The sequence below is a fragment of the Pedobacter jeongneungensis genome, from assembly GCF_039538295.1.
Classification (GTDB): domain Bacteria; phylum Bacteroidota; class Bacteroidia; order Sphingobacteriales; family Sphingobacteriaceae; genus Pedobacter; species Pedobacter jeongneungensis.
The window spans coordinates 288,358-346,028 of record NZ_BAABBY010000006.1 but is presented as its reverse complement, the minus strand read 5'-3'; the positions used below and the strand labels follow the sequence as shown (position 1 = coordinate 346,028).

The 57,671-nt window shown below is 40.2% G+C and carries 31 protein-coding genes (2 of these 31 only partly in view); 1 reads left to right on the top strand and 30 read right to left on the bottom strand.

The annotated features are described in order from the left end of the window. The 23 genes from ABD769_RS13750 to ABD769_RS13640 all read right to left on the bottom strand — a co-directional run. Positions 1-436 carry the 5' portion of an alpha-L-rhamnosidase-related protein gene (locus tag ABD769_RS13750; protein WP_344851994.1) on the bottom strand. The gene continues 1,730 nt to the left of window position 1, outside the view, so the window shows 436 of its 2,166 coding nt (coding positions 1-436); the start codon lies at positions 434-436; the stop codon falls past the left edge of the window. Between the two features lie 152 nt (positions 437-588). Then, positions 589-2,178, bottom strand: coding sequence for an SLC5 family protein (locus ABD769_RS13745; protein WP_344851993.1), 1,590 nt, complete (start codon positions 2,176-2,178; stop codon positions 589-591). Positions 2,179-2,434: 256 nt separating this feature from the next. Continuing rightward, positions 2,435-3,520 (bottom strand): Gfo/Idh/MocA family protein, encoded by a 1,086-nt coding sequence (locus tag ABD769_RS13740; protein ID WP_344851992.1) that lies wholly within the window; start codon positions 3,518-3,520, stop codon positions 2,435-2,437. 180 nt (positions 3,521-3,700) lie between these two features. After that, positions 3,701-6,169, bottom strand: coding sequence for an L-rhamnose mutarotase (locus ABD769_RS13735; RefSeq protein ID WP_344851991.1), 2,469 nt, complete (start codon positions 6,167-6,169; stop codon positions 3,701-3,703). A gap of 217 nt (positions 6,170-6,386) precedes the next feature. Then, positions 6,387-7,313 carry a sugar phosphate isomerase/epimerase family protein gene (locus tag ABD769_RS13730; RefSeq protein WP_344851990.1) on the bottom strand — a complete coding sequence of 309 codons (927 nt, stop codon included), beginning with the start codon at positions 7,311-7,313 and terminating at the stop codon, positions 6,387-6,389. Positions 7,314-7,319: 6 nt separating this feature from the next. Further along, positions 7,320-8,858: an acetylxylan esterase gene (locus tag ABD769_RS13725; RefSeq protein ID WP_344851989.1), complete on the bottom strand. Its 1,539-nt coding sequence runs from the start codon at positions 8,856-8,858 to the stop codon at positions 7,320-7,322. A gap of 1 nt (position 8,859) precedes the next feature. Next, complete coding sequence (locus tag ABD769_RS13720; protein ID WP_344851988.1) at positions 8,860-9,987, bottom strand: sialidase family protein; 1,128 nt, start codon at positions 9,985-9,987, stop codon at positions 8,860-8,862. A gap of 109 nt (positions 9,988-10,096) precedes the next feature. Continuing rightward, a complete protein-coding gene (locus ABD769_RS13715) occupies positions 10,097-10,753 on the bottom strand; it encodes a DUF3826 domain-containing protein (RefSeq protein ID WP_344851987.1) in 657 nt (218 codons plus the stop codon). A gap of 114 nt (positions 10,754-10,867) precedes the next feature. Continuing rightward, on the bottom strand, positions 10,868-13,606 hold the full coding sequence (locus ABD769_RS13710) for an alpha-L-rhamnosidase (protein ID WP_344851986.1): 2,739 nt from the start codon (positions 13,604-13,606) through the stop codon (positions 10,868-10,870). Positions 13,607-13,703: 97 nt separating this feature from the next. After that, positions 13,704-16,478 carry a glycoside hydrolase family 2 protein gene (locus ABD769_RS13705; protein WP_344851985.1) on the bottom strand — a complete coding sequence of 925 codons (2,775 nt, stop codon included), beginning with the start codon at positions 16,476-16,478 and terminating at the stop codon, positions 13,704-13,706. Between the two features lie 38 nt (positions 16,479-16,516). Further along, positions 16,517-17,851, bottom strand: a complete 1,335-nt coding sequence (locus ABD769_RS13700; RefSeq protein ID WP_344851984.1) for a sialate O-acetylesterase — start codon at positions 17,849-17,851, stop codon at positions 16,517-16,519. Between the two features lie 215 nt (positions 17,852-18,066). Further along, complete coding sequence (locus ABD769_RS13695; protein WP_344851983.1) at positions 18,067-19,896, bottom strand: six-hairpin glycosidase; 1,830 nt, start codon at positions 19,894-19,896, stop codon at positions 18,067-18,069. Between the two features lie 154 nt (positions 19,897-20,050). After that, positions 20,051-20,986: a glycoside hydrolase family 43 protein gene (locus ABD769_RS13690; protein ID WP_344851982.1), complete on the bottom strand. Its 936-nt coding sequence runs from the start codon at positions 20,984-20,986 to the stop codon at positions 20,051-20,053. A 136-nt stretch (positions 20,987-21,122) separates the two neighbouring features. Beyond that, positions 21,123-22,523 (bottom strand): glycoside hydrolase family 140 protein, encoded by a 1,401-nt coding sequence (locus tag ABD769_RS13685; RefSeq protein ID WP_344851981.1) that lies wholly within the window; start codon positions 22,521-22,523, stop codon positions 21,123-21,125. A 1-nt stretch (position 22,524) separates the two neighbouring features. After that, positions 22,525-25,686, bottom strand: coding sequence for a DUF6298 domain-containing protein (locus ABD769_RS13680; RefSeq protein WP_344851980.1), 3,162 nt, complete (start codon positions 25,684-25,686; stop codon positions 22,525-22,527). Between the two features lie 154 nt (positions 25,687-25,840). Further along, the gene (locus ABD769_RS13675; protein WP_344851979.1) at positions 25,841-27,472 is read right to left on the bottom strand and encodes a polysaccharide lyase; all 1,632 of its coding nucleotides are present in this window, start codon (positions 27,470-27,472) and stop codon (positions 25,841-25,843) included. Between the two features lies 1 nt (position 27,473). Continuing rightward, a complete protein-coding gene (locus ABD769_RS13670; protein ID WP_344851978.1) occupies positions 27,474-29,129 on the bottom strand; it encodes a pectate lyase family protein in 1,656 nt (551 codons plus the stop codon). A gap of 393 nt (positions 29,130-29,522) precedes the next feature. Then, positions 29,523-31,553, bottom strand: coding sequence for a RagB/SusD family nutrient uptake outer membrane protein (locus ABD769_RS13665; protein WP_344851977.1), 2,031 nt, complete (start codon positions 31,551-31,553; stop codon positions 29,523-29,525). A gap of 35 nt (positions 31,554-31,588) precedes the next feature. Then, positions 31,589-34,825, bottom strand: coding sequence for a SusC/RagA family TonB-linked outer membrane protein (locus ABD769_RS13660; RefSeq protein WP_344851976.1), 3,237 nt, complete (start codon positions 34,823-34,825; stop codon positions 31,589-31,591). A 781-nt stretch (positions 34,826-35,606) separates the two neighbouring features. Beyond that, the gene (locus tag ABD769_RS13655) at positions 35,607-36,593 is read right to left on the bottom strand and encodes a hypothetical protein (protein ID WP_344851975.1); all 987 of its coding nucleotides are present in this window, start codon (positions 36,591-36,593) and stop codon (positions 35,607-35,609) included. A gap of 47 nt (positions 36,594-36,640) precedes the next feature. Further along, positions 36,641-38,536, bottom strand: a complete 1,896-nt coding sequence (locus ABD769_RS13650) for a RagB/SusD family nutrient uptake outer membrane protein (RefSeq protein ID WP_344851974.1) — start codon at positions 38,534-38,536, stop codon at positions 36,641-36,643. 12 nt (positions 38,537-38,548) lie between these two features. After that, the gene (locus ABD769_RS13645) at positions 38,549-41,710 is read right to left on the bottom strand and encodes a SusC/RagA family TonB-linked outer membrane protein (protein ID WP_344851973.1); all 3,162 of its coding nucleotides are present in this window, start codon (positions 41,708-41,710) and stop codon (positions 38,549-38,551) included. Between the two features lie 501 nt (positions 41,711-42,211). After that, entirely contained in the window at positions 42,212-42,880 is a 669-nt protein-coding gene (locus ABD769_RS13640) for a DUF3826 domain-containing protein (protein ID WP_344851972.1), read from the bottom strand. Positions 42,881-43,268: 388 nt separating this feature from the next. On the opposite strand from ABD769_RS13640, the gene ABD769_RS13635 reads away from it, so the two are divergent. After that, positions 43,269-44,138, top strand: coding sequence for an AraC family transcriptional regulator (locus tag ABD769_RS13635; protein WP_025143623.1), 870 nt, complete (start codon positions 43,269-43,271; stop codon positions 44,136-44,138). Positions 44,139-44,213: 75 nt separating this feature from the next. Here ABD769_RS13635 and ABD769_RS13630 read toward each other — a convergent pair whose 3' ends face one another. From ABD769_RS13630 to ABD769_RS13600, 7 genes are all read right to left on the bottom strand, one after another. Then, on the bottom strand, positions 44,214-45,146 hold the full coding sequence (locus ABD769_RS13630; RefSeq protein WP_344851971.1) for a dihydrodipicolinate synthase family protein: 933 nt from the start codon (positions 45,144-45,146) through the stop codon (positions 44,214-44,216). Between the two features lie 58 nt (positions 45,147-45,204). Beyond that, a complete protein-coding gene (locus tag ABD769_RS13625; RefSeq protein ID WP_344851970.1) occupies positions 45,205-46,773 on the bottom strand; it encodes a sodium:solute symporter family protein in 1,569 nt (522 codons plus the stop codon). A 98-nt stretch (positions 46,774-46,871) separates the two neighbouring features. Continuing rightward, positions 46,872-50,462 (bottom strand): malectin domain-containing carbohydrate-binding protein, encoded by a 3,591-nt coding sequence (locus tag ABD769_RS13620; RefSeq protein WP_344851969.1) that lies wholly within the window; start codon positions 50,460-50,462, stop codon positions 46,872-46,874. Between the two features lie 206 nt (positions 50,463-50,668). Then, entirely contained in the window at positions 50,669-53,473 is a 2,805-nt protein-coding gene (locus tag ABD769_RS13615; RefSeq protein ID WP_344851968.1) for a glycoside hydrolase family 95 protein, read from the bottom strand. Between the two features lies 1 nt (position 53,474). Next, the gene (locus ABD769_RS13610) at positions 53,475-55,052 is read right to left on the bottom strand and encodes a glycoside hydrolase family 28 protein (protein ID WP_344851967.1); all 1,578 of its coding nucleotides are present in this window, start codon (positions 55,050-55,052) and stop codon (positions 53,475-53,477) included. A gap of 119 nt (positions 55,053-55,171) precedes the next feature. Beyond that, complete coding sequence (locus tag ABD769_RS13605; protein WP_344851966.1) at positions 55,172-56,725, bottom strand: MGH1-like glycoside hydrolase domain-containing protein; 1,554 nt, start codon at positions 56,723-56,725, stop codon at positions 55,172-55,174. After that, positions 56,725-57,671 carry the final stretch of an alpha-d-galacturonidase gene (locus tag ABD769_RS13600; protein WP_344851965.1) on the bottom strand. The gene runs 1,789 nt beyond the window's last position, so 947 of the gene's 2,736 nt are visible here — the last part of the coding sequence; its start codon lies beyond the right edge, outside the window — the gene reads right to left on this strand; its stop codon occupies positions 56,725-56,727. The genes ABD769_RS13605 and ABD769_RS13600 overlap by 1 nt, the downstream gene beginning before the upstream one ends.

Here is a 57,671-nt window from a genome sequence, read left to right as displayed (position 1 = left end):
TATCTTCAAATGTGCTCAGCCAGGTTTCGTCTGACACTATGGTTTTACCCTGTACAAAAATCGAGGGAACATGGGCCTGGTTATACACTTTTAAGCTTAATTTATGCTTCCCGGCAGGAATTTGGATGCTTTTAGGAAAACCGGAAATGGCCTGACCATCAATTTTTACATTATAGGTACCTTCTACAAAAAGTTTAACTTCTTCAGGTTGCGAAAGGTTAAATTCTTTATGAAAATCGACCAGCACATAATGACTGTCCATTTTCCAGAATACCGGAAAAAAGGAACCTCTTTCGGTTCTGCGGTTTTGCATTACATTGCTCATGTAGATGTCGAAATCGCCGGGATACCAGATCCAGGAGGCTTTTTGGGCAGAGAGCTGGACTACAGAGCCACTGAAGATGAGGAGGAGGATTATCTTTTTTAAGGTTTTCATATATAGTTGATTTTTAGTCACAAATGGACATAAATTTTATATTGTTTTTTGTTCTTAACCACAGATGGACACAGATAAACACGGATTTTTATATCTGTGTGCATCATTTTCATCTGTGGTTCATTTTATAATTCTGGATTACGGGCATCCGTTTAATGTCCATTAAAGAAGAGGTAAAGCGCAACCATCACGATGGCCAATGCGGTCCACGAAATCCATACCGCTTTAGCTGGTTTTTCAATATTGGCCTGGTGTTCTTCATTTACGGTATAGATGCTTGGCGATCGATCCAGCAGGGAAATTAAAATGGCAATCAGCAAAAGTCCTGCAAAAATGAAAAAGGAAAGCATTAAATAATGCGGCCAGAAATGGTATTGATCTGAAGGTAAAATCCAGAGATAAGTTACGCCAACGCCCAAACTTAAAATAGAACCAACCGATAGCGTGAAATTGACTGCTTTTCGGGTGGTTCGCTTCCAGAAAACGGTTAACAAAAATACCACCGATAATGGCGGCGCAATAAAACCTAAAACGGATTGAAAAACATCAAATAAATTGAGTCCTTTAATATTATCAATCGCCAATACCACAATAACGGCAAAAATGCAGCCTGCTACCACGGCCCACCTGCCAATACGGATAATCTGCTTATTACTGGCCTGTGGATTGATTTTCTTTACATAAATATCCATCGTGAAAACGGTACTTAGGGAATTTAAAGATGATCCGATAGTACCTACCAGAACGGCAATTAATACCACGATTACCAAACCATTCATTCCGGGAGGAAAAAGGTTGGTTACCATTGTCATATATGCTTCGTTTGGATCTTTTAAACCAGGAAATAATACGTAACAAAGGATTCCTGTTCCGATAAATAAAGGCAGGGAAAGGATTTTTAACCAGCCGATAAAACTCACGCCCAGTTGCCCCTGTTTTAAGTTTTTGGCACCCAGAACAGATTGCACCATCGATTGATCGGTACAGAAAAAAGCAACAGCAGCAACTGGATAACCTAATAAAATGGCATACCAGGGATATTTTGGATCACTGGCCGGCTGGATTAAATTCCAGAAATGATGAGGTGTTTTGGCATATAAGGCAGAAAGCCCTCCAACTTTGTTTAAACCTAAAAGCATTAATGAAAGGGAAACCGCAATCAATAAAATCATCTGGAAAACATTCACTTTTGCAATGGCTTTTAAACCACCGAAAAACGTAAATAAACCTGCAAATGCAACCAAAACGGTAACAGATTGCCACATGGGGATGCCCAAAATCTGTCGGACTAAAAAGCCTCCGGCAAATAAGCCAAGTGATAACCAGGAGATTAAAATTTTAACCAGCGCATACCAGGCTAAAATGTTCTGTGTTGAATCGCCATACCGGTTGCCCATAAATTCGGGCATGGTGCTCACCTTTGCGGCGAGGTATTTTGGCGCGAAAACAATGGCCAGCAGGAATAAAAATATAAAGGCATACCAATCAAAATTGACGGCCACAATACCAGTGCTGTAACCGATACTGGCAAAAGCCAGTAACATGGATGGGCCAACATTGGTACCCCACATATTAAAGCCGATGCTGCTCCAGTTCAGTGATTTATTGGCCAGAAACAAGGTTTCATCTTCGTTCTTCTTTTTCGAAAAACTGGCCCGATACCCGATTATCATCAGAATAATGAGGTATGCGATGACAATGATGTAATCTAAATTGGTTAAACGTTCTACAATGTTTCCCATTGGTTTATTTGGTTAGTTTGGTTGTACGGTTTCAATAGTTTTTAGCCACAGATGAACACGGATAAACACAGATTTTTTAAGTTCAATAGCCATGGTTCGTGTCCGCCAAGAACCATAAGAACTTTTCGTCATTGCGAGGTACGAAGCAATCTTACTACTATGGGTGGATATGTATTGTACACACAGCGAGCGTTGTAAGATTGCTTCGTCGTTCCTCCTCGCAATGACGACTTTTTTTATTGCTGCCGAATTTCTTTTACAGTCCTATCGATTCCCTTGTAATGTTATTTGCTTTTAAAATGTCATTAATTTTTACCGGTAAACCAGTTTCTAAAGATTTATCCATGGCCTGCAACAGGGCTACTGTGCCGATTCCCTCTTTTAAATCAGGGTAAGCAGTAAAATTGTTATTTATGCTATCAGCGAAATATTCAAGATAGTTTTGATATTCTCCGGCGTGGTGACTTTGCCCTTCGAAACGGAAATAATGTTTTAAGGTAGCATCACCCCAGGTAATGATCTTTTCTTCGCCTGTTTTAGTGGTAACGGAATAACGCAGTTCATGGTAATCGGCCTGGCTTGCGCCTTCCGTACCGCGGAGGATACAGCTCATGCCACTGTCGCGGCTTGCGGGTTGTGTTGGCCCGGTATAAGCACCGCTTACCCTTGCAATCCGGCCATCTTTTGCCTTAAAAATGAAATGCATGGTATCCTGATTTTTTAAACCGGCATTTAAGCCATTGCTGCTTAACATCCCGTAACCCATTACCTCTTCAATATCGGGCAAATACCAGCGGATAAAATCTGCAGGGTGACTTAAACCGCCATATAACCATTTAAAAGATTGTTTTAGCGACCATCCTTTTTCTAAAAACCAGCGGTGATCGGCATGGTAATGACTTTCTATGGTAATCAGTTCGCCGATTAAACCAGCATCAAAATCTTTTTTCTGGCGCATGGCAGGCTCGAAAAAACGTGAACTTTGTCCGACAAAAATTTTCTTTCTTGATTTTTTAGCAAGTTCTAAAAGTTCGTTTGCATGGGCCAGGTCGTCAATAAATGGCTTGGTACATACCACATGTTTGCCATGTTCTAAAGCCAGTTTGATATGTTCGAAATGTAAATGATCCGGCGTGTAAATCGCAATCATATCGATCTTATCACTGGTTAACATATCCTGGTAATTGGTTGTCCAGTTCTGAAAATCGAACTCTAAAGCCCGTTCTTCGCAAAGCTTTTTATTGGCATCACAAATCTGGATAAGTTTAAACTTTTTACTGGCCAATGATGCAGAAATCGTGCTTCTGCCCTCTCCTAAACCTAAAATCCCTAATCTTAACATGTTATTATTTTTATAAGCGTTTATTTACTTTTCTTTTCTGTCATCCTGAGGTACGAAGGATCTTTCACCAAATAGCACTGGCTCGAGCCCGGAATTTCTCCATTTGTGCCAGGATTATTGATCGTATTCCATCGCCAACAGATTCTTCACTGCGTTCAGAATGACAACCCCATTGTACGATCACTCAACCGGTTTAAAAAACACCCAAACTTCATCAGGTTTTGTACCCTCAATTCCCTCCTGGTATTTTTTCATTATCGCGTTCCATTCGTCCACTTTTGGATTGTTTAAAGTGGTTTTCGGATTTAAATCGTCTAATTTTTTTCCTTTCGGAATGCTGATGATCAGCATTAATTGCCTTTCTTTTTTAAAAATAGCCAGACGCTGAAATTCTGCGTTGCAAAAGCCCTTTGATATTTCAGGCCATTTCTCAAATTGTGTTTTATGGTAATTGAGGTATTCGTTTTGCATCTTTTCATCCTTCACCAGATTAGCCGATAAAATGATGTTCTCCCATTCAGCTACAGCTTTGTCTCCACAGTTCTTTTCCCGGTTGAAGTCGTAAAATAAGTTATCGTAAAGTTTGATTTCGGAAGGATTTAAGCGTTTTAAAGTCTGTTGCAAACTTTCTACCTTTAAACTGGACGTATAAATTACCATTCGGTTATTCCATTTGTAAATTGCATCCGGCAAAAGATTATTTTCTTTTGCAAAAGTTTTTAAAGTATGATCTGATGGAAGATGGTCCGTTTTGAAAATCAGTTCAAAAACCACAGATTGATCTGCAGCCTGATTTATTTCTCTATCCGAATGGGATGCTTTTTCTCTTAATAAATATTGAAAGGGTTTTTCCAGGCCCGCATTTTGCTTAATGCCTTTCTCAACCTTTGGACCGTTATTTTCCCATAAATTATCTGGTCCGTTGGCATTTTGAAGGTATTTTTCAGCAGGTGTCCAATTGTTTTTAATGGTGAAATAAGACGAACCTTCATCGGTATATAAATAGAACCAATGGTCTGGAAGATGGGCAAAAGGCGCTTTGTAAATACTGTCGACAACATTTTCGGTGATAAACGATCCTGGTTGGGCTGACAAAGTATAAATCCCGGCTACATCGTACATGTGTTTGCCGTAATGATGGATTTTATTGCCACTGATGGTATTATTTTTCATTGCATTTTGCGTTTTCGTCCAGCCCCAGCCCATGCTGATGCCGGAATAGGAAACATCGCTGATTTCGTTATGCAGGATCTTAATCTCCCGTACATAACCTGCTCCTATACCTACAGCGCCCCAATCTTCGTTAGTCACGTCGGTGATCAGGTTATTTTCAATTTGATCATTGGTCGATATTTCACATTGATCTGACGGGTTATATGGCAGATGAACTTCGGTTGCTTCATCAGAGAATGTTCCGACTAAAATTGCAGAACCACCTATATCTTTAAATAAATTCCCCTTGATTTCATTGTCTGCAGTTCCTTTTTTTAAATCCAGGCCCGTTGATGCCAGGTGCTCGAAACGGCAGGATTCGAAAATGGTATGGTTGGCATAAGTCACTTCAACCGCTGAAGCTGGTCTGCCTACCCAGGCCTGGTTTTCTAAAGTTGGCTTATCAGGAGTTCCTGACTGTTTTAATTTATAAGCATCGAGCATGTACATGCCGGCCTGATGTGGCACATGACCTTGTTTAGAAGGCCTTAACCAGCTGCTGTGCTCAAAGGAAATTCCCTTAAAACCCACAAAAGATACCGGATGATCTATCGTTCCTTCAATTTTGACAAGATTTTCCAATGCCGGAGCAATAATTTCTGCATTAGCCATGTTTTCTGAAGCTTTTGGCCAATAATAAAGTTTGTGGTTTTGCAGGTCTTCAAACCACTCCCCGGGTTCGTTTAAAAACTGAATGGCATTGCTGAGGTAAAAAGCAGAATTCCCTGTTTTATCTGAAATCCATGGAGCTGGCCAGGGATGTTCTGACTGAATCCTGCTTTCGGGCTGCATAAATGAAAGTTCAGCGGTATTTTTCTCGATTTTAACAGATTTTACACGCAGATTGGCAATGGCCCACCATTGATGGATCAGCATTTCCATGCCCTTAATATTAGCCAAATTGATGTTCTTCTGAAGCGGGATTTTACAGGTCTGATTTTTGCTGTCCCATGATAAAATCCTGCCCATCGCATCTCCGTTATAGTTTTTTGCCCGAATGGCTTTTTTACCATTTATCCAAAGCTGGCGAAATTGAAGGTCGCTCCCATCGAAATTTGGAGGGTTGCTTACCCAAACCTTTCCAATGGCTTCTTTCGGCAAACCCGCAACAGTTCCGGTAAGTTTTTTCCATCCTTTTATTTTGATCCCGCCACTTAAAATCACTTTTTCATTCGCTTCGGCAATAATTAAGGTGGGGCTATCTTTGGTTCCTGAATCTTCAGGACGGAGCACGACAGGCTCGTATAGTTGATAAAAACCTTTGTTTATGATGATATTGATTCCTCCTTTAGCGGATACATCATTTAACCGACGTAATTCTCTGGCTTTTCTAATGGCGGAATGAAGTGTAGCCAAAGGTTTTTCCTTGGTTCCAACATTAGTGTCATTACCCTTTAATGAAACATAAATATCTGCTGCATCTGCTTTTAGATACAATAAAGAGAAAAGAATTACCAGAATTAAAAACGGTTTGGTTCTTGGATTGACGAGACAAGGCAACACATAAAATTTCGCTTGATTGGTCTGTGAGGACACAGACCAAGTGAAAAATAGTTTAAATTGTTTGGTTCGTGAAGGTACGAACCAAGGAAACGAGTATTTTATTGTATCTGTCCTTTTCATCTTTTTAGTTATCTCGATTTCCATAACGCCACTAATAAGATTGCTTCGTACCTTGCAATGACGGATCATTTTGAAAAACCGATTTCAGGTAGCTGGTATTGGCGCTGAAGTTATATTTTACGTTGGTGGGCTGTTTTGCATCCCTGCTTCTTTCTACAACCAGCCAGCCACTCCAGCCCATGTCATCGAGCGTTGCTTTTACTTTATTTAAATCGATTTTGGGATCGTTTTGCAGCCAAACGCCATCTTCATTGGTCGCATGGATCTGAATGAGGTTTTTCCTGCCCAAAATTTGCAACTCCTTGCATAAATCCCTTCCGTTTTTAATGGCATTAGAGAAATTAAAATAACTTTTTACATTTTTAGAACCGATATCTTTAAGTAATTGCAATTCACCCGTTGCATCCAAAGCAGTTTCAATTCCAATAGTAACGCCTGCTTTTGCAGCCATTTTAGCCACTATTTTCAGCCTTTCTACAATCGGTTCGCGCAGTTCAGGATTTTTGACCAGATCGCCCTGAATGCCCAATGGCAGAAAAACGACTTTAATATTCATTGCTTTGGCCGTGTCGAGGCAATCCTGTATCATTTTTTGATAGGTTGGGCGTTTGGCGAACGATTGCGCATAAAAGCCGGTCATGGCCAGTGAGCAGAATTCCAGATTCAGTTCTTTGGCTTTATCCAGATATTCCTGTCTGATTTTTGGATCAGCCAGTTTATTGTCGAAGGTTTCCCTGTCGCCCAAGCCACCCATATCGATTTCCAAACCATCTGCGCCAATTTCTTTTGCAAGTGGTAAAGCGCTAATTTTCTGACGTTTGAGGATCATGAGGTCAATTACCGAAACTTTATACCTGTTTTTCTTTTCTGCAGCAAAAAGCAACTGATCGGGAAGTAATAACACGCCGGTTAGCAAGGCCATTTTACCTATAAAAGTTCTCCTGTTCTGAATTTGCATACCCAATTATTTTGTTGCGTTTAACGGAAATAACTTTTCCAGGTTTTCAAAACCCATAACCGCATTTTTAGGCAGTTTTTCGCCTTTATCTCCAAAAACATACATCGCATTTTCCTTTTCGATGGTTACTTTGCTCTCGTCATATTTTCCCGTCTTATCTTTAACAGCAGCGCCATTGAGCTTAAAGTTTTTGATCAGGAAATCGTAGAGCGCAATGCGTTTATTGACGCCAAAATCATGTTTTTCCTCTGGTAAATGAACATTTTCCACTTTATCCTGAACACCGTAATAGGCATACATTTTTTGCAGATAAGGAAAATCATGTTGTGGCGTGTGAGCCGTCCAGTCGCTACCGTCCGAAACCAGTAACTGGGGTCGTGGGGCAGCCATTGCGGCTAATTCTACATTATCCGTTCCACCGCCACATTGATGAATGGGCATGCCGCTTTCGCATGGACAACCGCCATAAAAATAAGATGACATCGCCACCACCGGTGCGCTCAGCTTAATTCTGTCGTCCATAGCGGTCATTAAGATCGAATGACTTCCGGCACCAGAGCCGCCACTAATGCCGATTCTTGCTGTATCTGTTTCTTTAAGGGACGAAAAATAATCCAAAATCCGGATGCCACCCAAGGTTTGCACGGTTTGTGCCAAACTGCGGCGATGATCTTCATATTTAAACTGGAGCATAGATTCGCCCCAGGCAAATAAATCGTAACTAAATGCCATTGCTCCCATCCTGGCTATTGTTGCACAACGGATCTGGCAATCTGGTCTGTAGCGTTGTTTCTCCCAGTGCCCATCGGGGCTTAAGACCACCGGGATTTTACCTTTCACATTTAAAGGCTTATAAAGTGAGCCATTGATCCACACACCAGGCAAAATCTCCAAAGCGATATTTTCTACCGAATAGCCATCGAAAATTCTTTTTGGGGTAATAATCGGTTTTGAATTTGGTTTCGCCGGCAATGGCGATAACATTAAAGCCTGATAAAGTTCGGGTTTAATTTCTGCCTTGCGTTTTTCCCAGCTCGCCTGATCGTGGTATTTGGTTGCCAAACTATCGAGATAAGCCCATCCATCCTGAACTTCCCAACGGTAATATTCGTACTCTTTCAGTTTGTAAACTCCGGGTTTTTCCTTGTTGACTTTCATATCCAGAGGCGTTAGCACATTGCCTAGTGTTTCATCCACGTTGCTACGGAAACGCCATTCGGCATAGTTAACCCATTTGTCTTTTACCTGTGGCTCTGAATATTTGATCTGAACTTTAAAACGGGTCTGGATCTCTTTAAGGACATCAACTAATGGTTTTTTATAAAGGTTATCGGTGTTTTGGGTTTGGGCGGAGCCCTTACCTGGAAAAGATAGGTAGATAATAAATAATATAGCTAAGTACCTGAACACCCTACCCGTCATTGCGAGTGCTGATTTTTCATCAGCCGAAGCAATCTCTCCCAGCAAAATAGATTGCTTCGTCGTACCTCCTCGCAATGACGATCGCCAAAACCACGAAATAACGTATTTAATAACATTTATCATCTTAACCCTCCTCGTTTTTAGTTTCCGTAATCACGGGTGCAGTATAACCTTTCAGTTTTGGCCAAACGCCATTTTTAATTTTCTTTAGCTTTAACTTTGATGGATCGACCACCACATGCTTGATTTTTTCTCTTCTCCAGGTGTAAATAAAGTGCAGCATGCCATCGCTGGTTTGGATAACCGCAGGGTAAGAATACTGGCTGATTGGTGAATCTTCCAATATTAAAGCAGCATACCATTCTTTGCCATCTTTAGAAATGGAAACATTTAATGGCGTGCGAGGTCCTTTTGCTAAATCTCCCGGAGGCAATACATGGTTATAAACCAAAACCTGGCGACCATCTTTCAGGGTTACTGCATCGGTTCCTGAATTATTATTTGGCAAAGATGTTTTGGTTAATGCGGACCAGGTTTCGCCGTTATCGTTAGACCAGGATTCTACAATGGCACGGTTGGCAGTTCTGGCTAAAATCTGCAATTTTCCATTTCCATATTGTAAAATGCTGGGTTGAATGGCTTTAATGCCATTTTCTGGCAGCGGACCAACGGTTCTCCAGGTTTTGCCATTATCCTTGGTAACTTCGAAATGGATTTTCCACCCGTCGCCTTCTTTGCTCGATGGTGCAAAAAGGTTTCCGTTGCTTAACAAAACGGGTTTATTTTTTACAGGTCCGATATAGCCATCAGGTAATTTTGTAGCCTCAGACCAGGTTTTACCACCATCTTTTGAGGTTCTCATCATACCCCACCACTCGGAAGGTTTGGGACCGATTTTGTAGAACAATAACAAATCGCCACCCGGAATCTGGTATAAAACAGGATTCCACGTTGGTAATCTTTTTCCTTCAGTTTGAACGCCGTTAGCCACCGAAACCGGCGCTAACCATTTACCATCTACAAAACGGCTGATGTAAATTTCAACATCAGGATTACGTTCCTTTGTTCCCCCAAAAAACGAAGCCACCAAACCTGTAGGCGTTTCGGCTATGGTTGCAGAATGGCACGATGGAAATGGAGCTTTATCGTACAGAAATTCTTGCTTTACAATGCCGGTTTGCCACTTTTCTACCTGCGCATTCGCAGTTAAAGCAAATAATACAATTGATATGGTTAAAATTTTCTTGAACATATTATTTTTAGTTTCCGTCATTGCGAAGCTGATTTTTCTTCAGCTGAAGCAATCTATCCTATTTAGAAAGATTGCTTCGTCGTTCCTCCTCGCAATGACGAGATATCGATTATTGTTTTGCTTTAGCTTCTTTTATCTTTTTAGTATAAGCACTATAGAGTGCTCTCCAGCTGCGTCCGTTGTTATTGAGTAATTGTTCTGATTTGGTTTTATAGATTTCGAAAATAGCCGAAATTTCTTTCATATTTTTATAATCTACGGCCTGTTCGCGTGCCTGTTTTAAGAATGACAGGATTTTAGCTTCTTCATCTGCAGTTAAATCCGGAACGATGGCCTTGTAACCTTTCATCGTAAAATCGACCTTTCCGATAGTATATTTATCTAAAACTGCTTCAACCTGCTGAGGTGATAAATTTTTATTCAATCCATCCATTAAAGCCTGATGTACAGTTATTGGCATGGCAGAATCAGCAATAATTTGTTTATCGAGGTCGTTTAATTTGTTTCCGGTTACAGGATTTATGCCATCAGGAACGGTTGATGAAGGATGATCGTTATGCCAGTCTTTAACAGTAGTTAAATGAACTGCGATTACATTTTCTACAGTGTTTTTCTTCGCTGCATCGGTTAAATTTAATGTTGCAACCCACTCTTTTGCTTTGATTAAAATATCCTCGGGTATGACTACATCTTTGGTTTGACTAAATGCGCTTACTGAACTGATCAGTAAGGTTATTGTTAGTAATGATTTTAATAGCTTTCTCATAATTGTGTTTAATTTTTTCGTCATTGCGAGCCTGATTTTTCATCAGGCGAAGCAATCTGCTCTGCAAAAGAGATTGCTTCGTCGTGCCTCCTCGCAATGACGACTATTTTATCTTTATTTATTCTCCACCACAAAAGCATAATCCCCTGAGCCAATCTCATAAACGGCCCTGTTATGCTCCATTTTTATAAATTTTAAATCTTTAATTGATTTTATCTTTTCTGAAATTTCATTTTTATTATTTGCAGGAACATAAACCAAAGCAGATGTATTTGCCGGAATGCTGATGTTCCATTTAAACTGATTTCCGGTTTTTGTGTAGTTGCTTTTGATCATGCCATAAACGGAATTGTAGCTGGCATTTACCGAATTTAAGCCATTAATCATTTCTGGTTTCATTACAATCTTTTTGAAAGCAGCACTTTCTGATTTAATTCCGGCGAGGTTTTCATAATACCAGATCAGTAAATCGCCCAGCATCATTACGTGGTTTTGCGAATTCATTTTCGGATCTGCGGTGTTGCCATTCCATAATTCCCAGATTGTTGTAGCACCATTTTCGACCATATAACCCCAGCCCGGATAAGTTTTTTGTGTAGCTACGGTATAAGCCAGATCTGGCCGGCCGTAATCATTTAAACAGCGCATTAACCATTGGATGCCGACCAAACCATTACTTAAATGACCTTTGTTAGTAATCTCAACTGTATTAGTAATATTTTTAAAAACAGTTTCTATTTTATTTTGGGGTACCATTCCGAAGTATAGCGGAATAAGATTATCGGTTAGTGCATTCTCCGCATAATAACCCTTGTCGTTATAATATTTCTGGTTAAAAGCGTCCTTAATTTTATCTCCTAAAATCCGATAGGTTTTTACGTCTTCTTCGTTATCGATTGCCTTACCAAACTGGATCATCAATTGGGTAAAATGGTAATAATAGGCAGTTGAAATTAACGCAGAAGGATATTTTTTATCGGCACTCTTTCCTCTTCCGGATTCGATGGTAACTGGTGGCATACACCAATCGCCGTAGCTGTCTTTTGTCAGGATATAATCAACCATGTAGCGATCCTGCATGTAGGCCAGCCACTTTTTCATTGCCGGGTAATTATCACGCACCGCAGTAATATCGCCGGTTTGTTTGTAAAGCATTTCAGTAACCAAAAGCATTGCCCCGGGCCAGGTCATGTTATCACTGTAGTACCGCCAGAATGCAGGAGCAACATCGGGGATGGCGCCATCCTCTTTTTGCGAGTTGCGGATATCCTGCAACCATTTTGCATAAAACCTGCCATTATCAAATAGGAAATTTTCTCCGTAAGCTACTGCGCCCCTGTCGCCCAGCCATGGCATGCGCTCATTACGTTGCGGACAATCGACCGGAATGCCTTTGTAACTGCCTGCAATTCCCCACCAGGCATTTTTAAAAATCTGGTTGGTTAAGGCATCAGAAGTTTCGAAAGTTCCAACCGTTTTAATATTGTCGTAAATCATTTTCCCGACGAAATCATTTACAGTTGGCTCGTAACCATACCCTGAAAGTTCAACATACCTGAATCCCCGATAACTAAAAGCAGGTTCCCAGGTTTCCATTTCTCCGCCTTTTAGGGTGTAGAGATCAGTACATTTGGCATTGCGGAGGTTTGCGGTAAAAAGCTCTCCGTTTTCCTGTAACGATTCTGCAAAACGCAATTTAACCTGTTTTCCTTTTGCACCTTTTACCTTGATCTGCAACCAGCCTACCATATTTTGTCCCATGTCGAGGATAAACCTTCCGCCAGCTAATTTTGAAATGGAAACGGGTTTTAGTGTATTCATCACCCGCATATTTTCGTTCATTTGCGCTTCGATGGTTCCGGTCGGTTCCTGTACAAATTCGGCTTTTGTCCATTTACTATCGTCGAAACCAATTTTGTTCCAGCCAGTAGCCTCTTTTGTGGCATCATATTCTTCGCCATCGTATTCGTTATTGGTCCTGATTGGTCCATCAGCCGTCCCTTTCCAGCTATCATCTGTATCAACGTTGGCGGTTGTTCCATCTGTGTACACAATATTGATGTTCATCAGCATTTTCGGAAAACCGAATGTTTTAATTTTATAGGGTTTTTCATTTTGGCGCATCGCGAAAAAACGACCATTACCTAAAATTGTACCTACTGCATTTTTACCGTTTTGGATATAACTGGTTACATCGTAGGTATTATACTTTACATTTTTGGTATAATCGGTTGGGGATGGAGATAACACATCTTCCCCTACTTTTTTTCCATTGATAAATAGTTGGTATAAGCCCAAACCTATAATTGAGGCTGTTGCTGATTTAATCTGTTTAGTAATCTGAAATTCCTTCCTGAAATACCTTGCCGATAAACGAGAATCAGTTTTAATGTTATCCCAGGGGAAAGCCCTGTCGAAGCCGATCCAACCCTTTGGCCAGTCTTTATAATAAAGCAAACCCATTGTAAAATAGTTATTTGCCGACCACTCGCTTTGTCCGGCAGTTGTCCAGGTTTTTACTTTCCAATACGCTTTTAGCCTGCTATTGAGTGGTTTTCCACTATAAATTACGTGAATCGATTCTGATGAATTTACTTTTCCTGAATCCCATAAATCGCCATCATTTGCCTTTAACTTTTCTTCTGATGAAGCAACTAAGATCTGATATGCGGTTTGCATTACATTACGCTCTTTGGAAATGATATGCCAGGCGAACCTTGGTTTTTGAACGTCGATTCCCAATGGATTTTCGAGCATCTCACAGGTGGTATGCTGCAAAACGATTTGCGCCACCACTTTTGAAAATGGCAGTAAGCAAATGCAGATGATCGATATATAGGTTTTAATGTTCATTCTATTTTCTTTAAAGATTAGTTCGTCATTGCGAAGCTGGATTTGCGCGAGCTGAAGCAATCTTTTTTGCTAAGTTTCTTGTTTTTACATCATTCTTTTATTGAGATTGCTTCGTTGTGCCTCCTCGTAATGACGACGCGTCGATAGAAAAATCAAAATACAAAGTCATATTTAATGCCCTCGTCGCATCTTTATCAAAATCATAAAATACATGTTTCATGCCCATTGGTCCGGTGGTTTCTGGTTTCTGTGTTTTAGTGCCAATTGCCGAAATGCCATTCATAAAGGAAATATCACCGTTCGGAAAAGTCGGACTCATGTTATCGTATTCGGTATCTTTTGATTTTTTTGGTGTAAATAACCTCAAAAACACATCTTCATGATCGGTTACCACTTTAAAAGATTGCTGTTTGCCAATAAATTCGCACCAGTACATGTTCGAATAATAGCCTTTAAACTCAGGATATTGCCATGGTGCTTCGCCGGTTGCGGAATTGTTATAATCCTTTTTCCAAATACCAAATTGCGTGCCTTTCATCCGGTTTTTCCAAACACGGTACGGACCGTTGCCTTTATATTCTACAGCTTTAATGTCAGTTTCAGGATAAGAAAAATTCAAACCCACGAAAGTGGTAAAGTAAGCCGATGGAAAATAATTTACCTCCATTTTTAACCAGCCTGAAGGATAAATGGTCCATTTTAAGGTATTGAAACTTTCTTTTTTATCAAATTTGGATGAAATCACCAGGTTTCCATTTTCCATTTTAGTAGTGAAATTTTTAAAATTATTTTCACCTTCCTGTAAAACCGGACCATTTGAAAACGGAATGATACCTTTTGCATTTTTGGCCTGTTGTAATAATCCGGTTGTTTTATCAAATGTTAAATCAATACCGTTTGACGAAACCTGGTACGTTTTGGCATCTTCTTTTAAAATGACTTTTGAAGCTCCTGTTTTAACCACCAATTGCTCTGCATCATCTTTTGGCAAAGCAATAGGGAAACTCCAGGTAAATAATTCTTTGCCATCAGCTCCGTTTGCAGTAAGATAAAGTGCATCAAAATTTCTCCAATCTGCAGGAAGATTGATTTTTAATTTTCCTTTTTCAAGAGGTTTAATATTAGGCGCATCTGCTTTTCCACTTTTAAATTCAGCATCCTCACCTGCTTTTAGTTTTTTGAGTTTCCAGCTGAAAGTACATTGGTTAAGATTGGTGAAAGCATAACGGTTTTCGAGCAGGAATGAACCGTCAAATCCAGCGGTCATTTCTCTTTTTTCAACAAAAACAGGGCTCCAAACCTCTTTAATGGTATAAAAACTCCCTTCTTTTTCGTGGTATGGGCCAACAATCCCGTCGGGACCATGATTTCCATCAGTATCCAGTTCGCCGTTTTTATCAGTACGCACTACCCCCTGATCGGCGAAATCCCAAAGAAAACCACCTGCAGAAAGCGGATTGTTCCACATGGCATTCCAGTAATCTTCAATGCCTGCACCATGACCACCATCCCACATGCCATGCAGAAATTCGGTAGGCATTAAAATGTTGTGTCCATGATCGTAATTACCAATTCCGTAATTAAATTCGCGGTAATGTGTGGTTTCGAAACCGCCAAAAACCTCCCATGGGTGGATTAATGGACGCTTTTGTATATCTTCTTCAGCGAAAAGATGGTCGAGTTCGCGGTTATGTCCGCCTTCATTTCCATTGGCCCAAAAGATAATCGATGGATGATTTTCATCGTTCAACATCATTTCTTTCATTAATTTGGTGCCTGTTGGTGTATCGTAAGTGCCATGCCAGCCAGCCAGTTCGTCCATTACAAATAGTCCGAGTGAATCACAAACATCAAAAAAGTGACCATCAGGAGGATAATGCGACATCCGAACGGCATTCATGTTCATTTCCTTCATCAATAACACATCGGCAATACTGATTTTTTTACTTGTAGTACGACCTGATGATGGATAAAAAGAATGACGGTTTACGCCCTTAAATTTCATTTTTACACCGTTGATATAAACACCATCGCGTTCTTTTACCTCTACCGTTCTGAAACCTGTTTTTTTAGAAAACTGATGGATTTCCTTTCCATTTTTGATCAAAGTAAATTGAGCAGTATAAAGATTTGGAAATTCTGTTGACCATAATTCAGGATTAGAAAATTGGTGGCCAAGCGTAATATTTTGAGTTCCTTTTTTTATTGAAGTGTTAAACCGATCGCCAAAACGTTTTCCATCTTTTGTAAAAAGTTCTACTTCAACTTTATCGGCATCACCTGTGTAAGCGATTTTTGCGTCGAAATTTCCATTGGCTTTTGCATCTATTTGTACCCTATTAATATGTGTTTGAGGTAACGATTCGAGGTAAACCGGTCTGAAAATACCTCCGAAAATCCAGAAATCAGCCTTACGCTCTGCATTGTTTACTGATGGATTAGCAGAATGTTTTGAAACGGTAACTTCCAGTAGATTATCAGCGCCCAGCTTAATTAATTTTGAAATATCGTACCTGAAAACATAAAAAGAGCCCTGATGCGTTTCTCCTGCTGATTTTCCATTTATTTTCACCTCGGTATCAGTCATCGACCCTTCGAAAACAATGTTGATTTTCCTGTTTTTCCATCCGGCAGGAACTTTAAAAGTGTATTTATAAAGCCCTTGTTCCTTACCTTTATTTTCTTCTTTATTGAAACCATAATTGTATTTACCAAAACCCTGTAACTCCCAGTTTGAAGGCACCGGAATAGTGGTCCACTTGCCCGAATTCGCTCCTGCTGTACAAAAAAAATCCCAGTTAACGGTATTGTCGTTTCCAGTTCCGGACAGGTATAATTTCTCTGTTTGCTGTGCCTTTACGCTACAGATCATTATTATTAAACACCAGAAAAGTATAAATCTGCGCTTCATTAATTGGTTTTAAATTGTTTGATTAAAGGATTATCGGTTCTGAAAGGTAATGCGGGCAAACCGTTACTGTAAAAATTTCCGGTTGGATTTTCGGTCCAGTTGTAACGCACAGCCACCGGGTTTTCGATCCCTTTTGCTGAAACAACAACTTTTCCATCTTTCATAGTAGCCTCTGCATTAATGAATTTTCCATCATTTCCGGCAATTGTAAATCCTGTGATGGGCGATAAATGATCAGTTTTTAAATAATCAAAATCCAGGATTGCCTTGCCCCCAACAAAAGAAACACTTTTGTAAACCGGGCCAGAAAAATCTATTTTTAGGTTGTAGGTTTTACCCAAAGCCAATAACGCTAGTCTTCTGCCTACTTCCCATTTATAGGTTGGGTGCAAATCCCCTCCGTTATCATTTAAATCTAAAGTGGAAATCATGCCGGTATTTGGCAAGCGTAAAACCTGTTGCTGAGCCTCCCAAAAGTTAGGTTCGGTATCAGACGTTAATACCACCTTATCGCTTTTTTGCTTACTGTAATCGTAAGGTGCAATTTGTACGTAATAAAAAGGCATTTGCTCGCCCCAGGCTTTGCGCCAGAGGTTTACCAATGTTTTTAATTTATAGGAATAACTGATGGTTTCATTCAAAAAGCAGTTGGTTTCGCCCTGATACCATAAAAAACCACGGATTTTGAATTTCGCAAGCGGCTCAATCATGGTGGTATAAAACTTTCCGGGATCGTTGCTTACTTTCTGGTTTGTAAAATAGGTTTCCTGTGCAAAAGCTTCTAGAGCTACCCAGGGCTCAATGGCGCTACCTGAAACGGAAGAAGAAATCATGCCCACAGGTACACCCAATTTCTCCTGAATTTCCTTCGCGTAGAAATAGCCTACAGCCGAAAAAGCACGTAATGCTGAACCTTCTGCCACTGCCCAACTTTTATGAATCGAATCTGGCTTGTTTAGCTGCTTGCGGTTTACGAGGAAAATCCTGATTTGTGAATTTTTAGCTTTTTCTACCGCATCAGAAGGGAAACCCAGTTTTTCATTTTTAGGCTTAGGGATTTTAGCCAGCTTACGCATTTGATACTCCATGTTCGACTGACCTGAACATAACCAAACTTCGCCCACCAAAATATTGGTTAATTCAATTTTATTTGTACCTGAAATGGTCATGGTTTGTGCTTTCGATGACGTTTTTAAAGGCGCAAGTACAACTGACCAGTTTCCATTTTTATCGGTTATGGTTTCTTTTTTCTGACTGGCAAAAACGACCTTTATTTTCTCCCCCGGGGCAGCATAACCCCAGATATTAAGTGGTTTATTACGTTGTAAAACCATATTGCTGGAGAGAATTTGCGGCAGGAGGATTTTGGCATTGGCGGAGAGGCAAAATAAAGTGGTCAAACCCGTCATTATCGTCATTGCGAGGAGGCACGACGAAGCAATCTTTTTTGCCTTACACATAGATTGCTTCGCTTCGATGAAAAATCGAAGACTCGCAATGACGGACGCCTTAAAAACTGCAAACCTTAAACCTAAAACTGAAAACTGCCTCAAAACCCCTCCGTTTTTAAATATTTAACTGAATAAACTGCTTCTTTTGTTGATTCACCAGCATTTTTTAAATCATAAGTCTGATCGGCCGGGGTATCTACATCAGGAAAACGGCGAACATCACCGGTACGGAAAACAATACGCGAAACATCAGCCACTGGCTGGAAAGCCAAACTGGTCAATGCTTCTTTTCCATTCACTGTAATGGTGTAGAAACGGGTAAAGGCATCCAGTTTTAATTTGATGTCGTAATTTTTGCCAGCTTCGTATTTCATGAAGTTTTTATAACGCGCTCCGGCCTTTGCACTAAGTGTTCCTGCGGTATCGAAGGTTAAACGCACTGTAGCGGTTCCTTTTGCATCCTGTAATTCAATTTCAAGCAAACCGAAGTTATTTTGCTTGGGTGTAACGGAAAAAGAAGTAACGATTTTCTTCGATGCAGGGAACAATCTTTCCGCTTTTGCATAATCAAAGGGATCTTTATCTTTTAAGATTAAAGCTCCATCCTCAACTTTTACAGGTGCCCAAAGCGGACTGTATATGTTCCACATTTCGAGCGCTCTATCTTTTGATAATTTGCCGAAATCATCATTTACATGCTGCGTTGCCCTATCATTAACCGGTACAGGAACCGAAGAAATCCAGATATCTTCTTTGTTCATACTATAGGTTACCCATAATTTGCTGTCTTTCGGCTTTCCGTTTCCTTCTTCAATGCCACGTACATATTGCGGACCGTACGATTTGTAATTACCACCATAACGCATCGGAGTGATTTCGCCATTTACTAATAACAAATTGTTATAATCCAGGCCGTTTTTACTGGTTGATATGGCTAGAGGCCATCTATATTCTGAAGGATTATAAACGGTTGCATAATTTCCGTCAGCAGTTTTTTGCCCCCAGATTTTAGCATTGCTGTTTACAAAACCAGGCGCCCGGAAGGCACTTTCAGGCCAGCTTTTGCCATTATCGGTACTGATTGCCGTTAGGGCATTTTTCCATAAGCCCACCACTCTGCCATCGGGTAAATGGTAGTAGCTGAATGCTTTATATTGTTTCTGTAAAGTAATTAAAGGATCTTTTCTATCTGCTTCTTCGTTCCATTGTTGCGTCATTAACTTATTTGATAACAATTCATTACAGGCTTCAATAAAAGCTTTACTTTTGCTTCTGGTATAAAGTGGATATTTGGTGTTTTTTTCCGTATAGCCCGGATTGTAATGGATAAAATAAATCGGACCGTATTTTCCATCAGGCAGAATTTCCCTTACTGCCCGTCCAATTCCATGCCCATCGTTGGGATCGTCTTTGGCATCGAAACTAATGGCATAAAAACCTAGAACGAGGAATATGTTTTTGGTAGAAACATAAAAGCCCATGCGCTGGTGCATCACGGCATCCAGGTCTTTTGCTATATCAGTTCTGCCCTCTTTTGTAGTGCCATCAGGAATACGGTAAATCGGAAAAACCACTTCAGGTGTAGTCCAGGTATAACCATCTGTTGAAGATTGCATCAAAGTTTGTCCGGGCGGAATGCTCTCGCCCACTTGATCACTTAAATATTCAATGTAAAATTTATTATTCCAGTAAGCCAGCATCGGCGCATGGTTATAAGTCCAGCCGAAATTTTCGGCCAGTTCAGGATGCTCGCGGTTTGCCCTGAACGTCTGGATGCTGTGTACGCCCATCACCGGCGAAAGCTGTCCATGATGATAATCGGCATTAACCAGGGTTTTCCCTGTGTAACGCACGGTATCCTGCGCCTGCGCGGTTGAAAGCACAAGTGCAAATGGCAGGGTTAAACAAAGTATTTTAAATGTATTCATGTTCTAATTTTATTCCTGTCATTCTGAGCGCAGCGAAGAATCTCTAACCGACTAGCACTACCTGAATTTGACATACCACCAATGGTTTAGTGATTTGTTAAAAGCAAGTTTTCCATCGCTTGCGGTTCCTTCGTGCCTCAGGATGACAGCGGTATTAACGTGTGTTCCCTATCAATCCTTCTATCACGCTCTTTTTCACTTTTATAATCGTTCCGTGTTTATGTCCTTCTGGTACTGAAACTTCTGCTGTTACATCTTTAAAATTTTTAAAATCAGCGGTTTTATAAGCCGAATAAATCTTTTGTCCGTAAGCATCAAAATAGATCAGCCAATCGTTTTTTACTTTAACAACCGTTGGTCCTTCCGTTAATTTTGGGCTAAAAGTTTTAGAAATGTTTTCATAAGGACCTAAAACATCTTTTGCGAAAGCCACTTTTAAGTTCCTGTTCGGACGGGTATTGTCTTTCAAAACCAATACGTAATCTTTAGTTTTTCTTTTTACAATTACCGCATCAATTACACTGAAACCGGGATCTAAAAAGAGTTTGGGTTCAGAAAAAGTCACAAAATCTTTAGTGGTGATGCTGTACATGCGGTGGTTGTTTTCTTCCTCTTCAATCCCTTTAGTAAATCGAAATGGAATAGTTGATGCCCAAATGATTACATATTCCTTTTTCTCATCATCGTAAAAGATTTCCGGTGCCCAGACATTCACGGTTTTTGGCTCTTTTTCCATTACCGGAAGAAATTTTTGTTCGCTCCAGTGGATTAAATCTTTTGAACTGGCATAACCGAAGCCTTTATCACCTTTCCAGCTGCAGGTCCAAACGAGGTGGAATATACCATCAGGCCCTTGCACGATGGATGGATCGCGCAACACTTTTTGTGTGCCTACTTCGGGTTTTAAAAAGGTTTTGTTTAAATCTGTCCAATGGTAAGCATCATAACTGTATAAAAGCCTTAAACCTTCGTTTGCCGGTTCGTGAAAGGAAGTAAACAAATAGGCTTGTTTAGTGCAGGAGCTTAATCCGCACAAAAGCAGGCCAATAATGGCTAAGCGCAATGATGTTATGGATTTTGGTTTAAACACTGTTTTTATATTCTTTAGTTTAATTGTCAGTCTGAGCTGAGTTGAAGATTTGGGGTGGTTTCTCGCTAAAAGAGCCTGAAATAAATTCAGGATGACGATCCTTTATAAGACAAACGCCTTTTGCTACACCCTGCACCTATATCTCCTCCAGCACCAACACCCAATCGTTTCCATTTGCAGGTTCGCCGGGCGGGTTAAATTCTTTAATTCCTTTATTTTCAAATTCACCGATTTTTGTGGTTTTGCCTGTTCTTGGATCAAACCAGGATGCTTTTACCTCATCACCGTCAATTTTGCCCAGCTGAACGCTAAAATTGCGGCCGGTATAAGTATAGAGCATCGCGTATTCTTCTCCTCTTGTAGCGAGGATTCGATCGTACTTTTCGCCGTTTTTACCTGCAACCAAAGTTTGGTCGGGTACGCGATCGAAATAAGGATGTGCCAGCATTAAATCTTTTAAATACTGCATCTGTTTTGCTCCCGGCGCATTAATTGCCGTAATCCATTGGTCTTTGGGACCATAAGCAGGTTTTAAATCTGTCTTTTTGTACATCTGCATCACCGAATTATGGCCGTAAGTGTAACCAAAAGCGCCTGCAAAAACCGACCAGTAACCATATCTTCTTACATCGGCATCCGTCCAACGGGGCTGTGTAGTATCATGCAAACCTTGCGGAATATCCTCGTAAGATGGTTCGCCATCGATTGTTGGTTTAACAGGCTTTAATTTATAATCGGCTTCAATGTATTTCCAGTTGTCTTCTCCGTAATGCAGTTTTTCGTTTTTAGAAGTATCCTGATCATAGCGGCGATGACCAGATTGTACCATATCAAAATCGTACCATTTGGCGTTATGGAACCATTGTGATGAGGCTGTTCTTCCCCTTGGGTGAAAAGTGATAAGGTGGTTGGGATCATTTGCCCTCAAAGTTTCGCCAATGGTATTCCAAACATCAGCCCCGTCGCTTCCTTTAATGTCGCCACCATTTAACCAGATGATGTTCCATTTATCTTTATAACGTTTTGCCAGAAACTCCGAATAAACCTTTGCCTGCGATTTATTTACTTTTTTGTTTTTCACATTGGTGCCCCAAACCGGAACTAAAGCCATATAAAGGCCTTTTTCTGCAGCCTGATCGATAATGTAATCTACATGGTCCCAGTAATCGTAAGCTAAAGAATCTTTGGGATTGTTGCCAGGTGTAAGCATTGGTTTTGAAACATCAGCATGAACAACTGATGAATCCAAATACACATTCCGTGAGGGAACATCGTGCAATAACATTACCTGGATCACATTAAAACCTTTTTGTTTACGGTCTTCGAGGTAAATATTCGATTCTTCGCGGGTTAACCTGCTGAACAATAACCAACCGGTATCGCCCAACCAAAAGAAAGGTTTTCCATCGCCTGTGGTCAGGTATCTGCCATTTTCGGAAACCAGAAGGCTTTTATCGCCAAAATGTGGCTTTTCTTTACACCCAAACGCGAGGCAGGAAACAGCAAGGAATAAAAATATTTTGGTTTTAAAGTTCATGTTAAATTTTATTGATGATGATGACTTCGTCGCCTGATGCTACCTTATTTAATTTCACGATGGCTCCGCCGTTTATTTTTTCTTCCTTAAGCGATTTTCCGGTTTTGCTGTTCAACACTTTTACATGGAATTTTCCAGCTGATTTACTTAAATCAAGGTTAAAAGCTTCTGCCGATGAATTGTACAAAATGTAAGCTTTGCCTGCATTTTCCAATCCATATTGTTTTGCTGATTTGCCTTCCGGAAGAAATGGTTTCATTGCAGATGCGATGCTTAAAACCGATGCGTCAATACCTTCCACATTGGAAAGTGAACCTCCTGCCATTAAAATTGCCCATCCGAAAGTGTCGAAACTATCTCCTGAATAAATCACTGCTTTTTCAGAGAATCTATTTTTATATTCCGATACCGCATGATAAACTTCTTCGAAAGATGTTTTTTTCGGTTTTAGCAAACGGGCGTGTTGACGGGGGGCCAAACTTAACCCGCCCTGTGGCGCATAAGCCGTTCCATCTGCCTGGTAATGCCAGTAACGGATATCGATCAGGTCTACTACTGAAGCACGCTTTGGATCGGCCAAAATTGCATCCTGAACATCTTTGGTTACGCTTAAACCGATAACCGGATGTTTACCGGTTTCTTTTTCCCATTCGTTAATGGTATCGATCCAGAACTGAACGAAATGCAAAGGACCAGTAAATTCGGCACCAATTAACTGGATTACTCCCGAGTTTCCATTAAAATTTTCCAGGCATTTGCGGATATAAGCCTTATGAATGGCCCTGCGGTGCTCATTTGTGATATCATAAAACTGTTCGGCTATGAAAATGCGTTTATCGCCGGCATAAGGCACTGGCTCAGGGAAACCCGTATTATTGATGTTATTTGCAGTACGCCATGGAAAATCGGCATAATGTGCACCCGCTTCGATAATATTGTGCTGAAAATAATTTTCGTGGATCAACACCAATCCTTTCTGATCGGCAAGGTTTGCAAATTGTTTTAACCTGTCCCAATACCAGAGGTTATATTTGGTGATGTCGTATTTACTCAAGCCATCCCAGGCTTTATCCTGTCCGCTACGGGCATAAGGCAATTCGTAAAAAGGTGCCCAAACCTCGCCATCCATACGGCGGATGCGTTCGTGATCATCCCTTCTCCTATCGTACCAAAGGCCATAGTTGTGATCTAATACTTTAACTGAACCATTTTTCATGGAATCGGTAATTTCATCCAGGTCATCGGTTAAACCGTTTCCTGAGCGACCAGGAACAAAACGAGTAATGTGGAATTTAGTGTTTTTTAATCCATACGGACGGGCACTGCCGTTCCACCAGGGCACATCCTGACGATCGCCTACAACAATTTCATTGCCACGAACCAGCCAGCCATTTTTGATCGTCATCGCGTTAGCAAGCGTCGGCTGAAGGACCTTATCCAAGCCAATTTTATCGATATTTTTTGCCTGCCCGGTTTCTGTCGGGATTTTATTCCGATCAGAAGCCGCATCAATATATTCTGAAACGGTTAAAGCAGGTTTGTAAGCTAGTTTTGTGAGTTTTTGGGCCACATCAACCGGCGGACTGCTTGATGCTTCGGTTTCTACCGGAAGAACAAAATTCCGGGCTTCGGCATCATTACCAATCCGGTCTTTTAGCTGCGCATAATATAAACTGCGGGGTTGAATCTGCTCGTTAGACATGTCCCAATAACCGTTTCCGGCAAATTGCGACCAGGTACCAAATGCCCAGTTTTGAGCAGTTGGCGGTTGAAAATTATCAACTCTTGCCGCGCTGCATTGCCAAAATACGCTGTTTGCAGCACTCCAGCCGGCACCTTGTCCATCTTGCCCTCGGTTTAAATAACTTAAGGCCTGCCCATCAATATTAACGATATCGAATAATACACCAGATGCCCAGCTATCAATTGCACCGCTAAAACTAAATGGCAGATAAGACTGACATTGAACGAAAACGTTTGGTCCGGGAGCACAGAAACCTACAGCAAAATCGTGGTAACCATATTCTGAATACAACCTCTGGAAAAGCGTTTGCTGACCAGTGGTTAAAAAAGTAAAACGGCGTTCGCCACCTATTTCGGAAACAGGAGCCAATGATTTACAGTCTTCAACCGTAATTCTTTTAGCGGTTTCGAGTACATTTACGGCAGAGCCTGCAAAATGTTCGAAAACCACCTGACGTACCCAGGCGTCTTCTACATTTTCCAAGCAGATGGCTGTCCAGCGGTGGTATTCGTCTTTAATATTTTCTTTATGATAATCTGATTCGATTTTCAGGTTTTCTACGCCTGACTGAGCGATTCTGCCCTCCCATTCGTATTTTGAAATGGTTCCTCCGCCAAATTTTGCATCTAATGCAGTAGTGATGGGTGCGTCAAAAGTAATGATTGAGCCGTTTATAGCAGTAATTTTACGGTCCCAATGAAGGTCTCTGGTTCCTGGTTTCCATCCTAAGGCACTTTCACCACCACCAAATTCTACGGTTTTTAGGGTTTCAATCCATTCTTTAGTAGAAGGGCGGTTGATGATGATTTTATCGCCCACTTTAAATCCGGCAGTATTTGCCAGTGTAATTTTATTTGCATTTACGGGTACATAGGCATCTGTGATGGCAATTGGTTTTTCTTCAATTCTGTTCTTTTTACCAAAAATCCTGATCACACCAATGCGATCTAAGCCAGTAGCGAAAATTTTGGTTCCGTTTTCACCAAATCCACTCCCACGGAGTACCACACCAGAAGCAGATAATTTTAAAGTTCCGGCAACTTCGTAGTTCCCTTTTTCCAATAAAACCGCACCGCGCAGGCCATCTTTCCCAACAGGTAATTTCGAAACATAATTAATGGCCGATTGAATCCTTAAGGTGGCATCGCCCTGTGCAACGGGAACAACAACTTTTAGGGTTGCAGTTGGTATGGCTTTTTCTCCTGCCATGTAACCTGCATAAGAAAAATCGGGAATACGGTTTCCCTGTTCATCCAGCGTATAAGCCATTTTACCATCCTTGCCCTTAAAAATTGGCTTAGGTGGCTCAACAGGTTTTGTTTTTTGCCCAAAAGATAAGTTTGCAGTTAAAAGACCAATTAGCATAAGCGCTAAGGTTTTTAGTTGTACTGCTTTTGATATATGGTTAGTTTTTGGCATTGATTATTTGTATTTGTCATGCTGAGGCACGAAGCATCTGCAACCTAATTTTTCTGATTTTGCCTAACCCACTGCCGTTGTGGAAGTTGGTTATTAAAGTTTCATTTTCATCGCTTACAGATTCTTCACTGCGTTCAGAATGACAGTAATTGCGCTAAGGCCTCACTTTATTTACACCCACCAGGCTATTTAGATACACTTCAATGTTCGAATAACCTGATTTTGATATTTTAGCAGCGTCTTTTGCATCTTTAGGATTCAGTCCGTTTTTTGTTTCCCATGCATCAGGAATGCCATCATTATCAGAATCAAGATAAGGTTTTCCTTTATATTCCGGGTAACCGCCCACCTGTGCGATATCTGAAATAATGCCCTGTTTGTAAGAATCAGCAGGCAAACGGCGCTTTACATAACTTTGTTTGTCTGGCAATTTACCCTCTTCAACATGTTCTATTTTACCCGTACTTACCTGTTTAATAATCCGTTGATCTACTGCATCTCGTACAGGTAACGAAGCTCCCGCATTTGCCAGCACATAATCGTAAGCCTTTTTGGTATCAATAATGGAGACTTTCGCCATAGGCAAAGGTTTATCCACTTTCATGGAGTCCAGCAGTTTTTGTTTATCTCGTTTACTTTCTGGCTGAACACCCCCGTCCCAGTTATTTTTGGTTACTTTTTCGTTCCCTTCGGTAATATTTCCGGTGACATAAGCTTTACCGAATTCGTTGGCGAACTTTTTATCTCTACCCGATTCAGGCTTTAAAATACGATATGAAATGGGTTCTCCGGCAGGTGTAATCGGTCCGGGTTTGTAATAGTTATTGATAAAACTATAAAATGAGGCATTATCGCCGCCATCAGCACTTCGGTTCCACCAGTTGAAAATTACATTGTTGGCGAAACCAAAATCACCGTACATGCCCACAGAGGGGTTCCGGCTGATGTTTGATGCCCAAAGGTTGCGCATAAAAGTAGAGTTTAATCCACCAATAGTACTTCCGAAAGCATGGTTATAGGTATCCAACGCTTCAGAAAATATTGAATTTTGAATGGTAACGTTTACAGTAGGCAATTTAACAGGTTTAGAACCGTCTTTCGGATCGTAAACATGGCGGTAAATCGACATGTTTTCATCTAAACCCCAGCTAGCAGAAACGTGATCGATAATGATATTTCCAACCGGATTGCCGCCAATGGCATCATCGCGACGGGTAACGTCGGTTTGCCCGCGACGGAAACGCATGTAACGGATCACCACGTCATGTGTATTGATCCATACCGATTCTCCAGCGATGCAAACGCCATCACCCGGTGCACTCTGGCCGGCAATGGTAATATAAGGTGCGCGGATAATTAAAGGTGTTTTTAACCTGATGATCCCGGAAACATTAAATACGATAATTCTTGCGCCACCCTGCTCGCAGGCTTCGCGGAGTGTACCTTTACCGGCATCGTCAAGGCTGGTTACTACATAAACTTTGCCTCCGCGACCACCAAAAGAATAAGCTCCACCGCCTTCGGCACCAGGAAAGGCCACCATTTTAGATTGAGGCAAATCGCCGGGTTTGGCTGCCCATGGAATATAAGGTTTGCCATGTCTGGCTTCTTCATCCACAATAGGTTTAACTTTTAAAAACTGCTGTTCCGATTTATCTTCGATGCTTTTCAGGAGCGAATCGGCTTTCTTTTCCATCGCTTCCGGAATAACAGGATACTGTGCAAAAGCCATTTTTCCGATGCCACAAAGTGCGATAAGGCTAAAAATAGAATTCCAGGTGCGCATGTTAGTTCGGTTTTACAATGGTAAGAGGAACAACACTATTTAAATATACCTCGATGTTTGAATAACCACTTTTGGTGATTTTTGAAGCATCAGAAGCATCTTTAGGGTTTAAACCGTTTTTCAGTTCATAAGCATCAGGCATACCATCATCGTCTGAATCTTTGTAAGGTGTGCCTTTATATTCAGGATAACCGCCAACCTGCGAAACTTCGGTAATAATTCCCTGTTTGTAAGAATCGCCCGGTAACCTGCGGTGTTCGAACTGGAAAGCAGATGGTTTTGCATTTGGATGTACTTCGATTTTACCTGTTGTAACCTGTTTAACTACACGGGTATCAACCGGATCTCTTTTTGGCAAGGTAGCTCCGGCATTTGCCAGTACATAATCTTTTGCCTGTAAAGTAGGAATAATGCTGATTTTTGGCATCGGGAACGGATCTTTTGCTTTCATGGCAGGAAAATATTTGCTGGCCTGTTCGAAAGACATTAAGTTACCTTTTTTATCTTCCATCTGAACCCCTCCTGCCCAGTTATCTTTGGTTATTTTTTCGTTACCATCAATGATATTTCCGGCTACATAAGCGCGACCGAAAACGACATAAGGCAATTTACTACGGCCAGATTCAGGCTTCAAAATGCGGTAACTGATCGGATCTTTCAGCTCAGTAACCGGTCCTGGCTTATAAAAGTTATTGATGATGTTATACTGAGCAGTGTAATCGCCACCATCTGTAGAGCGGTTGTTCCAGTTGAAAACCACATTATTTGCGAAATTAAAAATACCATTCCAGCCAATTGATGGGTTACGCGCCCCGTTATCGGCCCAAAGGTTACGTACAAAAGCGCAGTTTTCGCCACCCAAAGTCGAACCAAAGGCATGGTTCCAGTAATCCAATGCTTCAGAAAAAATTGAGTTTTGGATGGTGATGTTTACCGTTCCCAGTTTTTCTTCGGTTTTTCCGGTACTATCGTTATACATGTGGCGGTACATCGACATGTTTTCGTCTAATCCCCAGCTTGCAGATACGTGATCGATCATGATGTTCCCTACCGGATTTCCGCCAATGGCATCATCCCTGCGGCCTACAAAGGTTTCGCCCCTTCTAAAACGCATGAAACGAACAATTACATCATGCGTATTTAACCAAACCGATTCGCCAGCTACACATACCCCGTCACCAGGGGCGGTTTGTCCGGCAATGGTAATATAGGGTGCGCGGATAATTAACGGGGTTTTTAACCTGATGATTCCGGCTACATTGAACACCACAATCCTGGCCCCGCCCTGTTCGCAGGCATCGCGTAATGAGCCCGGACCACTATCATTTAAGTTTTTTACCACGATTACCCTGCCGCCGTGCCCGCCGAAGCTATAAGCACCGCCACCCTCAGCACCTGGAAAGGCCAGTAATTTAGACTGAGGCAAATCGTTCGGCCTGCCTGCCCAGGGGATATAAGGTTTACCCTCTGCAGCCTCTTTAGCCATAATTGGTTTGGCTTTTTCCCAGGCAATATCCGACTGATGATAGGCTTCTTTAAGCATCGAATCGGATGCTTTTTTTACGTCGGCCGGGATATTGGGATATTGAGCAAAAGTATAATTTGCGGAGAGCAGTAATGCTGTTGTAAACAACAGATTTAAAAAGTTCTTTTTCATTTGTGTTTTACCCGTTAAAGAAGCAAAAGAAATTTAGCTGAAATTTTTGACTGATGGAATTATCGATCATGAAATTTATAAAAATCGGCTCATTTCTGTTGATGTCTTTGGTTATAAGTTTTGGTTAGAAAGTATATTATATTTCAAATTTGCACGCAAAAATTGGCTGTTTACTGTATAATTTTGGCCAGGTATTGTATCATCTTTTCATTTGGTTAAAATGGCTGTAACAAATCAAATTCATTTTCACAACCGTGTTACAAGATAGAAATAATATTCATATATAAATGTAACATTCTTAAATGAAAAAAAAGGAAACAAATTAATGTTCCCTTTTTCTAAAAACCAAATATAAAAAACCAGGGCGGTGAGCAAACCGCCCTAAGATCGTGTTTACTTCAGCGGATCGAATGTACCGGCACCATTCATGCTATCCCATCCTATTGTTTGTTGCAGGTAAGGGCTTGCGGATAATACGGTTTGATTGATTCCAAAGAAATAATATTGAGGGTACCAGGTGAATTTCCAATTCGCCGGACTTGTTTTGTCAAGGTCGTCTCTTACGCCTACTTTAAAGTATTTATCGTAAAGGTAATCAAGATATTGATCAGCTGTGGTGATACCAGCTGGATAAGTGGTAGCATCTCTGTCAATTACCGCAACAGTACCGTTAGATTGTTTGATCAGCGGATCAATTGTTGAGGTAGGTGTTGGCGCAACATAGTCATCACCCGCCTGGTTTTTTACACTGATGTAAAAACCGGTTCTTCGAGTTCCATTCAATGGTGCAAATCCTAATCTCGAAGTTGTTGGACCCGATTCAAAAAGCATCCATCTTCTCAAGTCCCAAAATCGTTTACTTTCGTATGCAAACTCTACTTTTCTTTCATTCAGTACTGCCGCAAATAATTGGTCGCGGCTTAAGCCTACGCCCAAACCATAAGATCCGTCTGTTCCTGGTAAAATTCCGGCACGTTCTCTTATTGATTTTATGCCTTCAAAACCTTCAGGGGTTTTATCTGCACCTATAGCCGATTCGGCAAGATTAAGTACAACTTCCGCAAATCTTATTTCCATATAATCGGTTGCACTATTACTAAAATTACCTATGGTATTGCTCGCTGTTGGATTGTTTGCTTTACATAGGTATATACCGCTGCCATTAGCACCTTTTGTTTCGGTAGTTGCATTATAACCGGTATTTGCTGCTTTTTTCCAAACGTATGTCCACTGTTTGTAATTTGCATTTCCTCCATAAGGCCAGGTTGCGCCATTATAAACAAAGGTTTTATAAAAGCGGGGATCTCTGTTTTTATAGAATTTACCTTCCGTATAAGGATATGCAGCAGATGATGCATTTATGGGCTTTCCATCGCGCATCGGAAAAGCATCTACAATTTGTTTAGTGGGAGAAATGGAACCCGCCCCATTAATTTCTCTTGATCTGGTAGCCTGTTCCCATCCATTGTTTCTTTGTGTATTGCCGGTAGATAAGGCATTAAAACCAAATTCGAATACAGCTTCTATACTGTGGTCTTTTACAAACATAGCGCCCCAGGCTACACCGTTTGCCGTTCCACCTTCTTTAAATAGGCCAAATCCATTCGATTCTAATAAGGTTTTTGCTGCTAAATTGGCCTGGTAGGCTTTTTCCCAGCGTACCCGGTCATCAGTGCGGTTAAAAAGCGGACTTGCCCAGGTAAGTAATACCCTACCCTTTAAAGCTGCTGCAGCACCGGAAGTAATCCTGCCATTATCATTTCCCGACCATCTTCCGGGTAGCAAAGATATCGCCAGATCTAAATCTTTGGTTATTTGCTCAATGCAGGCCGATGTAGAACTTCTTTGGATTTCACTGGAGCTTGCCGATGAAACAATTGGGTCTTGTGGCAGCAAAACCAAAGGCACACCGCCGTAAAGCTTAACCAGTTCAAAATATTGCCAGGCTCTCCAAAAGTACATTTGTCCTTTAAATTTTGCTGTTACATCAGAAGGAAGACCGTGTTTATCAATTTCCTGTAGAAATAAATTGATCTCTTTCATACGTGTCCAGGTGTTATTGGCTACACTGCTTGGCAAACGCTGGCCAAAGTATTTCAAAGCATTTGAATTTACATAAGAAATCTGTGCCCATTCTTTATTCCAATCCGTTTCACCGGCCAGCTCATCTGTTGTTTGTGTAAAGGCCGAACTGTAGGCTCCGTTCTCGGTAGCACTTTGTACCTGCACATTTGGCGTGCCGTTATTGGCAGGCAAAAATAACCCATATACATAATCTACATAACCCGAAGCCAGTGATGCTTCCTGAAAAACCTGCTCATTAAAGCCTGCATAATCTTTTTTCTCTTCTAAAAAACTGTCTTTGCAACTGGCACTTAAAATAACCAGCGAAACCAAAACATATATTATTTTATTCTTTTTCATGTCTTTAAAATTTAATAGTATAACTACTTTAATTATTAAAACGTTACGTTTAATCCAAAAGAGAATGTTTTCAGGTTTGGAAACACGTCGTATGCCGTATCACTGTCTCTATAAGAATATGGGTTATAAAAATTGTATGGGTTTAAAGCTGTTGCGTAAACGCGTACATTATTTAATTTAACTTTTTCAAGCCAGCGTTTTGGAAGAGAATAATTTAGCTGTAAGCTGGCTAAACGCATCCTGAAAGAAGAAACTTTCCAGAAATTTGATGTTGGACTTAAACTTGTTGATTCCCAGTTTGGGTTTGGCATGGTACCTGTCGGATTAAGGATAGGATCATAAATATCTCCCCAGATTTCGGGTACGCTTGCAAAAGTACGAGAGATTGAATTGTTCATTTTTTTACGGGCATCAATTTCCGACCATCCACCAAACGAACCTGAAATTACGGCTTCTATCCCAATTCCTTTATAACTGGCTTTCAATGTTGTACCGTAACCATAGTGGTTGGTAGCTTTTTTCGATAATTGTACCTGATCATTAAAGTCAATAATACCATCGGGACCAGCAAAGCTTCCATCGGGCTGTAGCGGGCCTCTCACATCTCTGTAATAAAGCATACCTGGTTTTAAATCTTTTGCCAGCACAGTAGTTGCACTTCCGGCATTGCCAGGACTAACGGCAGTAATTTTGTATGTGCTAACATAGGCATCAATTTCTGCCTGATCCTTAAACATCCCTAAATAATCATAGCCCCACTTGCCTACATCAGATGAGGTTCCGTTTCGGGGATTCCAGGGGTATAAAACATCATTGGCATTATAATCTGCTTTAATAACTTTGTTATCCGACCAGGCAAACCTGAAATCGACACCATAGCTGAAATCTTTTCCAATTTTATCATTCCAGCCAATACCTATTTCGTAACCAAAATAATCGGCAGTTGCATAGTTTTGTGAAGCTACCGAGCCACCAATGGTAATTGGAATGTTGGATGTTACCTCTGTTAAGATATTTGTAGCATGGTTATAGTAGCCATCAGCAGAGAAAGTAAGGCGGTTTTTAAGAAACTTGGCATCAATACCCACGTTGTTTTTCAGCTCGTCGCTCCATGTTGCATCCGGATTTGGCGAAGCTTCCATTTTGTAGCCCGCAGTGGCACCTAAATCAGCTCCAAACACTCCGCCCTTACCATCCTGGAAGGTATAACGCTGTCTCCACAGCCATGCTTTGGTTTGGTCGTTTCCTAATAAACCTATTGAGTATCTTAATTTTAAGAAATCAATACCCGGCACTTTAAAAAAGTCTTCTTCCGAAATTACCCAGCCCAATGAACCTGAATAAAAATTGCCCCAATAGTTACCTGGTGCAAATTTGGTAGAGGCATCACTCCTGAACATAAATTCAGCAAGGTATTTATCTGCATAACTATAATTGGCTCTTGCTACATAAGATAGCGATCCACCTTCTGATTTTGTGGTGCTTCCATCAATAGCACCAGTTGCGGAGTTAAACTGACCATTTGTTTGCTGTATTGGATCTGCTTTAAATACCACCTCGTTATTATAGGCCTGTTCCGATTTTTCGACCGTTGCCAAAGCACCAATCGTATGTTTCCCGAATGAGCGGTTGTAGGTAAGCACAAAGTTGGATTGCGTTGAGCTCTGTGTGGTATTCGAATAATAGAGCCTGTTACCATTCGATGCGGTAAGTGCTACAGGAGTTGTAGCGCCGTCATAAATATGTTTGTTTGTGCCCAGTGTAGTAAAGGTATATATATTATACTTTGTACCAATCTGGGAACCATTACTACTGCCCATATTTCTTGAATAAGCAGCCCTTGCACTCAAACCTTTTACAAATGGAATATCGTACTGTGCATTCAGGTTAACTGTAAAATTGTTGTTTCTGGTGTTGGCAAGGTTACCCAATTTTTCAATTTCGTAAAAATGATAAGTAGAAAAATCGTTGGTTGTTCCGGGTAATTTAACAGGGTATCCATTAATGTACATTGGAACATAACGTGGGGCAAGAATCAGGTTACGGTAATCGTTGTCATCCAGCTCACTACCAATTTTATTAAAAGTTTTAATCAGTTCGCTGTTGTTTCCCGAAACCTGTAAGCCTACTTTCAGATTTGTTGCAACTTTAATATCTGCACCCGACCTGAAATTCCAGCGTTTAAAATCAAGGCTCGAAAGATTCCCATCCTGCTTATAGTAAGCAATATCGCCAAAATAAGTTGCGCGGTCTGAGCCTCCTGAAACACTTAGGGTATGTTTCATGTTGTAGGAGGATTTCCATGCGTCTTCCAGCCAGTCGTAATTAATGTTTTTAAAATGTTCAAGCTCATCCTGACTAAAGAAACTATCTGCTGCAGAAGGACCAGTCGGATTTACATTAGCGCCGTTAGGTCCGTTCATAATATTATAATACATGCCAAACTGATAAGCACTCAACATTTTCGTTCTGTAAGCTTCATCGTTAAATGCGTATGAGCCGCTATAACTGATGCGAGGCGGACCAATTTTACCTCGTTTAGTTTTTACCAATACGACTCCGTTACCTGCTCTTGTACCATAAATTGCGGCTGATGCATCTTTTAAGAATGATAAACTCTCAATCTCAGAAGGATCAAGGTTATTGAAAAGTGTTGCATCCGGTTGTCCGTTTGAGGGATTAATCTGGATAACATCATCGATAACATAAAGTGGATCGGTAGAACCGCCATCTTTAGAAAATATGGTATTCGGATTTCTGATGGTAAGCTTTGCTGTAGAACCTGGTCTGGAAATACCTCCGCTTACCCCAACACCCAATATTTTTCCGGCCAGTGAAGCACCGATGTTACTTGCAGGAAGATCTTCTACTTCTGCCGCTTTAATATCAACCACGGCGCCTGTTAAATGACTTCTTTTCTGCGTGCCGTAACCGACTACCACTACATCTTCGAGGCTCTTGTTTTCGGATACCAGGCGTATAGCAATGTTGGTTTGTTTACCTACAGTAATTTGCTGCCTAACGTATCCGATAAAAGAAAATACCAGCACATCAGCATCAGATTTTACCTGAATGGTAAAATTTCCATCCGAATTTGTACTTACATTACTCGGAATCCCCTTTAAGCTTACATTTACACCGGGTATCCCCTGTCCATCTGCCTGATCGACAACCTTTCCGGTCACCTTTCGGTCCTGGGCAAAGAGGATTGTACTTGCCAGCAGCGTAAAAAGCAAGGACAAAGAAATTTTGCGTAAAAATTTTAAGTTCATCTTGTTATTTGGTTAGTTTTTAATCTAATTTCGACAAGTTTTATTGTCGTTCTTTTTCTTAATAACCGAGGTTTTAACCTGAGTTATTTCTGTTATATAGTGTTATTTTAAACTTTGCAAGCGGAGAGCATTAATATAGCGATATCAAGAATGATTTTTTTCGGATCGGTTAAGTCAGGATTAAACGGTGTTTCGTAGATAAGAATAACTTAAATGGAATGCAGTGATTTGGCTCATTTTTTATTTTGGTGTCGATAATTATTTGGTTAGAAAGTATATTATAATTCAAAATTGCATGCAAAATATGGCTATTTTTTGTATAATTTTCTCCAGCTATTATACCATTTTATCATTTAAAGAGTTCTCAGTTAACTAATAAAATATGGTACAGTTAGCATCATACAAGGTAGATAATAAATTCATATATAAATACAATATTTAAATAAAAAATATTTTAATATTAAATTTTAACCGTTGCGGAAGTTAAAAACGTTGTTTTAACGCTTATTTTAAAGTTTTGGTAAAAAAATATTTACAAAAGAACAGGAAGCAAAATAAATGCTCCCTTAAATTTAGGCTTAAAAATGGTGCTCCTGCTATAAGAAATTAAAGTGTAGTTCTAGAATATTGATATCATTTTCCTTAAGAAGGAAGAAAAAGAAGCAGTCAGAATCCATTATCCGCCTCTTAATTTAAATGGCAGTAAATAGAAAAGGGAGCAATCGCTGCTCCCTTTTGATCAAACCAAATATATGGCGGTACCAGCCGCCGGACAAAACATTTAACGCTGCACTTTAATGCTAACATTAATATAAGGTCTTTTCTGCAAGTCGGATGTAACTGCATTAATATATAACATCCCGTATTTACCTTCCGGAGTAAGGAAAAATACTGCATTACCTGGCGCCAAACCATTAGCCGGAACAGTTTGAGTAGTTTCGTTAAAAGTAATTGCCCTTGCCTTAGCCAGGGTTTCTATCGATGAGCCGGAAATTGCCGTGGTCAGAAATGCAGTAGCCTGACCGGTAACGGGCTGACTAAACTTAGTGGCCCTCTTCGGACTAAAGCCACTAATATCATAAACGGTTAATGGATTAGTAGTTACATTTAACGAATATAAATTTACCACCCAGGTTGGTGTCTGAACTGTAGAATTTGAGCCCGGCTTTCTATATATACCGAAATCTATCTTCGCAGCGTTAGCTGAAGCAGTGGTATAACTAAAACCAGTAGCATCTGTAAGTGATAAAAAGCTTGGTAAGGATTTCGCCACGGTATCAGGCAAATAAATATCTCTGTTGGCGTAAATCATGAAACTTGGATTTACATCAACGGTTACTTTTTTGTATCCGTCGCCAATGTACACTCCTTTTTCATTTAACGCACAAATACGATAGCTCTGTTTACCATCACGAAGTGCAGCTGCCGGAAAAGCGCTATTGGGAAGTTTAATAATGGTTGAAAAACTTCTGCGCTTGGCAGGATCGGTAATTGCGATGGTATAACGTGTAGACTGTTGTGTACCTGCAGAAACCTCAAAAACGTAAGAATACATGTCTTCTTTGGCAGAGTTTATGGTAAAATCAATCCATACCTCTTCTTTATCATTAACTACTTTATAATCGGTAACGCAGCGCGGATCGCTGTTGTTGAATGTTACGGTAACATCTTCGAACATATTAAATATGTTTGCCGACTCCTTTTTACACGAAGAGAAAAGAAACAGGCATAATCCGATGAGTAACTTGTTAATATATTTAGTTTTCATTATTTTAATTTTTAGTCAGATCAACTGAAACATTTATTCTTTAAATATTAATCAAGAGGGTCGAATGTGCCACCAGCCCATCCAATTGTTGGCAGAATTTTGTTTCCAAAACTCACAAAATCATTATGAAAGGTGTAGAAGTAATGAAATTCGGGTACGTTATACGGTAAATATGTGGTGTTTGTGATGATAACATTTTTAAAATACTTCGTATAAGTTGCTTTATCATTGATATTTAAGGTTTCTCTGAACAATGTTGTACCTCCCGGAACTGTTGGGTCTTCTAACACTTTTTTGTCTTTCTGGTCGGATCCTACCGGAGGATTCACCAACTGCACTTCCAGTTTAGACATATTTCCGGTTAACAGGTGCATGGTACGTGATCTTCTCAAATCTGAATTACGTTTGTTTTCAAAAGCGAATTCAATTTGTCTTTCGTTAAGAATTAAGTTACGCAACTGGGCAGTGCTGCCAGCCAGTGCAAGCCCATAATCTGCATCCCCGGCCACTACCCCGGCTCTCACCCGAATTTGTCTTATTAAATCTTTTGCACCTGCAATATTTCCAGTTTCATTCAAACAGTCAGCATAATTCAGCATTACTTCTGCAAACCTAAGTTCAATCCAGTCCATACCACTTCCACCACCAACAGAACTATTGTAAACAGAGGCGCTTGCTGTTAAAGCAGGTGTAGAAAAACGCTTTACATATACTGCCACTCCGCTGCTCTCTCCAACGGCAAGGTTATATGTCCATTGTTTTCTGTTTGCATTTCCGCTTAAAGGATATACCGAACCGTTTGTAGCAAAAGTGGCTTCAAATCTCGGATCTCTGTTTTGCCAGAACATGGTTGCATCGTATGGAAAAGCCGTAGATGTATTTAATGGCTTTCCATCCTTCATCGGATAGGCATCCAGCATTTTTGTGGTAGGCATAAAGTAAGTATTCGGAAAGCCAGTGCTTCCACCTTCAGATGTTGGTCTGACACGCTGCTCAGTTCCGTTCCCTCTGTTGGGTACTGTGTTTGAATAAGTTCTGACAAGGATTGCTTCGGTATTGGCCGTGCCTTCTACACGAAAAATATCCAAATAATTTGGCATTAATTTTTTACCCGCTGCAACACACATATCATAAGCTTCTTTATTAATGGTTAAAGCATCGGCCCATCTCGAAGCCTGAAAAGGATGTTTTGCATCATTGGTAGGGTTAAACTGGGGACTGGCCCAATACAATAACACTTTAGCTTTTAAGCATGTGGCAATCAGCTTTGTAATTTTACCTCTTCCATCGGCATCATTTGGTGCGAAGCCATCTAATAATACAATAGCATTATTCAGATCGCTTAATATGGCCGCAAAACATTCTTTAGCCGGTCTTCTGCCTTCATCGTATATACTTTCTCCTCCCTGTGGCGTTAATGGCAGAGGAACACCACCGTAAACTTTAACCAATTCGAAATAGGTTATCGCCCTTAGTGCATAATATTGCCCAAGCAATTCATTTTTCTTAGCAGTAACCATATTACTTCCTGGAAGATTGGCGATAGCATCATTACATCTTGCAATGTCCCAGTATTTATTCTGTCCCGGGTTACCGCCATAAGTGTTACCAGTGTACCTTACATCGTTGTTTCCCAACACACCTTGTAATCCAAGTGCTGCTTTTGCATTTGCATCACCATCAGGAAAATAGTTCTCGTCACTTGCATAGTGAACACCATAGCGATCAGGAACAAGCTGTAACGGAAACTGGTACATCGCTACATCATACACCCTGTTGAGGTGCAACTGTACTGAACCCTCGTTATCCCAAATGGCCTGATCGATACCGCCAGTATCCGGTAACAAGAAAAATTCATCTTTATTTACACAAGCAGGCAAAAGTGCAGCTAGCATTAAAACAGCTACTGCCTTTTTTATATTGTTTTTTATTTGATTAATCATTGCTCAAAAAAATTACAGGTTAACACTTAATCCTAAAGATATCGTTCTCAACATTGGATAATCCCATGCACTGGAAGTGTACGGATCTTTATATGGTAAAGGATTTACAATTGTCCAAAGATTATTTCCGGTGAGTAGAATCCGGGCTCCGCCGATTCCTAATTTATTTGCAAAAGCCGTAGGCGCTTTATAACTTAAAGTCATGGTATTGATGCGGATCATCGTTCCGTCAACAGCCCAAAAATCTGAGTTGATTCCTAATGATGGATCATCAAATCTGGGGTATTTGCCTTCCATTGGATTGTCTAACGTCCAGCGATCAGTCCAGATTGATAAGGTATTTCTGGTTTTCGACGGAGCTGTTCTCGCCCTGCTGTCGTAGAAAATTTTACCACCAAATCTTGCATTGATATTTGTATTTAAACTGAAGTTTTTATAGGTTAAATTTAACGAGATACCAGATGCAAAAAATGCATTTGTGTTGTTATACAAAGGCGCTAAATCGCTATCAGATATCACTCCGTCGGCATTGGTATCTTCATAATACAACCAACCGGGTTGCGGAATTTTATCGTAGATCCTGTAATTGGGGTATTTCGCCATCCAGCTATCAACCTCGCCCTGCGTTCTGAACATGCCCAGGTTTCTTAAACCATAATTGCTGGTATTGTATTTACGTGGGTCAGTACCGAATAATTGTAAGTTAGGAAATGTATTGTTAATCAGGTTTCCGGGTGTATAAAGAATTCTGTCTGTAACGGAGTTGCCGTAAGAGAAATTGATGCTCGCACTAAGATTCAGGTCTGTTGCAAGTTTTGCTTTATAGCCTATACTGAATTCAGAACCCCAGTTATAAAGTTGTCTGTAGTTTAATACCGGTGCCTGCGTACCAAAATATTGTGGATATTGATTATTTGCGCCCAATTCGAAACCATCATAAGTATAGTTTTGGAAAGCCTCAATACTAATATCCAGCTTGTTGTTAAACATCGAAGATTCTAAACCCACGTTAATTGTTCTTTTCTTTTCCCAGGTGATATCGGGATTGGCTAAACGCGAACGGTTTAAACTGTTTGAATTGGCATTACCATAAATGTATCCATTGGTTACATCAATCTGGAACCTGTCTTGCCATAAACGTACCCCAACCCTGTCATCTCCGGTGGTACCAACATTTGCCTTTAATTTTAAGAAATTGATAAAGCCAAGCACTTTGCTGTTTTTAAAGAACTTTTCCTGACTCACTACCCATCCTATTCCAATATTTGGCGAAACACCCCATCGGTTGCCTAAAGCGAAGTTAGATGATGCGTCGATACGGGCAATACCTTCAACCAGGTACTTTTTATCAAAATCATAACTAAAACGGGCAAAACCAGATCGCTTTGAAACAGCTGTCCTTTCTAAATTTGATGCCACCAATGTATTGATATCATAGGCCCAGAATTGATCTGCACCGGGAATGAGCTGATTGGTGTAGCGAACAGTTGAATTTTGTGTATTGCCTTCACTCTGCTCAGCACCCGCCAATATGCCAAATGTGTGCTTTGCGATTGTCTTGTTATATTGAAGCGTTAGAAAAAACTGATAGCTGTTATTATCACTTAAACCTGGCGTGAACGATGAGTTTGCTGCACTTGTTGGCTGAAAAGTTGCGGCAGTAGCCGTTGGTAACTGATTGGTAAACAATTCCTGGTTATTACCTCTTTTCACAAAATTGTACAGCGTAAATGGTGGTATATATTGTGTGTTTTTCGAAGATCCGCTTGATTGCGAAACCTGACCTTTTATTACAAGTCCTTTTAAAAAGGTTGGCTCGTAAGTTAATGCCGCATTAATACGGTATGATTTATTGGAGCCATTATTATAGTAACCAGATTCTGAAATGGCTAACGGATTTATATTAGCAGGATTTACTCCGCTAACGTTATAATTAACAAATTTTCCATCGATAGCAATTGGAACCCATCTTGGAACTGTTATCAGTCTTTCAAAAAAGGCTGCATCATTATCCTGAGCATTATGGTGCAGTTCTTTTGTACCATAATCTACGTTAAAATTCACATCTGCTTTTAAGCCGTTCGCTACCGTAGCAACCACACCACTTCGGAATGAATATTTATTGAATTTCATTCCTGCATAGTTTCCGTTTTCGCCCTGGTAACTTCCTCCTGCGAAAAAGGTAATTTTATCACTCCCCCCAGAAATGCCTATGTTATGTCTTTGAGTAGCAGCCGCCTGCCAAACTTCATCGTACCAGCTTTTATAATCCAGCGTTTTGATATACTCTAAATCTTCCGGAGCGAAATAATCCGATGCAGCAGCACCCTGAGAACGGAAGGTATCATTTAACAATAATGCGTGCTCATATCCTGATAACATTTTTGGCACCTTAATCGCGTCAGAAATGCCCAGGTAACCATTGTATGTTATACTTGGCCTACCTATTCTACCTTTTTTTGTAGTAACGAGGATAACACCTTTAGCACCGGCAGCACCATAAATTGCAGCAGAAGCATCTTTTAAGAAGGTTAAATTTTCAATCATAGATGCGTCTATATTATCAAAAGCTTCTCTGGTTACGGTAATATTATCGACAACATAAAGCGGTTCATCTGTGGTACCAGCCGCGGCAGTAGTAGTGGTAGAATTTCTGATATTTAAGGTAATTGGAGAGCCTGGCCTGCCTGATGACTGGCTTACTCCAACACCAGCAACCCTATTCCTTAATGCACCTGCCAGGTTAGGTGCAGGAACATCCTGAATTTCGGCACCGCTAATGGTTGCTACAGCACCAAGAATTTCTGATTTTTTCTTGGTTCCGTAACCAATAACCACCACAGCATCTTCATCCAAAGACTGAGTATCTTCTGTAAAATTTACAGTTAAATTTGTTTTTCCGGCTAAAGGAATGGTCTGTCTGATATAGCCAACGAAAGAAAAAACCAAAGCATCAGTTGCCGGATCGGCAATCAGCGCAAATTCTCCTTTATCATTAGTGCTTACGTTATTGGTTTTACCGCGGATCCCTACAGTTACGCCAGGAACAGGCTGCCCGTCTTTTTTGTCTACAACCTTACCCGTAATCTGTTTTTGCTGGGCAAAAACAGCGGCACATGTAGACAGCATGAGCACTAAAACCCACGTGGTTTTTCGTAAAAATTTTGAGTTCATATTTGTTATTTGGTTAGTTTTTTAATAGTAATTAGATTCAATTCTCCTTATACATGCCATAAAATGCCATGATTAAGGTGCAACATATCCATACAAAGCAAGCGTATGTTGCTTTATTGGTCATCTAATAAATTTTTCCGGTTAAGGAGGTGTTGTTCTGGTTTGTTTTTCAGCTTGCTAGTCAGGCAAGGGATTAGATAGCGTTGTAAATTTCGGTTAGGATAATTTTAATTTAGATTTTTCATCTCTGTACTTTTAGTAAAACTTATTTTGGTTAGAAAGTATATTTCACAATAAATAAATAGGGTGAAATATGGGATATTAACAAATCAAAGGGTACAAATTGTCTTATTTATCAAACTGGTTAACAATTTAATTTTAAGCTATTTAGGTAATTTCAATGCTCATACAATATACAATTAAATTCATATATAAATGAAATATTCTTAAATAAAAAAACAAAAAAAATAATGGAGTGCTAAACAGGCTCCATTATACATACTAATTTGATTGTTCTTTCGCTTTTCTACGCTTCTCCCACTCTATTCCCTCTTTCTTTAAATCATATCCGGCAGCCGAAAGATAATTGTTGATGCGGCCTTTGTATTTACCAAACCAGGCATGTTTCTTATCTGACGATTCTGCATCCATGGCATGCTCCCTGGCCTCGGTTAACCAGGTAAGGATCTGTTTTTTCTGATCGTCACTTAATGTTAAAATTTCTTCCTGATAAGCTTTGTAAGTGATGGGCAATACATTATATGTCATGCCATTTTTTACCAGTTCTACCTGCTCATTAGTAAGTTGTGCAGAAAGTTTGCTAATGTACTTTTTATGAAGCTTAGCCAGTGTGGCATCAACCATACGGCTATCTTTTGCAAGTGCCGAATCTCGCTCTGTCTTGTTATCTTTGTTTTTTTCTTTAATTTCTTTAACCCTGCCGTCACGCGCAGCGTAGATATCATTCAAATCGCTGTACTGGTCGCGCACAATTGCCGTTACTTTTTCCGTTTTTTTAGCGTCACTAATTCCGAGATTAGCCACAATTTTAGCAGCGCGGTCGGTAATCATTTTTATATAGGCTTCTTTATCGGCAGCAGCATTATTTTGCGCGAAAATGGAGGTAATACCTGCAAATGTTAACAACAGGGCCAAAATGGATGATTTCATGTTTATGATATTTTAAATAGAATTTATTTTTAATGGAATCTGCTCTTTTTATAGCGTAAAAAATTTAAAGAGAAAACGTTGCGTAACCATAATTTTGGTTAGATGGATGATTAAATTTCCAGCCTAAATTAGTAGAATTTTTGGTAGTTTCTCCTTGTCTCATCATTTATTAATAAACAAAAAATTTATATAAAAATAATTTGTCGGTTTATAATTTGGTTAAGCCTTTGCGGCTATATACAAAACTCAACATAGAAAAACACTATTTTCTAATGGTTTTTAGCAAATTAATATAGGATATTATCATTTAACTCTTTAACTTTAGGCCTGCTGCACAAATTTAACCGCATTGGTTATTGCAGCGTTAACCAAATATTTTAACACAAAGATGAAACCCCATTTTCATAAAGTTCCCATTACTTTACAAAGCTCCTTCAGTATCCGTCATGACATTAAACCCGATTTTGGAAACATCTGGCATTACCATCCCGAGCTTGAACTTCATTATGTAATCAAAGGCGAGGGCGTCCGTTTTATTGGCGACAACATCAGCAATTTTGTGCCTGATGAGATGGTACTTTTGGGCGAAAATCTCCCGCATACCTGGCGCTGTAAAGATGAGTACTTTCAGAATAATCCCGATCTGACAACGGAAGCCATGGTGATTCATTTTCTGCCTGATTGTTTGGGCAAATACATGCTTACTTTACCGGAAGCTTACCTGATCCCTAAATTGTTCGAAAAAGCCAAGAGCGGGATGGTGATTAAAGGAAAAGCCAAAGATAAACTGGTTGATTTAATGCGGGCTGCTGTTGATGCAACCAATTTAGACAGGATAATTATTTTGCTTTCGATATTAAAAACATTAGCCGAAACGGATGAATATTCTACAATTGTAACCAGTAAAAACACTTTCTATCAATCGAACGAATCGGAAACTTTACGCATCAATAAAATCTGCAATTATACGCTCAGCAATTATAAAAAGGATATCACTTTAGAAGAAGTGGCCTCATTAAGCAATTTAAGCGTGACTTCTTTCTGCCGTTATTTTAAATTGATGACCAAAAAAACCTTTTACGATTTTTTGATCGAGATCAGGGTAAGTCATGCCTGCAGGTTTCTGATTGAGAATAAGTTACCCACCGAGATGATCTGTTTTGATTGCGGATTTAACAATGTATCGAATTTCTACCGGCACTTTAAAAAGGTAACCGGAATGACGCCACTGGACTATAAAAGGAAGTATTTGAATTAAATTTTATTTTGCTCTCGTTTGGAAACAAGCACAGACGTCTTTCATGTTTAAACCTGCGAGGTTTAAAAAAAAATATTATATAAAAACCTTAATATTCAGATTGTTGCGTAGAGAAGTATAGTCATCAAATAAAGTTTCCATGCCTTTTACCTCACTTGTTGTAAATGCACCAACGTTTCTGCGTGTAAAAGTCGAAATGTTTAAACCCCGTTTTTGAAGGAAATATTTTGAAACCACCGGATAAACATGGTGCATTACCTCCATATTATCAATCAAAAACTGTTGTACAGCCTGCACCTCATTATTTAGCGATTCGTCACTATAATGATCACATAACCAAACAATTAACTCCGGAAAATAATTACCCTGGATACAGGATAAGCCTGAAGCACCTGCCTTTAAGGATTCTACTGCATGCCCCATATAAGCATCATACAAACCAAAAGCATTCCCATCAGTAAGTTTAAGCTTTTCTTTAATCTGCACAAGATCCAGGCAGGTATCTTTATGATAAATTACCCTCCCTGTTGCTACAAAATCAGCTAATTGTTTTGGTTTTAACACCCTTTTATAAGGTACCGGACATTCGTAAAAACCCATCGGGATATCTCCTGTCTGGCTTAGCAGCTCAAAAACACGCTCGTTAAATATTTCATCGGTTTCATTTTCATTGGCCAATAAGCTGGTAATGGCAATTACCGCTTCTACGCCGGCATCGCTCACCTCCTTTACAAAATCAGCCTGTTTGGCAATTTCACCTCCAAAAGTTCCGGTGGCTACTACAGGCACAGCCCCATTGGCTACTTTTATCACGTGTTTTATGGCCTGGATCCTTTCCTTATCAGTTAATTCAAACATTTCGCTCGAGAGGCAATTGGCAAATAAACCTGATGCCCCGGCCTGTAAATAAATTTCTGTTAGTTGAGTTAAAGCAGGGAAATCGATGTTACCGTTGCTCAAAAATGGCGTGAGCATAACCGGGATGAACCCTTTTTGTGAGTTTTCCATTATAGTATGATATGGTAAATGTTCTATGTAGTTTTGCCCGGATAAGGTCGGAATGAGCTTAAAGGACTGTTTTTGTCTTTTTGTTTTTAATTTTTGTCAGGAAAAGTCCTGTTAAAAAAATGGTTAAAGTACCGATAACGATAATCATGTTTTTATGTAAAGGATTTCTAAAAACTTCGTATTCTGGAGGAAGAAGGGAAGAAAATGTCATCCATATAATTACAGCGATACCAATAATGGTTGCGGTGATGGCTTCGTGGTTTTTGCTTTGCCTGCTGATGATACCGAGTAAAAAGAGCCCCAGCATTCCGGCTGCAAAAATGCCTGATAATTCCCACCAAACATCTAAAATGCTTTTGACGCCGATCATGGCAATCCCGGCAATCATACCCAGCAGTCCAAATCCTACCGTCGCTAAATGCAACAGGGATAAATTCTGTTTTTCAGTTATACCAGGCTTGAAATATCTTTTATAAATATCTACCGAAAATACCGTTGCAGAAGCATTCATTCCGGAACTAATGGTACTCATTGCAGCAGATAAAATTGCTGAAACAATTAGTCCGACCAAACCTACCGGAATCTTAGTGACCATAAAATGCGGCATTATTTTATCGCCATAATCTGCCGGCACCAAAGCATCTTGTACTTTCAATATTTCTGCTGCTGATGCATGTAAAGGCAAGCGCTCAACGGCTACCTGGTGTTTGATCGATTGCACCAGTTCGGGATTAACCTCATAATAAGCAAACAAGCAAGATCCTATAATGAAAAACAACAACGAGGCCGGGATGTATAACCAAACGCACAACCAGATAGATTTCGACGCGGCTTTACCTGATGATGCAGTATGGTAACGCTGAATATAATTCTGGTCCATCCCAAAATTGTTGAGATTGATGAAAAAACCATAAAGCAGAACCACCCAAAATGATGATCCTACGAAATCGAATTTAAAACTGCCCAGACTAAATTTATCAGCCGATTTTCCGATTTCTACAATCTTTGATGCGCCTCCCGGCATGTTTGTGATGATCAGGTATAAAATGAGCAGTGCACCTAAGGTTTTAACGATCGCTTGCACTACTTCTGTCCATATTACCGCTTCAATTCCTCCTAAAACGGTATAAACGATGATACAGATACCCATTACAATCATAATTACCTGCATAGAATAGCCTGTAAGTGCCTGTAAACTCAACGCGATTCCGAAAAATATCGATCCCATCCTGGCCAGCTGCGTTAATAGAAAACAAACTACGGCATAAACCCTTGCCCAGGCGCCAAAACGTTTTTCTAAATGGGTATAAGCCGAAATCTCTCCTGTGTTTCGGTAAAATGGCACAAAATATTTAGAGGCCACCCATGCCGCCAAAGGCATCGAAATGCTGAATACAAATGCATTCCAGTTTCCGCCAAAAGATTTACCTGGCACACCCAAAAAGGTATTGCTACTTAAAAATGTTGCATAAATAGATAAACCTATCGCCCATCCGGGGATCAGGCCCGAAGCTTTTGTAAATTGCTCGGAATTTTTATTTTTTCGCGAAAAATAAACCCCAACTAATATCATCCCAACAAGGTAAATGAAGATGATCGCAAGATCGGTTATAGGAAGACCTTTCATTACTTGTTGGCTCGTTTATTAATTTGGTTAAAACAAATATGCATCGCTAAATATCATCATTAATATAAGATTTTGGCCACATATTATACCATCTTATCTTATTGAACATCTAAAGCATCAACTGCAAGGCCTTTGGTTTCGGTTGCAATTAAACGCACTTTATAACTTCCGGCGTTAATCATGCTGCCGGTATTGGTGCTCAGGTAATTCCATTTCCCCTCTTTTGTAGGGGCAAATTCGGCTATTTCTGTTTTCATTAATGTTCCGTCTGCCGATAAAAATTCCAGTCTGGCCTTTAATGGTTGACTGAATGGATTATGGTACTTAATGGTTAAGGAATAGGTGTCGGCAACGCCCACTGAGATATTCCAGGTTAAACTACCCTGATCGGCAGCATTAAAAATTACCCGCTGTTTATCCATCAACACTGCTTTTGTAACCTCTTTGCCCTCTAAAATGCCATCGGTAGCTTTGTAGCTTGTGGTGGTTTTTAAATCATAAGCGGGTTGTAAATGGGTAACCGGCAAAACAAAAACCGTAGCAGTTCTGCTGTCGAATATCATTCTTTCGTTAGGATCAAGTCTTTTACGGTAAAGTGCAAAGGCTTCTTCATTACTATTGCTCAAAGTGGTTTTCGTATTTACAAAACCTTGAGGGATACTGCTGTTTTTAGTTAGCGCAATAAAGGCATCAACGCTGTCAATAGCCATAAATTCAATACTTTCTTGTCCGCGGGAAGCTTTTAACCATTCCGCGCCATATAAATTCGATGGAAGTTCGGTAAATGCTGATTTTTCTCCTTTAAATTGTTCGTCACCAATATCCAGCCAACTGTTTAATTCCGCATTTTTAATTTTACTTAGAAGCGAATTGCTTACCGGCGCAGCTTGAATATTTTGCTTTAAACTGGCAATAGCAATGGCCGAAATCACTGCCTGCCCCACTTTAACCTCCGGAAAGTTAATATCCAGAAAGCCACCTTTAACGGTAGTTTTGATTGTTTTCTTCAATAAGGTGTTACTGCCGGCTTCTTTCCAGATATCTAAATCTTTAATTACGGTTTTGCCGTTAAAGGCTATATCAAATAAACGCATGGCCTGAGCATTGAAACCACCACCGATGCCCAGCCAGGGTTCGATAAAATAGAGTTCAACCAGATATTCTCCATCAGGTAATGGAAAGTGATACTTCAACTGATCCCGTCCGTATCTGAAAGTTTGAAAAAGCTTCCAGTCTTTGGTGCCATTAACGGGTTGGAAAGTACGCCTTTGACTGGCAAAAAAATCAGGAGCACCTTTAAAATTAGTGGTCCATGAGGTAGAGCCAAAACGATCAGCAGAACTTAGGTTTCTGTCTGCAGACCATTGGTTACCATTAGTATCCGTATAATTCCCTCCGCCACAATTTACACGATACACATAGCTGTAGCCCTGTACCGGATCGATTAATTGTTTATCCGAAATTAAACCAATAAAATTTGGACTTTGAGGTAAATTCTGCAGCACAATCTGATCTTTGGCAACTGCTTTCCCGTCAACATAACCTACTGCATAAAGCATGTTATATTTAATTTCAGGCTTATCCCATTGGAGATGAGTTCCAATTCCGCCACGTTTCTTTTTTCCTAAAGACTGTCTGCTTATATCGTTAAATAATTCTACTTCATCACAGTTGGAATAAACCACAATGCTATCTTTTATTCCCGGTTTTGTCCATCGGTTTGGCCAGGTATGCGAAACGATGTAAACCATCGGATTGGTCTGTTTCGAAGCATAATTGGCCCTGAACATGTAGAAAACATCTGTTGGTTCTTCCCAGGGAGTAAACATGCCCTTGTAATTTACAGGACCAACCCGATCCAGATCCCTTAAACCCTCGCCTCCCTGTACCCTGCCAGGGTTATCGTGCGAGCTATATAACCAGAAAAAATGACCAGCAGTTTCAGCTTTCACTGATTCGGCCAGGCGTACTTTCGTTTCCATTAAATCGGTCATTTTGTTTTCGGTATAACCTTTACCGTTTGCATCGGTATCATGAAGATCGATGGTTCTCCAGGCACCATATTCGCCAACTAAAACCTGCCTTTTGAGGTCTTCTCCATAAGTTAAAGGGTTGCCGCCATAAGTGCCGGTCCAGTTTTGTGGCACATCCCAATCTGTTCCTTTACCGCCATTACAGGTGGTTACTTTCCTTTGCGAAGAAGCGGTTGGATCCAGTTTCCTAATGAGTTCGGTACATTCTTTTGCAAAATCTTCGGGCAGCGTACTTTCGTTTTCCAATCCCCATAAAACTACCGCAGGACTGTTCCTTCTTTCTTTTACCCAATCTGTTAATAGCGTTTTAAAGTTCTTCCTGAACTCAGGCGTATCGTACCAGATATGCGCAGCCATTTGTGTCCAGCATAAAATACCCTCTTTATCCCAGTAATCGGAATAAAGTAGATTATGTGGTTGGTGCGCATCGCGGAAAGCATTGAAACCTGCCGCTTTAATTTGCATTACCCTCGATCTGATCTGTTCGCTACTAAAAGCATGACTCTGACCGATTAAATGCTCATATTCAGCAATGCCATTGATAAATACAGGTTTTCCGTTTAATAAAAATTGTTTTTGATTAGCCTGATCGCCTATAGGCCAGCTGATCCACCGGATACCATAAGGCGTTTTGAGTTCATCTACAACTTTTCCATTTTCAATAACAGTGGTTAGCAGCTTATAGAGATACGGATTTTCGAGCGACCAAAGCTTTGGATTGATGATTTTATCTGTTTGTTGATCGATCTGGATTTCTTTTCCGGCCGGGACTGAAATTGTTTTTTTGAGTTCTTTAACCTGCTTTCCATTTGCATCAAGCAAACGGTTAATCAGCGTTATATTTTTAACTTTTAAAGTATAGTTTTTTATGGTACTGCTTAAGTTTAAAACAGCTGATTTTTCAGAGATTTTGTTGTCGTTCCAGATATGGATGCCAAATGGCTGGATGCGAATATCATTGGTCACAATTAAATGTACCGGACGGAAAATCCCCATAGGCTGCGAACCTTCTGAAAAACCACGTTCGGTTGAGCAACCACCATCAACCCAGGGTAAATCCTGGATATTTGCAGGATGATCGGCACGCAAAGCCAAAATATTGTCCTGGCTATTGAGCTTAATGGCTGATGTTACATCAAGGGTAAAAGTTGTTCTTCCGCCGGCATGATAACCCACATTTTTGCCATTTAACCAAACTGTAGCATACGATCCTACTCCTTCGAAAAATAAAAAGAAACGTTTACCGTTTTTGATGTTGTTAGTTTTGAATGTTTTGCGGTACCAGGCGTAGCCATGTTTATTGCCATGAAGTTTACGCTGGTACCCTTCATACTCGTCCCAGTTATGTGGAACATTTACATTTGTCCAGTTCTGGATTTTATAGCTTACGTCTTGAAAACCATCATAAGCATTCTGGTTTTTCTCATCAGCAATGGTTTGCCAGTTGGTGTTTAGGGAGATATCTTTTCTTATTTGATTTTGTGCGTGAGCTAAATTGATAGCAAATAGAAAAGTAATAAATAGAAGTATTTGCTTAAAATTTATACATTTAACTGGTCTTTGAGGATACAAACCAGGGGAATGGAAAATAACAATTAAAAGCGTTAGCGCTATTGGTTCGTGGAGACACGAACCATGGCGCGCGAAATGTTTCAATTTTCGTATGTGTAAACAAAGACTAAGGTGTTTGAAATTCTGGAAGGCTATATTCCCTCTAGCCGAGGTACGTGTCCCCACGGACCTTATTACGTTCAAAATACTTTTTAAAATGCCTTTTAAACCTCCATCCCTAGCCGAGGTACGTGTCCCCACGGACCTCATTACGTTCAAAATACTTTTTAAAATGCCTCTAAAGTCTCTTGTCATTTCAAATCTCCATTCAGTTTATACGTTTCACCCGCTTTAGTTTCGATGCTGACGCTATTATTTTTGTAGTGGATTTTACAATTTCCACCTGTTTTGGATTTTACGGTAAGCGAGGTCAACAATCCATTTGCCCAGGTTAAATCCAGTTCGAATCCACCACGTGCCTGTAAACCTTTAATTTCTCCGTTAGGGATTTCAGATGGTAATGCCGGTAAAATATCAAGATAATCCTGATGGCTTTGAACGATCATTTCGGCAATTCCGGCAGCACCTCCAAAGTTTCCATCAATCTGGAATGGCGGATGGGCATCAAAAAGATTTACATAAGATCCTGCGCCGTTATTGGCAGGTTTCATTAACATTTTAACCAGTTTCATGGCATGGTTGCCATCTTTAAACCTTGCCCAAAAGTTGATTTTCCAGGCTAAACTCCAGCCTGTAGCCTCATCTCCGCGGTAAAGTAAAGATTGTTTTGCAGCCTGCATCATTTTTTCGTTACTATCCCAGGTTATATCATTTCCGGGGTAAACGCCCCACAAATGCGAAACATGGCGGTGTTTACTTGCCGTATCATCAATATCGGTTAACCATTCCTGTAGTTGTCCGTATTTGCCAATCTGGTTGGGTGCAATTTGATTAACTTTTTCGGTTAACGATTTCCTGAATTCCCCATCAATACTCAATACTTCGGCAGCTGCAATACAATTTTTAAAGAGTGAACGGATAATCTGATGATCCATTGTAGGCCCAGCAACCAAACCTCCGTTTTCGGGCGAATTAGATGGTGTGCTAATCAGCCAGCCTGTTTTGGGGTCTTTCACTAAAAAATCTTCAAAAAATAAAGCGGCCTGTTTCATTAAAGGATAAGCTTCATTTGACAGGAATTTGCGGTCTTTACTGAATTGATAATGCTCCCATAAATGCTGACTTAGCCAGGCACCACCACTTACCCAAATACCATGGTTGGAGGCATTAATGGGTGCTGTACCATTCCATAAATCGGTATTATGGTGCAAAACCCAACCTCGGGCATTGTAATATGCTTTAGCCGTTTCTGCGCCCGTTTTTGATAAACCTTTAATTTTATTAAATAATGGTTCGTTTAAAGCTGATAAATTAAGGATTTCTGTTGGCCAGTAATTCATTTCGAGGTTAATATTGGTGGTGTACTTGCTACCCCATGGCGGCGTGAGCAGATCGTTCCAAATGCCCTGAAGATTGGCGGGTTGTGTACCCGGCCTGGAGCTCGAAATCAATAAATAACGACCATACTGCATGTACAAAGCAGCAAAAGCAGGATCGTTTGCACTGGCGAATTTTTCCAGTCTTTCATCTGTAGGCAGTTTCTCATTCTCTGAACGGCCAAAATCGACACTAAAACTTTTGTAATAACTTTGGTATTCTTTGACATGATTCTGCTTAATTGCAGCATAAGATTTTCCTTTTAAGCTGTTTAATGCTTTAACATTAGCCGTTGCAGGATTTCCCGAAACATCCTGAGCGTTGATAAAATTAGTTCCTGCAGTTAAATAAAGCGTTACTTCGTCGGCCTGGTTGATACTGATTTTGCCATTTACAGTTTTTACAGTTCCATTTTTTATTAAGGCTGTTAACCGGCTTTCGCCCTTAATGGTGCCATCTTTTACCTGTATGGACAAGGCAATTACATTATTTCCTAAAGTTTTTACCAACGATTTTCGGTGGGCACTGGAAAGTTCTGCATCAAAACTGATGGATGCTTTTTTATCAGCCGTTAAATGAATCACCAAGGCCTGATCTGGCTGACTGGCAAAATATTCACGTGTGTAATTTATACCATTTAAAGTATAAGTGGTTTTAGCAACAGCGTTACTGATATCCAAAGATCTTTTATAATTAGAAACAGTCGATTTAGTCGGTTTGAAGTATAAATTCAGGTCGCCAAAAGGCTGGTAACTGGCCTGGTATTGCGGAACAGCAGGCGGATCTTCATCCTGGATTTTATACTTCCATTCTTTTACCAATGAAATTCCTTGTTCTACATTACTTCCTACGGGATAAATCCCGATTTTTTTTGAAGTGTCTTTATAACCCGCAAGTCCTCCTTTATCAAAATAATTGAGCACTTGTATGGCGATCACATTTATGCCCTTTTTGATTAGCTTAGCCGGAATGGTATATTTTCGAGGCTCTGTATTATCGGTATTGCCAACCAGTTTGCCATTGATATAGGTGAAATCCTGGTCGCGGATGCGGTTAAGATCGAGTATAAGGTCTTTTCCGAGCCAATTCTCCGGCACATCAAAAGTAGTTCTAAACCACACTGCCCCATCTAAATTGGCCAAACCTACGGCTTCCCATCCTTCGTAAGAAGGTACTTTAATGCTTTTCCAAAGTTTGTCATCAAAATTGGCTAATGCCGGATTACCCTGAATGCCTTTGCCCGCTTTCATTTCGCTAACCCAAACTTCACGGTCACCGGAGCTACTTTGAAGTCCCATAAACTGTTCCTGCGCCAAAGCTTCAGCCTCTTTCTGTTTGCCTTCGAAAAGTAATTTCCTGATTTCCGGTAAGTATTGGTAAGCATCCTTGCGGTTATAATCACGCGGCTTGCCAGTCCAAACGGTTTCTTCGTTAAACTGGATGTGATCAACTGCAGTTCCGGCAAAAATCATGGCGCCTAATCGTCCGTTACCGATTGGTAATGCATCTGTCCACTTTTCGGCAGGTTTAGTGTACCATAAAGTATGGTTGTTTTCCTGTGCAAAACCGTTAAAATGTGCAGCGAATAATAAAATCGCCCATAAAAATTTAACCTTCATACTATTGTCCTTTATCGCCCGAAATAATTTCGATCTCAGCCTTAACGTCTTTTTCCTTTTTAACAGCTTCCTTCATTCTCCTAAAGTTATTGTTTCCGAGGAAGATATTTTTAGTTTCGGCACCATTTAATTTAAGATAGGTAACTGTTTCTTTTACCGGAAAAGCATTGTATAAAAACAGATCGGATACGTTTGTAAGGTCGATTACCGAGGCATTTGTCAGTGGTTGAATATTCTTTAAACCATCTATAATCAGGTGATTAACTTTTAAAGCTTTTAATGACGGGCCCAATTCTGTATTTACCGTTACATTATGAAACCCGATGTTATTAGCGTTACTGATGGCAAAACCAGTTTTTGCTTCAAAATTAATGTCGTTGAAACTGATATTGTCGATCGGCATCTCTTCCAAACCATTCAGATAACCAGCCTGGTTAACCTGCCCGGTAATGTTGCTGAAATGGATATTCCTGAAAACGGGTGTACGCTCCGAAACAGCTTCGACATTGGTTTTTGCGTATTGCATATCAAGCACAATGGCCTGATCTTTTATGTTTTTCATGATGATGTTGCTCACCCTGATTTCTTCAACCACACCACCTCTTCCACGCGCAGTTTTAATGCGAATCCCTCTATCCGTTCCGTCGAAAACACAATTGGAGATGGCTATTTTACGTACATCCCCAGACATTTCACTGCCGATTACTACCCCACCATGGCCGGATAACATTGTACAATTGGTAATGACATAATTTTCTGCGGGAACAGCCATTTTCCGGCCGGGAGCATCTTTGCCCGATTTAATAGTAATGCAGTCGTCGCCAACGCTGATATGGCTATCAGAAATGTGTACATTTTTACAGGATTCGGGATTGATGCCGTCGGTATTCGGAGAATGAGGATTATTGATGGTAACGGCATGAACTTTTACATTTTCGCAAAACTCCGGATTGATGGTCCAAAAAGGCGAATTGCGAATGGTGATTCCATCAATCAGCACATTTTTGCAAAACATTGGCTGTATAAACGGCGGACGGAGAAAACCTCTTTTCATCTGTCTGGGATCATCAGGGATGATAATGTCTTTATTTAAACCATCAAAAGTGGTTTGCCATTTCGATCGTGGCTGTCCTTCCTTGTACCCCTCTACAAAATCCCACCATTTTTTACCATGCCCGTCGATAATTCCGCGACCAATAATGGAGATGTTTTCTGCTTTATAGGCATAAAATAACGGAGAGAAACTGGTTACGTCTACACCCTCGTAGCGGCTTTTCACCATGGGTAAATAATCGTCAAAATTATCGCTGAAATGCAGTTCTGCTCCGGCATCAATCAATATGGTGATGTTACTTTTTAGGTGAATTGCGCCTGTTAAATATTTTCCGGCCGGGAAATAAACGGTACCTCCGCCTGCTTTTGATGCTGCATCAATCGCATTTTTGATGGCGGTTGTGGCCAGTTTACTGCTGTCGTTTTTTGCACCGTATTTAATGACGTTGTAATATGATTGGGCGTTGGCGTTTAAGCAAGTGATTACAGCAAGTATAAGAAGCAGGGTTTTAAATATGTATTTCATTGTGTTTTATTATAGTTCGATTCGTGGAGACACGAACCGAAGCAATTGTTTTTTATACATGAAAGATTGCTTCACGCTCCCTCTTTTCCCAGCGCTTCAGTTCGCAATGACCTATCATTTTAATCCATCTTAACCTTAACCGGCTTCAAATCTTTGCCTTTATAAATCTCTTTTCCGTCTGCAAAAATCAGTAAACCTTTACCTTTGTTATATTTTGTACCGGTTTTATCCCATAGAATCGTCACTATTTTACCATGATAGGAAACATTATCGAGTATAAACCAATCCCATTGATTTTTCGGAATTAATGGAAATAATTCAAGTACATTTTCCTGACGGGGCTTTATACCCACCAAATCATTGATAATTAAATCATTAAAAGTAGAATGATTATAAAAACTGCTTCGCGGATTATCGCCCTTTAACCATTCCCCGGTTTTTTCATCCTGATATTCTCCGATGTACGGTTTTCCGTTTTTGATATGTGATGCAGCGTACTGATGCAGCTCCTGATAAAAAACCTCAGGTTTCATTTTGCCCTGTTTTTTGTAGTTGGTGAGCAGGTTTGCCAATCCTTTTAAAGTTTGCGAGCTGGCAAATGGCCACAATGCGCCGTCCCATTCGCAGCTATGGCCCGTTCCGCGTGTTCTGAATGTTGGGTTTCGCCTTTCCGCCGTAGTTAAGCCCCAAGGCGCTTTAAAGCCCGCCGTATCCAACAATTGGTCCCAGGCTTTTGAGTAGATTGCTTTATCATCCGGCAGATTGAAATCCCAGGGTGTAAAACCAATGGCTTCGCGAACATTTGCAGCACCACCTTTAGCTTTTCTGGTTTCGAAAAATGACGAAGAAGTATTCCACAAGCTATCCTGAACCAGTTTTTTTATTGTAGTTGCTTTGTTTTTATACTTTTCTGCTGTTGCTGTTTCATTTAAAAGTGTGGCGATTTTATCTAAAGCCATTGCATTTCCATACATATAACTGTTAATGGTTGGGCGCTGATTCTGGTCTTTACGCGAACCGCTGATCGATTCTTCCATGCCATCTTTCACATCGTTTTGCCAGAAAAGGCCGTTTTTAAGCTGCCGTTCGGTTTCCCATTTGGTATAATCTTTATCAAGCGCCGGTAAGATTTCCTTTAAAAATGCCTGATCCGGTTTTACCAGGTAATTCTGATAAACAGCATCATCCACCCAGCTGCTAAACTGATGGAACCGTTGTTTCGTTTCGCCAACATCGGCTTTGTAAAGCCAGAATTTGATGTAATCTTTCAGATAACTGTTATCTTTTAACCAGCGTCCTTCATAAATATGGTGTCCTAAGGCGCAGCTGATCGAATTATATTTGCCTGCATGTTTAACCGGCTCAATAAACTCGGTAAAAATAAAACCATCCGGCGTTTTAACCAGGTGTTTGCGGTAGGTCCACCAGCGGTAATAGTAATTTTGTTCCAGTATCTCATCAGGGCATTCGAATAAAGGTGCCTGATCAGCAAGCCATTTAAAAGCCTCATTGTTTGGAATATAATTCTTTACAGCTTCAGTATCTGTTGAATTAAAATAATCCACATATTTCTTCAGCTTTTCCGTACCGAGGATAGTTTTTTGTTGCGCATAGCCCGTAATTGTTAATATCGACAATGCTGCCGTGGCTATAAAATTTCTTGTATTTTTCATTATTCGAATAACCAATCTATATCTTTTCCCCTACCGTCTAAACCTGCGTTAAAAATGCGCAATTCCTGCTTATCATCAATAAAACCCAATACCAGACAAGCACCTTTACCTAAGTTTACAGTATGTGTTCCTGCCGGAAAAGCATAGGCGTGTACGTTTACCGGCGGAAAGCCATAAGGCACCAATGCATTTGAAATCTTAATTTCAGACTGACCATAATTGTTGGCGCTGGCATCGGTTTCCAATTGTGGCGGAGCGAGGTATTGAGGATCTTTCTGGTTAAAAAAACCAACCAATAATTTTACAGGTGAATTAGTGCTGAACTTAATTTCTGTCCCGTTATTAATTTGTTGTGCTTTGCTCAGTTTAATGCCTTTTAAGCCGGTTAACTGCGCGGCAACTTCTTTGATTTTAACAGTTGTGTCGCTAAAAAGCTGTACATCTTTAGCAATTGTATAGGTTTCAGTTGCATTTAGCACTTTTACATCAGCAGCTTTATAAGGTACGATAGCAGCAATCGATCTCTGTTTAATTGATTTTAATGAATCTATACTTTTTTTAAAATGATTCAGTTCTTTGGTAAAAACCGGTAACATTTCTCTCCAGTGAATAAAGGTTTTATCAACACCACGCATCGGGATTTTGCGCTGTTTGGTTTGCATACTATTCGCATACAGGTAATTATGATCCGTTAGCTTAACTAATGCTGCATAATGGTCTACACTTTTCTGGAGGAAAGGCAGTGCCTGTTCTAAATCGTTTACCTGGTTAGAATATTTATACCGCAATATCCAAAGCGCAGCCTTTACCTTCTCTGCATAAAAATTGGCCATGGCATTATAACAATAAATATCGTTTTTAAGCCTTTTAAACTCTGCAGTATCTTTTTTTACGTTTGCATCAGCTTCATTAATGGATTGGATGGCTTTTTTACCGTGCTCAACCA

Coding starts and splice junctions, on each gene's coding strand:
- ABD769_RS13745 (WP_344851993.1), bottom strand. CDS start 2,178: ATGGGAAACATTGTAGAACGTTTAACCAATTTAGATTACATCATTGTC.
- ABD769_RS13740 (WP_344851992.1), bottom strand. CDS start 3,520: ATGTTAAGATTAGGGATTTTAGGTTTAGGAGAGGGCAGAAGCACGATT.
- ABD769_RS13730 (WP_344851990.1), bottom strand. CDS start 7,313: ATGCAAATTCAGAACAGGAGAACTTTTATAGGTAAAATGGCCTTGCTA.
- ABD769_RS13725 (WP_344851989.1), bottom strand. CDS start 8,858: ATGATAAATGTTATTAAATACGTTATTTCGTGGTTTTGGCGATCGTCA.
- ABD769_RS13720 (WP_344851988.1), bottom strand. CDS start 9,987: ATGTTCAAGAAAATTTTAACCATATCAATTGTATTATTTGCTTTAACT.
- ABD769_RS13715 (WP_344851987.1), bottom strand. CDS start 10,753: ATGAGAAAGCTATTAAAATCATTACTAACAATAACCTTACTGATCAGT.
- ABD769_RS13710 (WP_344851986.1), bottom strand. CDS start 13,606: ATGAACATTAAAACCTATATATCGATCATCTGCATTTGCTTACTGCCA.
- ABD769_RS13705 (WP_344851985.1), bottom strand. CDS start 16,478: ATGATCTGTAGCGTAAAGGCACAGCAAACAGAGAAATTATACCTGTCC.
- ABD769_RS13700 (WP_344851984.1), bottom strand. CDS start 17,851: ATGGTTTTACAACGTAATAAACCACTTAATATCTGGGGTTATGCTGCC.
- ABD769_RS13695 (WP_344851983.1), bottom strand. CDS start 19,896: ATGAATACATTTAAAATACTTTGTTTAACCCTGCCATTTGCACTTGTG.
- ABD769_RS13685 (WP_344851981.1), bottom strand. CDS start 22,523: ATGAACTTTAAAACCAAAATATTTTTATTCCTTGCTGTTTCCTGCCTC.
- ABD769_RS13680 (WP_344851980.1), bottom strand. CDS start 25,686: ATGCCAAAAACTAACCATATATCAAAAGCAGTACAACTAAAAACCTTA.
- ABD769_RS13675 (WP_344851979.1), bottom strand. CDS start 27,472: ATGCGCACCTGGAATTCTATTTTTAGCCTTATCGCACTTTGTGGCATC.
- ABD769_RS13670 (WP_344851978.1), bottom strand. CDS start 29,129: ATGAAAAAGAACTTTTTAAATCTGTTGTTTACAACAGCATTACTGCTC.
- ABD769_RS13665 (WP_344851977.1), bottom strand. CDS start 31,553: ATGAAAAAGAATAAAATAATATATGTTTTGGTTTCGCTGGTTATTTTA.
- ABD769_RS13660 (WP_344851976.1), bottom strand. CDS start 34,825: ATGAACTTAAAATTTTTACGCAAAATTTCTTTGTCCTTGCTTTTTACG.
- ABD769_RS13655 (WP_344851975.1), bottom strand. CDS start 36,593: ATGAAAACTAAATATATTAACAAGTTACTCATCGGATTATGCCTGTTT.
- ABD769_RS13650 (WP_344851974.1), bottom strand. CDS start 38,536: ATGATTAATCAAATAAAAAACAATATAAAAAAGGCAGTAGCTGTTTTA.
- ABD769_RS13645 (WP_344851973.1), bottom strand. CDS start 41,710: ATGAACTCAAAATTTTTACGAAAAACCACGTGGGTTTTAGTGCTCATG.
- ABD769_RS13640 (WP_344851972.1), bottom strand. CDS start 42,880: ATGAAATCATCCATTTTGGCCCTGTTGTTAACATTTGCAGGTATTACC.
- ABD769_RS13635 (WP_025143623.1), top strand. CDS start 43,269: ATGAAACCCCATTTTCATAAAGTTCCCATTACTTTACAAAGCTCCTTC.
- ABD769_RS13630 (WP_344851971.1), bottom strand. CDS start 45,146: ATGGAAAACTCACAAAAAGGGTTCATCCCGGTTATGCTCACGCCATTT.
- ABD769_RS13625 (WP_344851970.1), bottom strand. CDS start 46,773: ATGAAAGGTCTTCCTATAACCGATCTTGCGATCATCTTCATTTACCTT.
- ABD769_RS13615 (WP_344851968.1), bottom strand. CDS start 53,473: ATGAAGGTTAAATTTTTATGGGCGATTTTATTATTCGCTGCACATTTT.
- ABD769_RS13610 (WP_344851967.1), bottom strand. CDS start 55,052: ATGAAATACATATTTAAAACCCTGCTTCTTATACTTGCTGTAATCACT.
- ABD769_RS13605 (WP_344851966.1), bottom strand. CDS start 56,725: ATGAAAAATACAAGAAATTTTATAGCCACGGCAGCATTGTCGATATTA.